We start from the raw sequence: 55,005 nt of genomic DNA on the forward strand, positions 1-55,005 counted from the left end.
GGCCCTTCTTGGCTTCGTCCTTGAGGAACTGGGCTGCGTCTTCTTCAGCCGCACCACCGATTTCGCCGATCATGATGATCGACTGGGTGGCTTCGTCGGCCAGGAACATTTCCAGGACGTCGATGAACTCGGTGCCCTTGACCGGGTCGCCGCCGATGCCGACGGCCGTCGTCTGGCCGAGACCTTCATTGGAGGTCTGGAACACGGCTTCATAGGTCAGCGTGCCCGAGCGGGAAACGATACCGACCGAACCCTTGCGGAAGATCGAGCCCGGCATGATGCCGATCTTGCATTCTTCCGGCGTCAGGATACCCGGGCAGTTCGGGCCGAGCAGGCGCGACTTGGAGCGGTCGAGGCGAGCCTTGACCCGCACCATGTCCATGACCGGGATGCCTTCGGTGATGCAGGTGATGAACGGGATCTCGGCGTCGATCGCCTCGATGATCGCGTCGGCAGCACCAGCCGGCGGAACATAGATGACGGACGCGTTGGCACCGGTCTTTTCCTTGCCTTCGGCAACGGTTGCGAAGATCGGCAGGCTTTCGCCCTTTGCTCCGGTCCAGGTTTCGCCACCCTTCTTCGGATGGATGCCGCCGACCATCTGGGTGCCGTAGTAAGCGAGCGCCTGTTCGGTGTGGAACGTGCCGGTCTTGCCGGTTAGGCCCTGAACGAGAACCTTGGTGTCTTTGTTGACGAGAATGGACATGCGAGGCCTTTGTTTAGGAGAGGTTGGAAGACGTGGAGGACGCGCGACGATAGACGCCGCTGACGACCTCCTGCCAAGTATCGCTGCCTGCAGGCGAAAAGCTGACGCCCATCCGGTAGCAGTCTTCATTTTCAAATGTGAATACGGTGCGCTGGCTGCCGCGCGGCGAAGTCTTCATCAGCACAAGCTCACTGCCGTTCCACTCGCCGGACGCCGGTACGGGCGGCGCAAAACCTGCGGTGTCGAACTGGTAGAGTTTGTAGGTCTGGTCCGAAGCATCGAAGCCGAAAACATTTCGCGCCTCGAACGAAACAGCACCATCACGCGTCTGGCGATAGCGCTGCTCGAGGAAGAACCCACCGAACAACGCCTCGCCGGAAAACTCAGCACTGGCCTTGCCTTCACTCGTCCACGCCGACGCCGCGACACGCTCGTCCCCTTCCCACACGCCGGCGAAGGCGTTGAGGCGGAAATGAGCAGCGGAGGGCGTGGACTGGAAGGCCATGATCGTTCTCAGCCGTTGATCGCCGCGACGATCTTCTTGGCCGCATCGTCCAAGTCGTCGGCCGCCGTGATCGCCAGACCCGACTCGTTCAGGATCTTCTTGCCGAGCTCGACATTGGTGCCTTCAAGGCGCACGACGAGCGGAACCTTGAGGCCGACTTCCTTGACCGCAGCAATCACGCCCTCGGCAATGACATCGCACTTCATGATGCCGCCGAAGATGTTGACGAGAATGCCTTCGACCTTGGGGTCTGCGGTAATGATCTTGAAAGCCGCAGCAACCTTCTCCTTGCCGGCGCCGCCGCCGACGTCGCAGAAGTTGGCCGGCTCCTTGCCGTAAAGCTTGATGATGTCCATCGTCGCCATGGCGAGGCCTGCGCCGTTGACCATGCAGCCGATATTGCCGTCGAGCGCGACATAGGCGAGGTCCCACTTCGAGGCCTCGATTTCCTTGGCGTCTTCTTCGGTCTCGTCGCGAAGCGTCTTGACGTCGTCGTGACGGAAAAGGGCGTTGCCGTCGAAAGACATCTTGGCATCGAGGACGCGCAGGTGGCCATCCTTCATGACGATCAGCGGATTGACCTCCAGGAGAGCCATGTCCTTTTCGCCAAAGGCCTTGTAGAGCGCCGGGAACAGCGTCTTGGCATCCTCGGCGGCAGCGCCGTCGAGCTGCAGAGCCTTGGAGATCGCCGCAACGTCGGCAGCCGTCACGCCGGCTTCCGGATCGATGGCGATCGTCTGGATCTTTTCGGGCGTGTCGTGGGCGACCGCCTCGATGTCCATGCCGCCTTCGGTCGATACGACGAAGGCAACGCGGCCGACCGAGCGGTCGACAAGGATCGAGCAATAGAGTTCGCGGGCGATGTCGGCGCCGTCTTCGATGTACAGGCGGTTGACCTGCTTGCCGGCTTCGCCGGTCTGGGCGGTCACCAGCGTGTTTCCGAGCATTTCCTTGGCGTGGGAAACGACTTCCTCGATCGACTTGGCAAGGCGAACGCCGCCCTTGGCATCAGGGCCGAGTTCCTTGAACTTGCCCTTGCCGCGGCCACCGGCATGGATCTGGCTCTTGACCACGTAAAGCGGACCGGGAAGCGACTTGGCGGCAGCCTCGGCTTCTTCAACCTTGAGAATAGCCACACCTTCGGCAACCGGCGCGCCATAACCCTTCAGCAGAGCCTTGGCCTGATATTCATGAATGTTCATGGGTGTATCCCTGTTTCGATTACTTCAGCCCGTCGACTACTTGAGGGCAGGCGCGATGTTGATGCAGGCTTCGCAGAGACCGGCGACAGCGCCGACGGACTTGTCGAAGGCTTCCTTCTCGGTCTTGTTGAGATCGATCTCGATGATGCGCTCGACGCCGCCGGCGCCGATGACGGTGGGAACGCCGACATACATGTCCTTGACGCCGTACTGACCGCTGAGGTGGGCAGCGCAGGGCAGAACGCGCTTCTTGTCCTTGAGGTAGGATTCGGCCATCTCGATCGCCGAGGCGGCCGGCGCGTAATAGGCCGAGCCGGTCTTCAGCAGGCCGACGATTTCGGCGCCGCCGTCACGGGTGCGCTGGATGATCTCTTCGAGGCGCTCCTTGGTGACCCAGCCCATGGTGACGAGATCGGTGAGCGGAATGCCGCCGACCGTCGAGTAGCGGGCGAGCGGTACCATCGTGTCGCCGTGGCCGCCGAGAACGAAGGCCGTGACGTCCTGGACGGACACGTTGAATTCCTTGGCGAGGAAGAGACGGAAGCGCGAGGAGTCGAGAACGCCGGCCATGCCGACGACCTTGTTGGCCGGAAGGCCGGAAAACTTCTGCAGCGCCCAGACCATGGCGTCCAGCGGGTTGGTGATGCAGATCACGAAGGCGTTCGGCGCATACTTCTTGATGCCGGCACCGACCTGCTCCATGACCTTGAGGTTGATGCCGAGAAGGTCGTCGCGGCTCATGCCGGGCTTGCGGGCGACGCCTGCCGTGACGATGCAGACGTCAGCGCCTTCGATCGCGGAATAGTCGCTGGCACCCGTCAGATTGACGTCGAAGCCTTCGACCGGCGACGACTGGGAGATATCGAGACCCTTGCCCTGGGGAATGCCGTCCGCGATGTCGAAGAGAACGATGTCGCCCAGTTCCTTCAGGCCGGCGAGGTGCGCCAGCGTGCCACCAATCATGCCAGAACCAATGAGTGCGATCTTGTTACGCGCCATTTTCGCTGTTTCCTTTGCGATCAAATTCGTCGAACGGACGCGCAAGGCACCGCCCAATGACGCAATCGCATAGACCCAAAGCCTAAAAATGGCAATTCATTATTTTTGATTCAGCGTTTTCAATCGTTTAGATACTAAAGTTCTTACGTAAACGTAAGATATTCTGTCACCGAATTGTTACTCTGCAGCGCGTTTATCATGGTGCAGCGCAAGATATTCCGCGCTGCGCATCTCGAACAGGCGCGATGCCGTGCGGTCGAATTCGAAGCCCTCGGTGCCCCGGCGCTGCAACAGCAGTTCCTCCGGCATGGCCGCCGCGGAAATGTAAAGCCGCACGGCATGGTCGTAGAACGTATCGACCAGAATGATGAACCGTTTGATCTGGTTCCGCTTTTCCGGCCCGAGCAACGGAATGTGATCGAGGAAGACCGTATCGAAGCGTTCGGCGATGGCCAGGAAGTCGACCGCCCCGAGCGGTTTGTCGCAAAGATCGGCGAAAGAGAACCGCGCCATGCGGTCGACAGCGAGCGGCACATGGATGTGGCGCCCCTTCATCGGAATATCCAGCGGCTGCGCCTTGCGCCCATGCAGCGCCTGCGTCCAGGACGCATCCATCGCCATGTCATTATGCTCGTTGATCGGCACCAGATAGACCGGCTGGCTGCTCAGCTTCTCCATCCGGTAGTCGGTCGGCGAATCCAGGGTGACGACATCGACATGCTGCTTGAGCAAGGCGACGAAGGGCAGGAACAGGCCGCGATTGAGACCATCCGGGTAGAGATTGTCAGGCTCGACATTCGAGGTCGCGACCAGCACGCATCCGCGCGCGAAGAGCTCGGAGAACAACCGCGACAGGATCATCGCATCGGCGATGTCGGTGACCGTGAACTCGTCGAAGCAGAGCAGTTCTGCCTCGTCATAAAGCGCTGCGGCGACCGGCGGCATCGGATCGGCCTGCTTCGTCTCGCCGTTCTTGAGCTTCAGCCGGTGTGCCGCGATGCGGTTGTGCACATCCGCCATGAATTCGTGGAAATGCGCCCGTCGTTTCTTCCTGCACGGCGCCATTGCGAAGAACATGTCCATCAGCATGGTCTTGCCGCGCCCGACGCTGCCGTGGATGTAAAGCCCCTTGGTGCCGTCGGCAGACTTCTTCTTGGCGGCAAACAGCCAGCCAAGCGCGCTCGATTTTGCCGCCGGCCGCCGCTGCTTCAGGCCGGCAAGCACCCGGTCGAGGCTCTTTGCCACGTCCAACTGGGCGGAATCGACCTGGAGCGCGCCCGATGCGGTCAGCGCTTTAAGCTGTTCGCAGACGCTGAGCGCATAGTCCGGCATTGGTTGCATGAGGGCATATCCGCCTGTCAGTCATCGCAGGAGACCTGCTGGAACATTTAGCGGCTGAGGCTGATCGACTGGCCCGTGCTCGTCTGTCCCTCAAAGCGGTTGTCGGCCGTCTTGTAGACGCTGCCGAGCTGGTTGCCCGAGCGGTCCTTGAGCAGTACCTGCTTGCCGGCGACCTCCCAGGAGCCCATCGCCGTCAGCTCGCCGACGCAGCCACGCGTTCCGCCGCGCGATCCGCTGCCGAGATTAGTGAGCGTCAGGAACATGTCGCAACTGCCGTTGACACGCCAGCTTCCGACCATCGATTCCTTGGTGATATCGAGCGCATTGGCGGCCATTGCGCCAGGCTGAGCGCCCGGCATCGGCGCCGTCGTCGTCGGCGCGGCCGGAAACTGCGAGCCGCCAGTCGGCGGTGGAAGCTGTCCACCCTGCACCGAGGGAACCGGCTGCGCCGTCAACGGCGCCGGGCCGGCACTGGCGTTGGAGCTGTAATCATATGCCGTACGCTGACAACCGGCTAGCGACAGAACCACCACCAGACCTGTCATCGCATATCGCAACTGCATCATCATACTCCTGAATTCGGCTATCGCCGTAGAGAAACGGGCGTGAGACAAGTCCGATTATCGTAACTCGCTTTGGTTAATCAAGTCGTGCTGCATAAATTGCCCGTGACAACAACTAACCGAAAAACGATACAGTTCAACTGTCCCGCTGCAAAACTTCCTGCACATAGAATTTGTCAGCAAGGTGTTGCGCGCGTTCATCTCTGTCAGGATCCCTGTCGAACTCGCGCAATGTCTCGGAATAGCGCTCCAGCGCGCCCTGCAGGAACACTTGCACCAGTGCCGGTGGCAGGCCCACACCCATTTCGCGCGTCTGCTTCTTGACATGCACGAGATCGAGTATCGCTGCCCGAAGTTCCGGCGCGATGGAGATCGTCTCAAGGCATTCCAGCATATTCATCGGCGGTAGCACGCGATATGAACGCTGCCGCATCCATTCGAGCGCGATGGCCGGACGCAGGGCATAGAGCAGCGTCTTCAGCTTGATCACGTCTTCGCCGGGGCTTTGAAAATGCCGCCGCATAAGTCCGACATAATGCGCAGCGACCTTCTCCGGCACCATGACGTGATCAAGAAACGCGCCGAGACGGGAGCGAAAACCAGCTTCCTCTTCGTAGGCGATCGGCGATTTCAGCCATTCGACCACCACGGCGTTTCCCTTGAGCGCAAGCCGCAACGCCTTTCTGAGATCCCAGCCGCCGGTATCGATATCGCCAATGATCGGGAACTCGATGACATCGCGCGCCGAAACAAGAGCAAGATGATGTTCGACGGGACGGATGTAGACAAAGCGACAATCATAATCGCTGTCGGGAGATGGAAAGCCCCAGGCGCGGCTACCACTTTCGATCGCAAAACCGATGCGGATGCCCTGTTCGCGCACCGAGGCAAGCCGCGACCTGATCTCTGTGACGGCTTCGGGATCGAAGCCCTCGATTCCGCCATTGGTATGCACGCTGATCAAACCCGGCGCTCGACCATCATCTTCTTGATTTCGGCGATAGCCTTGGCCGGGTTGAGGCCCTTCGGGCAGGTCTGCGCACAGTTCATGATCGTGTGGCAGCGATAGAGGCGGAATGGATCCTCGAGATTGTCGAGGCGCTCGCCGGTCGCCTCGTCTCTGGAATCGATCAGCCAGCGATAGGCCTGCAGCAGAACGGCCGGACCGAGATAGCGGTCGCCGTTCCACCAGTAGCTCGGACAGGAGGTCGAGCAGCAGGCGCAGAGGATGCATTCATAGAGGCCGTCCAGCTTCTGCCGGTCCTCATGGCTCTGCTTCCATTCCTTGGCCGGCGCCGGCGACACCGTCTTCAGCCATGGCTCGATCGAACGATGCTGGGCATAGAAGTTGGTGAGGTCCGGAACCAGATCCTTGACGACGGGCAGATGCGGCAGCGGATAGATCTTCACCGCGCCCTTGATATCGTCGAGGCCTTTGGTGCAGGCGAGCGTGTTCGTGCCGTCGATATTCATCGCGCAGGAGCCGCAGATGCCCTCGCGACAGGAGCGGCGCAGCGTCAGCGTCGGGTCGATCTTGTTCTTGATGTAGAGCAGACCGTCGAGCACCATAGGCCCGCAATCGTCGACATCGATATAGAAGGTATCGATAGACGGGTTCTGACCGTCATCGGGGCTCCAGCGGTAGACGCGGAATTCGCGGGTGTTCTTGGCGCCAGCCGGCTTCGGCCAGACCTTGCCTTCGCGCATCTGAGAATTCTTGGGGAGAGCGAGTTCAACCATGTCCGGTTCCTCTTGAGATCAGTACACGCGAGCCTTCGGCTCGATCTTGTGCGGATCGATGCCTTCGGCAATGAGCTCGGTATGGACCGGCCGGTAGTCGAGCTTGACCTCGCCTGCTTCGCTCACCCAGGCGAGCGTGTGCTTGCGCCAGTTGACGTCGTCGCGACCGGCGAATGCACCCTCGGTATAGTCTTCGCGTGCATGCGAACCGCGGCTCTCCTTGCGGGCCTCGGCGCCGTAGATCGTCGTGATGGCGTTGGCCATCAGGTTCTGCAGCTCAAGCGTTTCCACGAGGTCGGAGTTCCAGATCATCGAGCGGTCGGTGACCTTGATGTCCTTCATCTCGCCCCAGATTGCCGAGATGCGCTGGCAGCCCGATTCCAACGATTCCTGCGTGCGGAAGACGGCGGCGTCTTCCTGCATGGCGCGCTGCATCTTCTCGCGCAGTTCCGCCGTCGGCGTGCCGCCGCTGGCATGACGCAGACCGTCGAAGCGGTCCATGATCCTGTCGCAGGCTGCGACGTTAAGATGTGGGATCGGCGCTGCGCGGTCGATGACCTCGCCGGCACGGATCGCGGCGGCGCGGCCGAAGACCACGAGGTCGATCAGCGAGTTGGAGCCGAGACGGTTGGCGCCGTGCACCGAGGCACAGCCGGCTTCACCGACAGCCATCAGGCCGGGGATGATCCGTTCCGGATTGGCGCTGTCGGCGTTCAGCACTTCGCCCCAATAATTCGTGGGAATGCCGCCCATATTGTAGTGAACGGTCGGCAGAACCGGGATCGGCTCGCGCGTGACGTCGACGCCGGCGAAGATCTTGGCGCTCTCGGAAATCCCCGGCAGGCGTTCATGAAGCACCGCCGGATCGAGATGGTCGAGATGCAGGAAGATGTGGTCCTTGTTCTTGCCGACACCGCGGCCTTCGCGGATTTCCAGCGTCATGCAGCGCGAAACGACGTCGCGCGAGGCAAGGTCCTTGGCCGAAGGGGCGTAGCGCTCCATGAAGCGCTCGCCCTCGGAGTTGACGAGGTAACCGCCTTCGCCGCGCGCGCCTTCGGTGATCAGACAGCCTGAACCGTAGATGCCGGTCGGATGGAATTGAACGAATTCCATGTCCTGCAGCGGCAGGCCGGCACGCGCCACCATGCCGCCGCCGTCGCCGGTGCAGGTATGGGCGGACGTTGCCGAGAAATAGGCGCGGCCGTAGCCGCCGGTCGCCAGCACCACCATCTTGGCGGCGAAGCGATGGATCGTACCGTCATCGAGGCACCAGGCGACGACGCCGGTGCAGCGGCTGCCGTCTTCCGACATGATCAGGTCGAGCGCGAAATACTCGATGAAGAATTCGGCATTGTTGCGCAGCGACTGGCCGTAGAGCGTATGCAGGATGGCATGGCCGGTACGGTCGGCAACGGCGCAGGTGCGCTGTACCGGCGGGCCTTCGCCGTAATTCTGCATGTGGCCGCCGAACGGGCGCTGATAGATCTTGCCTTCCTCGTTGCGCGAGAACGGCACGCCATAATGCTCGAGCTCATAGACCGCCTTCGGCGCTTCCATGGTGAGATACTGCATGGCATCGACGTCGCCGAGCCAGTCGGAACCCTTGACGGTGTCGTAGAGGTGCCACTGCCAGCTATCCGGGGTCATGTTGCGCAGCGAGGCGGCGATGCCGCCCTGGGCCGCGACCGTATGCGAGCGGGTCGGGAATACTTTGGTGATGCAGGCCGTGCGGAAACCCTGCTCGGCCATGCCGAGCGTGGCGCGCAGACCGGCGCCGCCGGCGCCGACGACGATCACGTCGTAGGAGTGGTCGACATACTTGTAGGCCTTGCCATTCTGGGCGGGTGAAGTCGGTGCCATGTCAGCTTATCCTACGAATGCGATTTTCAGAATGGCGAAGAGACAGAGGCCGGCGATCAGGATCGCAAAAAACGTGTTCAGCATCAGGAGAACGATCTTGCCGAACTCGCCATGCACGTAATCCTCGATGATGACCTGCATGCCGAGCTTCATGTGAATGACGCCCGAAATCACCATCAGCCCCATGACGACCGCGACGAACGGGTTCGACAAGGCGCGAACCACATCCGCATAGGGCGCGCCGGCATAGGCGAGCATGAAGATAACGAAGAAGAGGATGAGCGGAACATTGGCGACGGCCGTCAGCCGCTGGCGCCAGAAATGGTCCGTGCCGTCCTTGGCGGAGCCGAGCCCGCGAACCTTGCCGAGGGGGGTGCGCATATCCATGAGAGGACCTTCAGAAGCGAATGAGGAAGCCGATCACCCAGACCAGCATGGTCAGACAGAGCGACCCGATAATGTTGGCGATGGCGAGCTTGGTCGAGAACTCTTTCCCGAAGCCATAGCCGAGATCCCACATGAAGTGGCGGAAGCCACCGAGCATGTGGTGCAGCAGCGCCCAAGTATAGCCGAGAAGCACGAGCTTGCCGAGAAGGCTGCCGAGCACCCAGTTGGCCCAGTCGTAGGAGCTCTGGCCGCTTGCCGCCGCGATCAGCCACCAGGCGACGAGCAGCGTGCCGACATACAGCGCGCCACCGGTAATGCGGTGAACGATGGACATGACCATGGTGGGAATAGGCTTGTAGATTTGCAGATGCGGCGATAGGGGCCGGTTATTTGTCACGTTCGCCATCAGAACCTCGCGGCGGCTTCTCTGCGCTCCCGGATTTCGGAGCATGCTCAGTCAACCACACGAATGACAAAATTCTCTGTGTGCGTTGCATCAATTGCGACGTTTAATCACCGGGAACGCCGACGACAAGCACAATCGCTGTCTGCTTTTAATTTAATCGATTCGCGTTACCCGGAAGTTTGCAGGCTAAAGAAACTGGTCTTTTCCGCTCAAATTTTGGGCCGGTTGTCCGACCTGAATGGACAAGCTTCGGCTTTTGGCGCAATCTGGCGTTAACGATTTGTTAGGGATCGGAATTCCGGAGGCCGGCCACCCATGTTTCGCAGTCTGTCCGCAGTCGCCCTGATTGCCCTGTCCGCGCTTGCTGCACTTCCCGCCGAAGCCGGCGACCGCCGCAACGATCATCGCTTTCCCGGCCATCGTCACGCTTTCCACGGCGGATTATTCCTCGGCGAACGTATCGGCTGGCGCGATCGCGGCATCCGTTTCGACAACGCCTATCGATATCGGAACCGCAAAGAACGGATGCCGTTCCTGAATCAGTTTTCATCGCCGGCGACCAATCGCGTCGCCCGCAACAATCTCATCGTCGTCGTGCCCCAGGCGCACGGTAGTGGCGGCGGCGACACTTATGCCGGCTCTTCCTATGTCTATCAGGCCGATGGCGGAACCTATGTCGACGGCTATGGCTTCTATCCCCCCGCACGATCTGAGCAACTGGCACCGAAGGCGAAGGTCATCGACGTCGCCGTGCAGGACGATCCCTGCGCCTATGAGGCAAATGTCTGCGTTATCCGGCCTTAGGGCATGATGCCGAAAGTCCGGAATTCTGCAGCAAATTCCGAGGCAGCTCTTTGCCTTACCTTCCCGGTTACATCATCTCTTGATCACAAAAGGTCGCAAAACATCCGTCACCTCGACGAAATGTAGACCGTCCTGCTTCAAGAGCACTTCCGGCTTCGCTGACAAGAATATGAAGACGACGAATACAGGCGGCTCAAATTTGCCCGGCCTCACTCTTTCGCGACGCGGCTACGTCAATACGGATGGCGCACATCGGCGGGAGATTCCTGTCCTCAAACGTTGCCCGCCGTGGCGTTCCGCTATCCGGCATCCAAGCATCCCAGGCTCTGTTCATTTCCTCGAATGAGGCAAGGTCCCTGAGCCAAATATTGACGAGAATGATCTCTGACTTGTCGGTACCTTCGCGTAGCAGCATGTCATTGATGCGCTCCAATATTTCGTTGGTTTGCGCCGTCACGCTCGCTCCCCTCGTGAGGTTTGCGACCTGGCCGGGCAGATAGGCGGCATCTGCGAGGAGAGTTTCGTCAACTTTGGCTTGCCCCATCATCGTATTCGCAGACTTCCATGAATGCTTGAGATTGGGTCGTCGACCCTTCATCCGATCACTGTGGGGCTTCGCTCGCCACTTCGGTAGAGGGAATTAAATTGACCCGATATAATGGAAGCTGAACGCTCCTAGAGCCTTTCCTGGTCAGCTTGCAGCATTCTGACCAGGAAAAGCTCTAGCTGGACAATATGGCCGTATGCCGCGAAATGAAGTCCACAAGATAGCGCGCACCTTCGGCCGTCTCGGATTGAGCATACAGACCGATTTCGATGCGCACTGGACCGGGCAGGTCCGCCGATCGGTCAAGCGTCCGGCAGCCCTCCGGTTTCGTGTTGAGCATCATTGGCGCGATACCGATACCGACGCGAACCGCGGTCGCCATGGCCACCAGCGTCGATGCGACGCACGCCGTCTTCCACTTGACGTTCCGCTGGGACAGGGCCGCAAGCGTCGGGAGCGTCCAGGGACACTCCTCCTCGAACATAATGATCGGAAGCGGTTTTTCGGCATCCGCCACAAAGTCGGATCTGACCGTCCACATCAAATATTCGGTCCAGATCAGGGTCGGTTTTCGCGCGAGGCAGGTGATGTCGCAAACCACGAGATCCAGCTTCCCGTCTTCGAACAGGTTGGCGAGGCGGCGATTCGGCTCGACAATGATGTCGATATCGACCTTCGGGTTTTGGGCTCTGAAGTCACTAAGAATGTCGATCAGGTGGCCGGCTGCGAAGTCCTCAACGACGCCGAGGCGAATGCGGTCCTCGATCATCTTGCCTGTCAGCCTTTTCTCGACCTCGTCGCTGAGGGCGACCATTTCGCGGGCATAAGCCAGCATGATCTGCCCATGGCTCGTGAGCTCGAGGCCTTTTGACGAACGCGAAAACAGCGTAACGCCGACAAGCTCCTCCAGCTTGCGGATCTGCATGCTCACGGCGGCCTGCGTTCTGTTCAGCTTGACGGCTGCTCCATTGACGGTGCCGATCTCCGCGACGGTCAGAAATGCACGAAGCAGATAGGAATCAAGATCAAGCATCAGAAGCCGCATTCCATACTTTGTGGCGCTGGAGAGCCGAGGGCCTCTCTGCCTATAAGCGGATATTGGACGAACCAGGTTCTTCCGGCAACTGGCGATCCTTAGCCGGGGCGCTGTGCAAGCTGCGCCCGGTCAATGCCAGCTTACCGCGCGAAGAGAACGCATGCCTCGGGGGGAATGGAAACGCTGATCTCCTGCCCGCGAACGAAGGCTATGTCTGGACGGTTCGGGCAAGCCGAGATTATCCGGTCGCCACTGACGAGGTCCAGAACGATATGCCTGAAGGCACCGAGTGTCACAACGTCGGCAACGCGTCCGGGCATGGCCCCGGCACCCGGAGCGCCGGACGATATCTCGACGCTTTCCGGCCTCACGCAAATCTCGGCGGCCCCTGAAAGGCTTCCCCTGGACGCGACCGGAAACTCCCAGCCGGATTCGGAGCGAAATTTGCCGGCCGTTCCGCCCGCGGCCGAAATCGAGCCGTGAATCCAATTCGTCCGACCCATGAAATCCGCGACGAAACGCGAGTCTGGGCGCCAATACACATCATCTGGCTTGCCGGATTGCATGATTGCTCCACGGTTCATCACGAATATGCGCTCCCCCAGGCTCATCGCCTCCTCCTGGTCGTGGGTTACCACGATGGCGGTCGAGCCGACCGCGGCGAGCACATCCTTCAATTCGGTGCGCAGCTCATGACGAAGTTTGGCGTCGAGGGCCGACAGGGGCTCATCCAGAAGAACAAGGCTCGGATGGGTGGCGAGCGCCCGCGCAAGCGCAACACGCTGCTGCTGGCCGCCGCTCAACTGGTGCGGCCGCCGCTGTCCGAAACCGACGAGCCGGACGAGCTCAAGCATCTCGGCAATGCGGCGCGGTATTTGCCCCGGCGGATGGTTGCGATGGCGAAGTCCGTAACCGATGTTCTGTTCGACGGTCATATGCGGGAAAAGTGCATAGTGCTGGAACAGCAGCCCGACATTCCGCTCATAGGGTTTCAATCCGGCCATCGGCTCGCCGTCGATCAAGATCGAGCCTTTGTCGGGCCGCTCGAATCCGGCAATGAGCCGAAGAATGGTGGTCTTGCCGCAGCCGCTCGGTCCAAGCAGTGCGATTGTTTCACCCGGGTTCACCGAGAAGGAGATATTACCGAGGGCGACCGTTTCGCCGAAGCGCTTGCTGACCCCTTGAAATTCCACGGCAGAAATCATCGTATTGTCCTCATGAACGAAACAAACCCTGACCGACGACAGTGTCGAAGCCGACAACACGGTCCAGCACAACGATCAGCAACGCGGTGACGGCAATCAGGACCACGGCCGCCGCGGCGATCGTCAGATCGAAAGCCGCGCGCATGTTGCTGACCAGCGTAACAGGCAAGGTCGTGGCGGACGGATCGCTCAGAAAAAGACTGATCGATACGTCATCTATCGAAATTGCGAAGGCGAAGATGGCGCCGGTAACGACGCCGGTCCGCATGAGCGGTAGGGTAATGGTCCAGAAGGCCTGGCGCTCGGTGGCGCCGAGAACCATTGCGGCTTCCGTCAATCGTTGGTCGCTGCCGAGAAGGCTGGCGAGACTGGTCCTTATGCAATAGGGCAACGTCACGATCACGTGGCCGAGGAGCAGGCGCGCCATACCATTTGTGATACCGGCCTTGGAAAGGAAAAGCAGCAGGCCGAATCCAATGACGACCGGCGGAACGATGAGTGGCGAGAGAAAGGCCGATGTCAGCGCTGCCTTTCCTGGAAAATTGCCACGGGCAAGGCCGACAGCCGCCGCAGTTCCGATCGTGACGGACAGAACCGTCGTGAATACCGCCAAGATGAGGCTGGTGCGTAGGCTGGTAAGGATATCCGCCTGAGAGACGAGCCGTTCGAACCAGTGAAGCGACAAGGCAGGTGGCGGCAGTGGACCGAGGTAGGTCCTGGCGTCGAAGGCCATGAGGCATGTTATCACCAACGGGATGGCGAGGAACGCCAATCCAAGGCCGATGACGCCGTAGGCAAGGGAAACGGCGATCCGGTCTCCGGTTCGCGCTGCAAGAGACTGTCTGCTCATCGGGAAACCTTCCAGGCCTGCGCAAACGTTATGACAGCGACGACCGCCAAGGCCGCGGCAAGCATGACGAGCGAGATCGCCGCGCCGCTCGGATAGTTGGCGATATCGCTGAACCGGGTGTAGATGACGTTCGATATGAAAAGCACCCGGCCCCTCCCGAGCACCATGGGAATGACGAAGGCGCTGATTGCGAAAGTCAGCGAGACAAGAGTGCTTGAGATCAGAGCCGGGAAGCTTAAGGGAAGCGTGATCGACAGATGGGCTTTCCATCCCGGCGCGCCGAGCGACTGGGCTGCATCGAGCAGACGCGGATCGATCGATTGCATCGCGCCAATCAGCGTTAGCGTTGCGACCGGTATGATCGAGTGAACCAGACCCGCAGTAACGACGATATTGATATATTCGCGGCTGTTGGGCGAAAGGCCAAGTGTCAAGAGGAGGGGTCGGAAGATGCCGACCGACCCGAAGGTCAGTTCGATCGCGTATGTCTTGATCAGAACGCTGGATAGAACGAGCGTAATCAAAAAGCCGAGGGTGAGCGCCCGCATCCGCGGGGAAATGCGCCGCACGATGAAGTAGGCCAGCGGGAATGCCACAAGCTGGCCGATGATCGCGGCAACTCCACCGATCCAGAAGGTCGTCAGCAGGACACTCGCAAACGCCTGGTTTGCAAGCTCGTAATAGTTTTGGACCGTTGCCGCGGCATTTTCAACGGAACCGACGCGCCCCGGCGTAAACTCCTTCAAGCTTTCGATTGCCAGATTGATTAGCGGTGACAGAAAACCGAATGCGAACACCAGGAGGGCTGGCCCGAGCGTCAGGGCCGCATCTCGGCGATCAGGAATAGAAATGGCAACGGGTTGCCGCCTTACCTTGGTCATGGTGGAACAGCCTTTTCCTCGCCCTTACGGGCCATGAGAAAGGGAGGTCATCGAAGCCCGCGTCGCGCCTTCGACAACCTGCCGCGAGGTGCCTTAGAGCATGTCGCGCAAAAGTGTGCAGCGGTTTTGCGATAACGACATGCGTAAAAACAAAGACTTAAAGCGCAAGGAGCGAATCTGAAAGATCGCGACGCGCTTTAGAGCAACGGGGCGATGTCCTGTTCCCAGCGTTTGGACCAGGCATCCTGCTGTTCGAGAACGACATTGTAGTCCGGCACATAGACGAAGCTCGAAAACTCGTCCGACGTGAAGGACAGATGCTTGAGATTGTCGGGCGTGACCGCCTTGCTGTTCAACGGCGCTTCGCCCGCCACCTTGGCGTAGAGCGAGTTCATGTCCGGACTGATCGCGAAGTTGACGAAATCGAGTGTTGCCTTGGTGTTCGGTCTATTCTTCAGTACGCCGAAACCGCTCTGGTAGAGGAAGGCCTTGAAATTGCTGTCCTTGGTGAAACGAGTAACCGGGAAGTTCTTCGCCACGGCCGCCCAGCCGGGCTCAGCGAAGAAGCCGACGGAGGTCTCGCCCGACGTCAGCGAATTGGTGAAATCGATATCGGTGATGGCGACGCGGCCGATATTGCCGGATTTCGCCAATTCCGTCATGAGCTTCCATCCAGGTTCCATATTCGTTTCACTGCCGCCAGCGTGAAGGGCGAGCGCGACGATCTGGAGCATCATGCTCTGTGTCGGGCCCGGCCAGCAGATCGCGCCCTTAAGATCGGGGCTCAGCAGATCATCGATGGTCTTCACAGCGATAGGAGCCGTGTCGGTTCGCGCACCGAAATACATGCCACCAACTGCGCGTGGGACCGCTTTGATATTGCCCTTGCCATCACGAATGATGATTTTCTCGGGAATATTCGCAAGGTTGGGAATATCGGCAGGTTTGATGGTCTCGAGCCAATCCTCCTTCACCATGCTGTTGAATGAGCCTTCCCAGCCGGCGACGTAGTCGTAGTCGACATTCGGCCAGACGGCCTTGATCTTTGGCAGGATCGCGCCCGCGCCGCCCTGATGAAGAACCCAGTTGAATGTCGCCGCATTCTGGTCGGCGGCAATCTGCTTCATGGCTTCGACGACATCGCCGCCCCATTCGACAGCGGTGAGATTGCCGCTGCCGGCTGCGGCGGATCTCGCAAACCCGGTCATCGTGCCGGCAATCCCCGCGGCAGCGGCGGATCCGAGGAAGCGGCGGCGTGTCATATCGTGCAACATCGTAGGTTCCCTTTGTTGTCGGCCCTCTGCTGGACCGTTCGCATCGGAGACTGCTTGGAGGTTGCCAACCGCGGTAGTGGGAAAATTCTCGCCGGGTTATAAAGTTTTCTGAATATCTCGATGAGCGCGCTACCGACATCGCGGAGCCTCGGCGGACCTCGCCTATCAATAATCGTTATATCCCCTCTCGAATTTTCGCGGTTCCAAGAGAAGCGGGCGGCGCCGATGATGATGGCAGCATCAATACCGCGGGAGCCTGCCTTGACCATTGACCGGGATTTTCTGGAGGACTTGAGAAAGCGCTTCGGCAGCGCTGCAGGCGGAGAGATGGAAGATCCGCACTTCCGCGCCGTGGCGGCGAGCGTATTCAAGGACGGCGACAGCCGCAAATGGCCCTTCGCCGATCCTGCGACCTTCCTGGACGCCCGTTTCATCGAGAACGGCTTGCGGCCCGAGGTCCTTGAGGCGCTTGACGTGGCTCTGATCGGCGTGCCGATGGATCTCGGCGTCACCAATCGCGCCGGCGCGCGGCTGGGGCCGCGGGCCGTCCGGGCGATCGAGCGGGTAGGCCCCTACGAGCATGTTCTGCGTGTCGCGCCGATGGGAGGGCTAACGGTCGCCGATGTCGGCGACGTGCCGATGCGCAGCCGGTTCGGCCTGGCCGAGTGCCATGCCGACATCGAGGCCTGCTACCGGATGATCGCGGCAACCGGGGTTATCCCGCTGTCGGTCGGCGGCGACCATTCGATCTCCGGCGCCATACTCAAGGGCCTGGCGGCCAGCCAGCCGGTAGGCATGATCCACATCGACGCTCATTGCGACACCGCTGGTCCCTATGAGGGCTCCAAGTTCCATCACGGCGCGCCCTTCCGCGAGGCGGTTCTGGCGGGCGTGCTCGATCCGAAGCGTACGATCCAGATCGGCATCCGCGGCGGCGGCGAATATCTCTGGGAGTTCTCCTTTGCCTCCGGCATGACCGTCATTCATGCGGAAGAGGTGGCGGAGATGGGCCTCAAGGCTGTGATCGCAAAGGCTCTGGAGGTTGTCGGCGCCGGTCCGACCTATCTCAGTTTCGACGTGGACAGCCTCGACCCGGCCTTCGCGCCCGGAACCGGCACGCCAGAAGTCGGCGGGCTTCAACCGAGGGAGGCCCTGACCCTGCTGCGCGGCTTCAAGGGCATCAACCTCATCGGCGGCGACGTCGTGGAAATCGCGCCGCAATACGACAACACCACCAACACCGCGCAGATCGCCGCGCAGGTCCTGTTCGAACTCCTGTGCCTCGCGATGTTCAGTCCCGCGGTCAGGACAAAGCTGACCTGAGAACCAGCTCCACAACGGCAGCGTGCCTCGTGCCCGCTGCCATCCATCACCTGTCGCACAACACGTCTCAAAAAGGGGAACGACATGACTGCTCTTATGAAATTGCGCTACACCGCCACCGCGGCAATTGCCGTGTTCGGCATCCTGGCAGGGGCCGCGCAGGCCGACGAACTTGCCGATATCAAAGCCGCAGGCGAGATCAACATCGGCATCTTCTCCGATTTCCCGCCCTTCTCTTCGGCAAGCGCCGATATGAGCATCAAGGGCTATGATGTCGACGTCGCCCAGAAGATCGCCGACGGGCTTGGCGTGAAACTCAATCTCGTGAGCGTTACTGGCCAGAACAGGATCGCCTACCTGAACGACGACCGCGTCGACCTGCTGATGAGCGTCGGCTATTCGAAGGAGCGCGCCGAGGTTATCGATTATGCCGCCCCGTACGCCCCCTACTATATCGCCGTCATCGGTCCGGCAGCACTGAAGGTGAGCGGCAAGGAAGACCTTGCCGACAAGACCGTTGCCGTCAATCGTGGGACACTCGAAGACACGTCGCTGACGGCTGCCGCCCCCGGCTCGGCGGCGATCCAGCGTTTTGAGAACTACAATTCGGTCATCCAGGCCTTCATATCCGGCCAGACGCAGCTGATGGTCGTCGGCAACGATGTCGGTGCGCAGGTTCTGGCGCGACAGGACGAGCTGAAGCCGGAGCAGAAGTTCCAGCTCCTCAGCTCCCCCTCGCACATCGCGCTCCGCAAGGGCGAGGAAGGCCTGAAGAAGGCTGTCAATGACAGCGTCGCCGCAATGATCTCCGATGGTTCGCTCGACGCGAGCTCGAAGAGCTGGCTGAAAGCGCCGCTCAACCCTGAAAACCTGAAGGACTGACGAAGACGGCCTCCCACTCACCAGAGCATGATGCCGAAAACTGTAAGCGATTGCGGTGGCATCATGCTCCAATTCTTTGGTTGAGAGGCGGATCGAGATTTCGGGCCGACCCGGCTCAGATCATCCGGCTCCAAAGGACAAGCGATGAGATACAGCCTCGATTTCAATTGGCTTTGGGACGGAATGGGAGCTCTGGCTTATGGCGCAGGCACGACGCTTGCACTGACGGCCTCCACATCGGTCCTCGGGATCGTTCTCAGCGTTCTCGGCGCGGCCGCGCGCCGGGGACCTTATCCATGGTTGCGCAAGGTCGTCGGCCTGTATGTGGAAATCATGCGCAATACGCCATTCCTGGTGCAGCTGTTCTTCATCTTCTTTGGCTTGCCTAGCCTCGGCATTCGCCTCGATCCGATCTCTGCCGCAGTCCTTGCCATGACCCTCAATATGGCGGCCTACACGATCGAGGTGGTCGGGGCCGGGCTCGATGCCATACCGAGAGGCCAGAAGGAGGCGGCGCAGGCACTCGGCCTGAGGCCCCGGCTGGTGTTCTTCAAAATCATCCTGCCGCAAGCGATCGCCGTCATTTTTCCGGCGCTGACGAGCCAGATCATCATCATGATGCTGGAATCGGCGGTGGTTTCGCAAATATCCGTCCGCGAGCTGGCGCAGGAGGCCGATCTGCTTCAGTCGCGCACCTTCCGCTCCTTCGAGACCTATCTGGTGGCGACGTTGATCTACCTTTCGATGTCCGCCGCACTTCGCCGGCTCCTTTTCGCCGGAAAACGCCGTTTTCTGGGAGCCGGTCTGGCATGATTGAGTTCACCTTCTGGGACATTCTGCGCAATCTTGTCTTCGCGACACGCTGGACCCTTATGCTTTCGCTCGCAGCCTTTGCCGGCGGCGCCATCGTTGGCCTGGCGATCCTGTCTGCACGGATATCGAAAACGCGCTGGCCGCGCAGCTTCGCGTCCGGCTACATTGCCCTGTTTCAGGGAACGCCGCTGCTCATGCAGCTCTTTTTGATGTTCTTCGGTCTGCCGATGCTCGGCTTCCGGATCGAGTCATGGACCGCCGCCGTCTGCGGCCTGACGTTCTATGCTAGCGCTTATCTTGCGGAAATCTGGCGGAGCGGCGTCGAGGCGGTGCCGCGTGGGCAATGGGACGCCGCAGCCAGCCTGGGCTTGCATCGTCTCCTCGAACTTCGCCTTGTCATCTTGCCGCAGGCTTTCCGGATCACGCGCGCGCCGACTGTCGGGTTCTTGGTCCAGTTGATCAAGAGCACCGCACTGGCCTCGATCCTCGGCTTTGAAGAACTATTGAAAACCGCGAACGCCATCAACAACGCGACCTTCGAACCTTTCAAGGTCTACGGTCTCGTCGCGGTGATCTTCTTCGCCCTGTGTTATCCGCTTACGCAATACGCCAGAATTCTGGAGAAGAAAGCGGCGTTTGGCTGAGCGGTGCCGAGTTGCTCCGCATTCCGATCGCAACGGAGTGTCCAAAGGGCCGATGCCGGTTGAAAAGCCGGTGCGCCGCGCAGCGGCGACGCGGCTTTCGTTCAATCACACAGACCTCGCTTTATCCAGCAGTCAGAACTTCCTGAGAGATCGCTTCGATGACCGACACACAAATCCGTATTCTCGATGCCCGGACAACGGGCGAGCTTCTGCCTTTCGGCGCGCTGGTCGCGACCCTGCGGCAAGCATTTGCCGAAGGCTGTGTTGTGCCGGTACGGCATCACCACACGATAGCCAATAGCGGCGAGCCGGATGCGACGCTGCTTCTGATGCCGGCCTGGCATGAAACGCATCGGTCGGAGCGCTACCTTGGCATCAAGATCGTCACCGTCTTTCCCGGCAACACGGTACGCGGCATTCCCGGTTTGACCTCGACTTACATGCTCTATGATGGCCGGACCGGGATGCAGCTTGCGCTCCTTGACGGAAACACGATCACCGCGCGCCGCACGGTAGCGGCATCGGCCCTTGCTGCGGACTATCTTGCCCGACAGGACGCCCGCCGTCTGCTGGTGATCGGCGCAGGCCGCGTCGCGAGCCTCATACCCGATGCCTACCGCGCCGTCCGGCCGATCGCGCATGTCGATATCTGGGATATCGATCCCGTCAGTGCGGAACGGCTGGCGCAGAGCCTCCGGCAACAGGGGCGCCAGGCCACTGCCGTCCCGGATCTGGAAGCCGCGGCGCGGCAAGCCGATATCGTCAGCGCGGCGACGTTGGCGACAGCACCGCTTATCCGGGGCGAATGGCTGCGGCCGGGCACCCATGTCGATCTGATCGGCGGCTTCACCCCGGCGATGCGCGAGGCGGATGACGAGGCGCTTCGGCGCTCCTCGGTCTATATCGACACTCACGAAGCCCTTCACGAAGCGGGCGATCTGGTTCAGCCGATCAGAGCCGGCGTCATTTCTGCCGATGCGGTGCGTGCGACACTTGACGAGCTGTGCCGCCGGGATGTTCCAGCGCGGACGTCCAACGACGAGATCACTCTCTACAAGGCGGTCGGAACGGCGTTGGCCGATCTTGCCGCCGCGACGATGGTGTATGAAGCCGCTTTGATCGCCGGCTGACGTCTTCTGGTCCGGGCGATGCCCAGCGAAAAGAAGATGGCTGATCGAGGCATCGAGGACTTTGACTCGAACACAAAGCCTCTGACCGAGGCTCCATCATCGTTTCAGCGGGCTTGCTCCTACTGTCTACTCGATCGCTAAAGGTCAGCGACTTGTAGATGCATTCGGGTAAATGCGATTAAGCTTTCGATGTGGTGGGCGACAGCTCGGCGAGTTTCCTCGACGTCGCCCCGGTCGATCGCCTCGATGATAACGAGGTGTTCCGTGGAGTCCGGCTTCAGGCGATCTTTCAGGCGGTCGATTTCGAAGAGACGCGTGGTCGCCCGGAGCTCCCGTAGTACCTTGGCCATTACCGCGTTGCCGCAATGATCGATGATCATATTATGGAGATTGTCGTCCGAGAACCAGTGTGCGTCGGTGTGATACGCCGTCGCGTCCAAAAGGTCGTGGATTTCCTGCCGGACGCTCATCAAAAGTCGTCGCGGAATAGCGTTGATCGACAGTACTGCTGCGTCAGGTTCGATCAACAACCTCAATTTCAAGCTTTGAAGATACTCGCCGACGTCCACCTGTCGCACGACGTAGTTTCGGCCGTCGCCCTTGCGAACCAGGCCTTCGCCCTCCAACCTCTGCAGCGCTTCCCGCAACGGCGTCCTCGAAATCCCGAGTGTCTCGGCAAGCCTTGCCTCAACGATGACATGCCCGCCTTTCAGCCGGCGATGCCGGATCATGTCGGACACGGCTTTGTAGGTCAGCGATGCAAGATTATGCTGCCCTTTCTCCGCAATTTTCCGACCCGGGGCCTCTAAGGCGTCTGTCACCGTTTGCCATTTCCTTGTTCTTTAAGGCGTTGGCCGCTCGACGCGGCACCGTGCTTTCCTTACGCAATCACTTGTTACATATGATAGCCGATTTGGAAAAGGACTGGAACGAGTGCAGATGGACGATGGTCTGAATGAAGTTGGCGACTCCAGCCTTGCTGACGAAACCTACCGTTCCCTGCTGGCCGATATTCTATCAGCCAGGCTCGCGGGCGGATCGGTCGTCCAGCAACGCCGCCTGGCGACCAAACATGCCGTTTCGCGTTCTCCTATGCGCCACGCGTTGGGACGCCTCGAAGGGGAGGGACTGCTTGTCAGAAACGAAAAAGGCGTTCTCTCGGTCAGGGTCATCAGTCTCAAGGACTACCTTGACAGCCTCACCATGAGGATGCTGCTCGAACCAACTGCGGCCGCGCTCGCCAGTCCCCACGTTTCGCGACTTGAACTGGACCCTTTGACAAGGATGCTTGACGAGATCGAGGCCGACCCCGAACCTGACCCTGAGGTGGTCTGGGCGTTTGACGATGCGCTTCACAACTATATCGCAAGCGAGAGCCGCAACCCCTTTATGGCAACCACGATCGGGGAGATGCGACGCTACACCACGATCTTCGAACGACAGCTGCCCGTCGTGCGCGCGAAGCCGGGCGTGCGAGAACATCGAGCGATCCTGCTTGCCTTGGCCGCCAACGATGCCGAGGCGGCTCGCCGAGCCATGACCGATCATCTCGAAGTCGTCCGTCAGGGCGTCCTTGCGAACTACTGAATCGATGAATTGAGAATGCACTTGCATCAACGGTGAACTTTTGTATAAAAGTGGGATCCCACTTGAATGCAGGGTCGGGATCCAACGATAAAGAACCGAACTCCAGAGGCTCTCCATGCTCCGTTCACACTTCTCTCGCAGTGTTCTTGCCGCGTCCTTCCTGTCGATCACAGCGTCTTTTGCCTTCGCTCAATCCTGCGAACCCAAAGTGGCGGCAAGCGAGTTGATCAAGCCCGGCACGCTCGTCATGTCGACCAATCCAACGCTTCCGCCGCTCCAGTTCATCGACTCCACGGGTGATCTGAAGGGCATGCGCATCGACCTCGGCAAAGAGATCGCCAAGCGCCTTTGCCTTGAGCCCGAATATGTCCGCATCGAATTCTCCGCGATGGTTCCGGGCCTGCAGGCTGGCCGCTGGGACATGATCAATACGGGCATTTTCTTCACCGAAGAACGCGGCAAGATCATGCAGATGATCCCCTATGAAGATCAGGCCATCAGCGTCTCCGTGGCACCAGATTCGAAGAAAAACGTCGCCGCAAAAGATGATCTGGCCGGCATGACGATCGGTGTCGAAATCGGTGGTTTCGAGGAAACAAAGACACGCCTTCTCGACAAGGAACTGCGTGACGCGGGCAAAGAAGGCTTGACCATCCAGACGTTCGATAATTTCGCCCTCGCCTACCAGGCTCTGCGGGCAGGCCAGGTGCAGGGTGTCGTGTCGATCGACGCCGTCGCCAAGGAGTACGATTCTCGCGGGGACTTCAAACGGGCAATCAGCGGCCTCTACCCCGCTCCGGTTTCTGTCGCATTCAAAAGCCCGGCTTTGGCTGATGCCGTGTCTGCGACGTTGAAAGACATGAAGGCGGATGGGTCTCTGAAGGCGCTCTTCGACAAATACGGTCTGCCGATGGTCGCGGGTGACTATTCGGTCAAAGGCCCCGGCCGCTGAACTGATTTCAAAGATCGTTTAGAGATGAGGCGGGGCGCGACCACGTCGCGCCAAACCTCTTGCAGAAAGTCGTCTTCATGTCGCTTTGGAACTGGTCTGGCTTTTTCGGTTATCTGTTCAACCCCTTTATACTTGGCGGGGTGTTCACGACCGTTTGGCTCACCGTCGTCTCGTTGATTGCGGGGCTTATTCTGGGCTTTGCTCTTGCATTGATGCGGCGATCGTCGCGGCGGGTGCCATACTACATTGCCAAGGCGTATATCTGGCTTTTTCGCGGCACGCCGCTTCTTGTACAGTTGATTGCGATCTACACGGCGCTTCCACTGTTCGGCATCAAGTTCACCGTCATAGAGGCGGCGTTGCTCGGATTGGCTCTCAACGAGGCGGCTTATCTCGCGGAGATCATTCGTGCCGGTATCGAAGCTGTGCCGGAAGGCCAGACCAGGGCAGCGCGCGCGCTCGGCATGACTGAGCGTCAGATCATGCGCTACATCGTGATGCCGCAAGCCTTCAAAGTTATCGTTCCGCCTCTCGGCAATTCGGTGAACGGTCTCTTGAAAACGACTTCTGTCACCTCCGTCATCTCGGTCGAAGAACTCCTTCGCCGGACCCAGGTTCTCATCCAGGAGCGGTTCATGGTGCTCGAACTGTTTGCTGTCGCGGCGATCTATTACCTCCTCCTCACAACACTCTGGGACTTCTTCCAGAGCCATATCGAAAAGCGTCTCGGTCAAGCCGGATCTCGGCTTTCCATTAACGAGAAGCGCTAGAACCAGGATTTTCAAATGCAGAAGACGTTCCGCGGTGTCTACACCGTGATGATTACTCCCTTGGATCCCAGCGGCGCGGTCGATCTGAAGGGGCTGGCTGCCTTTACCGACTGGCAGGTCAAGGAAGGTATCCATGGCCTGATCCCTCTTGGATCGACGGGTGAGTTTCTATCGCTCAGCGAGGAAGAGCGCGATAGTGTGGCGAGGACCGTCATCGAAACTGTCGCGGGAAGGGTGCCTGTTCTGATCGGCACGGGAGCGGAAGATACGCGGGAGTCCATTCGCCTTAGCGTCAAGGCCGAGGCAATGGGAGCCGACGGTGTGATGATCATTCCGCCATTCTATTCCACCCCAACGGATGACGAACTCGTTCACCACTACAAGAGCATTGCGTCTGCCGTGGCCATCCCGATTATGGTCTACAACAATCCCGCGACCGCAAACGTCGATCTGACGCCGGAGTTGGTCAAGCGCATCGCCGAAATCGACGGCTGCGACTATATCAAGGAGTCCACCCTCGAAGTGACGCGCGTGCGCGATATCATCCGGCTGGCTGGCGACGATATGACTGTGTTCGGGGGTATTCTCGGGTTCGAGTCTTTCGTTATGGGTGCGCAGGGCTGGGTGGCAGTGGCTTCAAATGTTGCGCCAGGACCGATGGCGCGGATCTTCGAACTTGTTGCAAATGAGAAAAAGTTCGACGAGGCAAGAGAGCTTTACCTCAAATGGCTGCCTGTCATTCAGGCGGTCGGGGGCCAGGCCTATGTCGCAGGAACGAAGTCGCTGCTGACCCACATGGGATTTGGCGCAGGCCTGCCGCGTCCGCCGCGACTACCGTTGCCGCCCGCGCAGGATGCCGCCATGAAGAAATTGGTGGCCGATTTCGGTCTGGCGTTCGGCGCCTGAGGAATTCCATGATGCCCGTCGCTTCCATAAACCAGAGCGTGAGGCCCGACGATGCGCGGGTCAGGCTCTCGGTCGACGGTCTGCAGATATTTGCCGAAAAGGGCATGTCTGTTGCCGCCGCCATCGAGGCGACGGGGCGGCATGAATTTTCTCAAGGCATCAAAGGCGACGGCCGTGGCCTCTTCTGTGGAATGGGTGTCTGTCACGATTGCCTCGTGACGATCGACGGAAAAGTCAGCCAGCGGGCCTGCATGACCATCGTCGACGATGACATGCAGGTTCTGCGTCCTGCTGCGCGGCCCGACCTTGCCACTGGTCAGATTGCCGATCTCTGCAGTGTGCCGCATTCCTTGACGACAAGGACGATGGACGTTCTCATTGTCGGAGCGGGGCCCGCAGGGCTTGCCGCAGCGCAGCTCCTTGCTGCGGCCGGCGCCAAGGTGACCGTCATTGATGAACGGCCGTCTGCCGGCGGGCAGTATTTCAAACAACCCTCGACACGGAGCGCCGCCGAGCGATTGAGTGGCGACGAGCAGGCTTTATCCGGCGCAGCGCTTATAGGGGAAGTGCACGACCACGGCGTGACATTTCTAAGTGCTACAGTGGTGTGGGGTGCCGCACGTGACGACGACGGTTCGCTTATTATCGCCTGCTATGGGTCCAGCCATGCGTTTTACTGCAAGCCGAAAATACTCATCATCGCGACGGGGGCCTACGAACGCCCAACGCCGGTGAGGGGTTGGACACTTCCTGGTGCGATGACAACAGGGGCCGCCCAGACGTTGCTGAGGAGCTACGGCACCGTGCCCGGCCGAAGGATCGTTATTGCCGGAAACGGTCCTTTGAATATGCAGGTCGCAAACGAACTTCGAAAGGCAGGAGCCTCCATAGTCGCTTTGCTGGAAGCAGCGCCGCCACCGTGGTCTCGGCCTGTGGCCGCCCTCAGCCTTCTGACAACGGATCCCGCTCTCGCCCGTCACGGATTGCACCAGATATCGACGCTCAGGTCCGCGGGCGTCAAGATAGGCTGGAATAGCGTACTCACCTCGATCAACGGTTCGCAGCGTGTGGAGAGCGTCACGTTCGCCGGACCAGGCGGTGAGACCAATCTCGATGCTGACACGGTCCTTATCGGCGGCAATTTCACATCCTCCAATGAGCTGTCGCGGCTACTCGGATGCGGCCATGAGGTCGTTGGCGGCGATCTGCGGGCAGTGCGAGATCTCGACGGTCAGACAACGCTTGCGAACGTGCATATTGTCGGTGAAGCGGCGCGTTTCGGCGGCGCGCATGTTGCGATGGCAGAAGGGCAGATCGCCGCCGCGGCGATTGCTCGAAAATTGGGCCTCCTTGTCCAAACCGACGAAAGCCCAATGAAACGGCTTGCCCGCCATAGACGGTTTCAAGAAGCCCTTTGGCAGGTCTTTGCGCCGAAGGACGATGCAAAGACAAAGACGGCAATTCTGCCAGATGATGCATTGATCTGCCGTTGCGAGGGCGTGACTTACGGTGTCTTGAGGACGCTCAGCGCAGATAGTGCGCAGGACGTTTCGACATTAAAGCGCCTGTCGCGTGCAGGCATGGGGCGGTGTCAGAGCCGCTACTGCGGCAAAGCGATCGCTGACGTCGCGAAAGAACGGCACCTCGCTGGCGAAACGAGCGGTTTTCTGGCTCCGCAAATGCCACTTCGACCTATTCCGCTGGCGGCGTTTGCGGTCGAAAAGCCGGAATGGGGCGGCCACAAGCGCGCACTTTTGCCGGAAAAACCCCCAGTGGCGAATCCTCAAGCTTTGCCGGTGACGGAAACGTCGACGCTGGTAATCGGCGCAGGCATTGCAGGCCTTTCGACGGCGCTCTTCCTTGCCAGGGAAGGCGAGGACGTTGTGGTGGTGGAGCGCGCTTTTGCGAACTCGCTGGCGTCTGGAGGGAATGCGGGAAGCCTTCACGCCCAGCTGCTTTCCTTCGACCACGGTGCCCGTGCCGAAGGTGGCGGCGGAGCGGCCGCACAAACACTTCCCCTCCAGCGGGATTCAATCGCTCTTTGGGCCGCGCTGCAAAGCGAGCTTGGACAGGATTTCGAGATGAAGGTCACAGGCGGCCTCATGGTGGCCGAAACCGATGACCACATGCGTTTTCTGGCGGAAAAGGTCGGGGTGGAGTGCGCGGCCGGGATCGATTGCCGTTTGATCGGGCAAGAGGAACTGCGCTCCCTGGAGCCTGCTCTGTCTTCTCACTTCGTCGGCGCTGCCTACTGCTCCCAGGAGGGCAAGATCAATCCTCTCGTCGCGACGCAATATATATTGGAGGCGGCACGGCGAGACGGCGCTCAAGTCTTCGAAAATTGCGAGGTCACCGGAATAAGGACCTCGGACGACGGGTTCGAGGTCAAGACATCGAGGGGCATAGTGCGGGCAAAACGGATCGTCAATGCAGCCGGTGCCTTCGCTTCAAGGATCGGCGCGATGCTCGGTGTCCATGTGCCGGTATTTGGAGCTCCGCTGCAGATGGTGGTTACCGAGGCCGCAGCACCTTTGATCTCGTGTCTCGTCGCCCATGCCGACCGCCATTTGACACTCAAGCAGGCGGCAAACGGGAATTTCATCATCGGCGGCGGCTGGACCGCAGGCCTCGATCCCGTCCATCAACATCCACGCCCGCTACTGTCGAGCCTTGAGGGGAACCTTTGGGCTGCCCAGCACGTCGTTCCCGCTCTGCGCAAACTTCACGTCATCCGAAGCTGGGCGGCGATGAACATCAACATCGACGGTGCGCCGATCCTCGGCGAACACCCGTCAATGCCCGGGTTCTTCAACGCCGTCGCTTCAAACGGCTATACGCTCGGCCCGATCGTCGGCCAGTTGACATCTCGGCTCGTTCTCGGTCGCGAGACCGATAGAGCCTTGCAACCCTTTTCCATCGCGCGTTTCCAGAAAGGCCGGGCATGATTGAGATCACTGGCGTTACCAAATATTACGGTCAGTTCGCTGTCCTTAAGAACTGCTCGGTGAACGTCGAGCGCGGTGAGGTCGTGGTTGTCTGCGGTCCCTCGGGGTCGGGCAAATCGACATTGATCAAATGCGTCAACGGGCTCGAGCAGTTTCAGGAAGGTTCGATCCGGGTGCATGGTATCGAAGTTGGTGACCCGAAGACCGACCTGCCGAACCTTCGCACGCGGGTAGGCATGGTCTTCCAGAACTTCGAGTTGTTTCCACATCTGACGATCATCGACAATATCATGCTGGCGCAGAAGATTGTCATTGGCCGCAGCGAAACGGCAGCCCATGCGAAGGCCATGGCGCTTCTTGATCGCGTCGGGCTGACAGACCACGCGAAAAAATATCCAAGCCAACTCTCCGGCGGGCAGCAGCAGCGCGTGGCGATCGCGCGGGCGCTCGCGATGGATCCGCTCGCCATGCTCTTCGACGAGCCGACATCCGCGCTTGATCCAGAGATGATTTCCGAAGTGCTCGACGTCATGACCGGACTGGCAAAGGACGGCATGACGATGATGGTCGTCACCCATGAGATGGGATTTGCCCGCCGGGTGGCGACACGCGTGATTTTCATCGATCAGGGCGAGATCGTCGAGGATCGTCCGAGCGAGGAGTTTTTCGCGGGAAAACACAACCCACGAACCGAAGCTTTCCTTGGCAAAATCCTGCAACACTGAAGATCAGGCTTGTGAGCAACTACGATCTCATCATCCAGAACGGCACGGTGGCGACTGCTGCGGATGTTTTCCAGGCGGATATCGGCATTAAAGACGGCAAGATTGTCCAGATCGGGCAGAGCCTGTCGGGTGCTGCGCGCACGATCGACGCCTGGGGCGGATGCGGACATCGCGATCTGGGATCCAGCCATCCAACGGACCATCCGTCATGCGGAACTGCATGATGGCGCAGACTATTCGCCCTACGAGGGGACCGAGATCACCGGCTGGCCGATAACGACAATTGTCGCCGGAAAGCCTGTCGTCGAAACCGGTGTCCTAGTGCGCACCAAGGGCCACGGGCAATATCGGAAAGCCGCGGCGAGACAAATCAACAAGCAGTCAAATCTAACAAGAGCGACATCATGAAACTGAAAATTACAGCAGGGCCTTTCATCTTCGACGCTGTCCTGGAAACTGCCAGAGCGCCCAAAACCTGTGAAGCATTCATCAAGCAGATGCCGTTCGATGGTAAAATCGTGCACGTTCGCTGGTCTGGCGAGGGCGTTTGGATCCCGCTTGGTGACCATGATTTCGGCGTCGGTTATGAGAACCATACAAGCCATCCGGCCCCCGGTCATATCATCCTTTACCCGGGAGGCATTAGCGAAACGGAAATCCTGCTTGCCTACGGAGGCGTCGATTTTTCATCGAAAATGGGCCAACTGGCTGGCAATCATTTCATCACAATCACATCCAATCTCGACCAACTGGCCGAAATAGGGCGCCTCACGCTGTGGGAAGGCGCGCAATCCATTCGATTTGAGGCCGTATCCTAGCGCATAACCCCGAAAATCGGAATCGGTTTTCGGAAAGGATTATGCGCAAATTCAAAGTGCTACAGCGTCCTTTGCGCGTCTGAAAAGACGCGCGGCGCTGTAGAGCATGATGCCGAAAAGTGTGGGCGGTTTTCGGATGAGATCATGCTCTAACTATATAATTTAGAACAGGATTCGGATTTTGGGCCGACCCGGCCTAAAATCATCCTGTTCTAAGCGCAATAGCGCAAGGCGGCAGGGTTGACGCCGGCGTGCCAGCACCGCCTAACGCCGCGGTTGGCACGTTTCCTGCATTCTAGTCTTCGAGATTTCCAAATGGTGGACGAAGCCCGAAATGTCTTTTGATTTTGACTTCGAACTTGCGAAAAGAGCGGCGCAAGAACTGCCTCCGTCGCAGAAACAGCCAAAAACGCGCAAGATGTCTCTTCTACAGAGGCTCATGGCTTCGCCGCCAATTCCTCCTCGCCCGTCTCTCAGCATTCTGCGCACATATAGAGGTGGTGATGCGCAATGACGCTGTGATAGCCCTGTCGAGCAGGTAAGGCGGTGCTGTGCCGAGGGTTCTATTCCCGTCGAGGCGGCGTCATTTCTACGGATGCGGAATGATCGGAACGCGCCTGTTGCCCCGTTCCAATAGGTCGGCAGCCTCTGCTCCCAATGACTTCAATAGCGCGCATCTTCAAGGCCACAGAAAGGGTCTACCGGGTTGGTGCCGAGGAAGGGCTTGCGACCGAGCATACAATCAACGACAGCTTCCTGGACGCTGTCCATGGTGGAGTACGCATTGATATAGGCCGGCACGCGCGGCGCATCGTAAAGGTGATAGGGATGCCCAAAGGAGATCATTACGGAGGGAATATTCGTCCAGGGTCGGTACATGGCCTTGAAAAGGCCCCCACCACCCATCCTATGCCAGTCGACGAATATCCGGCCTCGTACGAGCAGCGACTCGTCGCCTAGCGCGTAGAGGACGAGGTCGACGTCGTCGGGGGTCGGCACGATGTCCGCTCGGTCGATCGTGACTTCGAAACCCTCCTTCCGCAACAGCGCGGGTAGAAAGAATTTCAGTGGCTGCGGCATGAGCGGATGAATGATGCCGCCGTCGACCAGCAGCACACGCTTTGTCTTCGCCGGATCGAGCGGAAAGATACCATTGACGTCCTTCACAAGCGTAGGCGAGCGGCCGATATATTCCCTTGATGCAGCGACATTGTCTGGATGCGCAAGCAGGCGGCGCGCTTCAGCCGCATCGGGGAGGACATCTGACGGTTGAAAAAGTTTGAGATGCGCCTTGAGCGCCAGCACGCGAAGAACCGCTTCCTCAAGTCGTTCCGGAGTAATTCGCCCATCTTCGACGGCAGCCTTGACCGCCGCCATATCCTGCTCAGGTTCATCGCTGAAGAGGATCATGTCGCAGCCATTTGCGATGATATCAGGCAGCGTATCGAGGTGGTGGCCCCAGGCGGACAGCCCTCCCATGGGGGTCGCGTCAGAGACGATGATACCATTGAAGCCGAGTTCGTGTCGGAGAAGATCAACGTTCAGCAACCGAGAAACCGAGGCCGGTCGGAAAGCTTCAAGCCCGGCATCCGGCATCTTCGATCGAATATAGGCCGGAAGGGAAATGTGCCCACTCATTATTGCCAACACGCCTTCGGTGATCAGCGTTCTATAGAGCCGACCGAAGGTTTCCTTCCACTCGTCCATGGAAAGCGGATTGGTCGTCGTAACGAGGTGCTGATCGCGGTCGTCATATCCCTCGCCCGGCCAGTGCTTTGCGGTGGCGGCAACTCCATTTCGTTGGAGACCGTGAACATGGGCAACCGCGTGCCGCTCAATCTTGTTGACATCGGAGCCGTATGAACGTGTACCGACAATCGGTGATCGGAACGCGGTATTTATGTCGATGACTGGCGTGAAGGACCAGCGCACCCCCATCGCGCGGCCCTCGCGTGCCAAGATTTCTGAACTTTTCTCGGTCGCCTGAACGTCGTCGACGGCGGCAAGGCCAAGTTGGCCCAGCACCGGAGTGCCGAAAGCGAAGGAATGACGGCTGCCTTCGAGGTCTGCGCTGATGATGGGCGGGACTTTGCTCTTGGCCACGAGGTCGGAGATGACCCGCCGCTCGAGCTCGAGGTCGGCCGTGAAGAAGCGGGTTACGCCGCCCGGCCTTAGTGAAGCAATGCGTTTGAAATCCTCTTCATCCGTCCCGATCATGATCAAGGTGAAGAGTTGGCCGATCTTGTCATTAAGATCGAGCGAGGCATAGACGTCGCGGATCCAGGATATCGCAGCGTCGTCGAGGTTGAACGGCGCTTGGCGAAGCTTGTCGTAGATCGTCATAAGTTCCCCCGTTGATCAACGCTCTGCGGATAGCCCGTGTGAATATGCACGCTATCCCGTCATAAGCCAGCTCGGTGATGTCAGGTTAAGTTCGTCGGGAACATTTTGGATATCTCGTGCCGAGCGAAGCGCCACACCGTCGTCTTCTTGATTTCGCTGTCCTCCAGCGCCCGCGTTACCGGCACCTCATAAACCGCGCAGAATTCCAGTCTCTCTCTCGGCAGGTAACTGCGTCCGGGGTCTCCGACCAGCACCCGCTTGCCGTCGGCTGCGAGCTTCGCGAACCAGGGAACGAGCGCATCGGCGAAAACGCGGTCGTAGAAGACGTCGCCGGCAAGCACGATATCCGCATCGACGGCCTGCCCGATCAGATCGGCGCCGGTAAATCCGAGCGAAACGCGATTGGCCTCGGCATTCAGCCGGATCGCCGTCTCCGCCCAGGGATCGATATCGCTAGCTATGACCTCCTGGGCACCGGCCATCACAGCCGCAATGCCGACAAGGCCGGAACCGCTGGCGAAATCCAGCACGCGCTTGCCGCGCACCGTTTCCGGATGATCGAGAACGTAGCGTGCCAGTCCCTGGCCGCCCGCCCAGGCAAAAGCCCAGAAGGGCGGCGGCAGGCCGATCGCTTCCAGCTCCTCCTCCGTCTTCAACCAGAGCTCATGCGCCTCGCTTGCCAGATAGAGCGAAATCTCCGGCACATGCGGCGGCGGCATCAGGCTGGTATTGGCGCGAATGAAAGCTTGCGGATCGGTCTTCAACGCGGCGGATTGTCCAGTCCGCCCATGCGGCAGACTTCGAGATATTCTTCGTCGGTGACCGGCTGCACCGAAAGCCGCATCGAGGTGACGAGCGCCATCTTGGCGAGCTTCTCGCTCGCCTTGACATCCTTCAGCGTCACCGGCTTCGGCACGTCCATGACGGCGCGGATATCGACGCAATCCCACTTCGGATCGCCCTTGGCGGAAGAATCGGGATGCGACAGGGCGCAGACTTCGACGATGCCGACGATCTCCAGCCCGTCATTGGAATGATAGAAGAACCCTTTGTCGCCGATCTGCATCGCCCGCATATTGTTGCGCGCCAGATAGTTGCGGACGCCGGTCCATTCCGTGCCCTTTTCGCCGGCAGCCTTCTGCTGCTCCCAGGACCAGGAAGCGGGTTCGGATTTATAGAGCCAGTGCGCCATGCTCACGCCTCCGGTTTGTTGAAGACCCAGTTGTAGGCCTTGACGTCGACGCTTTCGAACAGTCCGGCCTTGGCATAGGGATCGGCATCGGCAAGCGCACGCGCCGCCTCTTTCGATTCCGCTTCGACGATGATCAGGCTACCACAGGGCTTGCCGTCGTCATCGAGAAACGGGCCGGCGATCTTCAGCGTCCCCTCGGCATTCAGCTTGTTCAGATGCTCGATATGCGTCGGACGCGTATCCATGCGCACGTTCAGATGTCCCGGTTTGTCCTTGCAGAGAAGGGCGAAAAGCATGTCTGTCTCCTATTCGGTGGTGATCGGACGCGTCATCAGCTGCTCTATCGCCTCTGCGATATCGAGCTTGCCGTCGATGATGGCGGAAATGGCATCGGTGATCGGCATGCTGACCTTCAATTCCGCCGCAAGCCGCGAGGCGACGGAGGCGGCAAACGCGCCTTCCACCAGCGCACCCTGCAGGGGATCGGTCTTTTCGCCGCGCCCGAGCGCGATGCCGAAGCGCAGGTTTCGCGATTGATGGCTCGTCGCCGTCAGTACCAGATCGCCGAGGCCGGAAAGCCCGCGCACCGTATCCGCCAGGCCGCCTTTGGCGACGACGAAGCGCGACATTTCCGCGAGCCCGCGCGCAATCAGCGCCGCACGGGCGGAATCGCCGATGCCACGGCCTTCGACGATGCCGCAGGCGATCGCCAGCACATTCTTCAGCGCCCCGCCAAGCTGCACGCCGATCCGGTCGTTGGAGGCGTAGAGCCGAAAAGTCCGGCCTGATATGGCCTGAGCAAGCCGCTCCGCGGTCTCCATGTCGGCCGCCGCGATCGCCATCGCCGTCGGTAGGCCTTTGGCGATGTCGGCGGCAAAACCCGGGCCGGAGAGCACGGCGACGGAATGGTCCGGCAGTTCCCGTTCCAGCATGTCGGTCAAAAGATTGCCCGTCGCCCGCTCGATGCCCTTGGCGCAGGTAACGACCACGGCATCCTTGGAAAGATAAGGGCCGTATTGCCGCGCCGCATCGGCCTGCGCCTGCGACGGCATCGCAAAAAGCACGATGGAGGCGCCGGCGACCGCATCCGGCTCGGCGGAAAATTCCAGCGTGTCGGGCAGGAGAATGCCGGGCAGCACCGCATCATGCAGCCGTTCGGCTTTCAGATCGGCAATCAGTGACGGATCACGCCCGACGAGTGTCACGGCGCTGCGGCCGGCAAGCGCGATGACGGCGGCAAGCGCCGTGCCGAAAGCCCCCGATCCGACGACGGCGATGTTTTCGCTCATGCCTTGGCCCCTCGTTTTCCGAAGCCGATCAGCGTTTCCGCATTGGAATCGAGCGGCCAGCGCGAACGCGGCTGCACGTCGAGCGTATCCGGTGCGGCACCGGTCGCCATCCGTTCCAGCCCTGCCCAGGCGATCATCACGGCATTATCGGTGCAGAGGTGCAGCGGCGGCGCGACGAAGCGGAAACCGTTCTTGTCGCACAGCGCCTGCAGCGTGCCGCGCAGTTCGAGATTGGCGGCGACACCGCCGGCAACGACGAGCGCCGGCTTTTCGCCAGTAGCAGGGCCAGCAGCAGGGCCAGTAGCAGGGAATGTCGTCGGAAATTCCGCCTTGAACCGCTGCAGGCCACGGCCGATACGGTCCTTCAGCGTCCGCGAAACTGCCTTCTGAAACGAGGCGCAGATATCCGCCACGTCCTGATCGCTGAGCGGCGCGATATCCTGCGCCGCCTGCCGCACCGCCGTCTTCAGGCCGGAGAAGGAGAAATCGAGCCTCGCCTCGCCGACCAGCGGCCGCGGAAAATCGAACCGATCGGGATTGCCGTCCCGCGCCATCCGCTCTACCGCCGGTCCGCCGGGATAGGGCAGGCCCAGCAACTTTGCAGTCTTGTCGAAGGCTTCGCCCAGCGCATCGTCGATCGTCGTGCCCCAGCGCTCATACTGTCCGACGCCGCGCACCAGGATGAGCTGGGTATGGCCGCCGGAGACGAGCAGCATCAGATAGGGAAAGGAAAGCCCATCCGTCAGCCGCGCCGTCAGCGCATGGCCTTCGAGATGGTTGACCGCATAGAGCGGCTTGCCGGCGGCTCTGGCAATCGCCTTGCCGGTCATCAATCCCACAAGCAGCCCGCCGATCAGCCCCGGCCCCGACGTGGCGGCGATGGCGTCGACATCGTTGAGCGACACATTGGCGCGCTTCAGCGCCTCCTCGATCAGCTCGTCCAGCGCCTCGACATGGGCGCGTGCGGCGATCTCTGGCACCACGCCGCCATAGGCGCTATGCTCGTCGAGCTGGGAAAGCACCACGTCCGACAGCACGTTGGAACGCCCCTCAGCATCGCGCTCGACGACCGCGGCGGCGGTCTCGTCGCAGCTCGTTTCGATGCCAAGGATGCGCAGAAAGGGAACCATGAAGCCTGTTCGTTGATTGCGATGGGATGGAAACCCGTTTACGAGAACTCCGGTAACAACGGAATAGAGCGGATGCAAACAAAACCTTTCCGGATCGGCACGCGAGGCAGCCCGCTGGCACTTGCCCAGGCGCATGAGGCCCGCGACAGGCTGATGGCAGCGCATCATCTGCCCGAGGACATGTTCGAGATCGTCGTGCTGACTACCAAGGGCGACCGCATCACCGACCGGTCGCTGGCCGAGATCGGCGGCAAGGGCCTGTTCACCGAGGAGCTTGAACAGAAGCTTACCGCCGGCGAGCTCGATTTCGCCGTACATTCCGCCAAGGACATGGCGACGAAGCTGCCCGAGGGGCTTTATCTCTCTGCCTATCTGCCGCGTGAAGATATCCGCGACGCCGTCATCGGCCGCACCGCGCGCAAACTGATCGACCTGCCGCATGGCGCCACCGTCGGTTCCTCATCGCTCCGCCGCCAGGCGCTGATCCGCCGTATGCGGCCTGACATCAACGTCGTCACCTTCCGCGGCCTCGTCGAAACCCGCCTGCGCAAGCTCGAACAGGGCGAGGTGGATGCGACCCTGCTGGCGCTTGCCGGCCTGAAACGCCTCGGCAAGGTCGACGTACTGACCGATATCCTTGATCCCGACACCTTCCCGCCGGCGCCGGCGCAGGGAGCGATCTGCATCGAAAGCCGCATCGGCGATACGAGGGTCGACGATCTGCTGGTGCCAGTCAACGATATCACGACCTTCGACACCGTTTCCTGCGAACGCGCCTTCCTCGCCGCACTCGACGGCTCCTGCCGCACGCCGATCGGCGGTTATGCCGTCTGCGAAGGCGACCTGATCCGGTTCTCCGGCCTCATCATCACCCCCGACGGCCGCAGCCAGCATGCGGTGACGACCGATGGCCACCGCCGCGATGCGGCAGCACTCGGCACCCGCGCCGGCCAGGACGTGCGCGCAAGGGCCGGCAGCGCCTTTTTCGACGACTGGCACTGAAGCGGCCATGCGTGTGCTCGTCACCCGCCCCGCGCATTCGGCGACGAGAACCGCACAACGTTTGCGCGATATGGGCCACGAGCCCCTGCTGCTGCCGCTGCGTCAGCCGCTGCACGACAGCGCCGCCGCCCTAGCCGCGCTTGCAAACACCAGCAGCGCAATCGCCGTGACCAGCGCCGAGGCTATCAGGGCCCTCTCCGCTCTCGGGGAGAAACTTCGTCCGCATCTTGCCCGCCCGCTTTTTGCAGTGGGGGAAACGACGGCCGAAGAAGCGCGCAGCCTTGGTTTCCGATCCGTCGCCTCATCCCAGGGCAACGGCCGCGATCTCGCCGATCTCGTCGCAGCGGAGAAACCGGGCACGCTGCTCTACCTCGCCGGCACCCCGCGCGCCGAGACTTTTGAAGCAAGATTGCGCGAACTCGGCATCCATTTTTCCATCGCCGAATGTTATCGTATGCAACCGGTCGTCCCCAGCCCGGCCGAGATCGAAGCGATTTTCTCCGGGCCTCACCCCGAGGTTATTCTCTTCTATTCCCGGCAGACGGCCGAGGATTTCTTTCGCCCGCCGGAACTGCGCTCGGCCGTGCCGGAACATAGCGGAATCCGCCTTCTCTGCCTCAGCGAGGCGGTGGCGCAAGCCATCCCGACCGCTTTGAAAAAAAACGTAACGATTTCACCGATGGCGGATGAGAGGAGTCTTCTGTCGCTACTTTGAAGGCTCTAACCGCCCAAATTTGATCTAACCTCTTCCCTTAACTGGCATCACTGTCTAGTTTCGTTGCAATGCAGAATAAAGAGGACCTCATGGTATCGGGAAACCCGCCACGCCATTCGAAGAGCGCCGACGAGCCGGTCACGATCGACCTCGATGCACAGGAATTCGCCGCTGCAGCCGATACCGAAAAACCGGTAGACAATGAAACTGCCGACGCCGACAGCACCGCTGCCGCCAATGCCGGCCTGCCGCCCGAAACCGAGACTGCGTCGCATGCCGAAGATGAAGAGAAGCCTGTGATGGATGCGCCGGAGGAGGAACCGGCAGCTCCAGAACCCTCCTTCACCCCTCCTCCCGAACAGCCTGCGCCGAAGAGCGCCGGCACCTCCGGTCTCATTGCCGCCGGCATCTTCGGCGGCCTCGTGGCGCTGCTTGGCGCCGGCGCTATCCAGTATGCGGGTTACCTCCCGGACTCCGCCGTGCCGCAGACGACCTCGCCGGAGACTGCCGATCTTGCCGGTGAGATCGACGGCCTGAAACAGACCATCGCCAACCTTGCCGCCAATCCGGCGAGCGCGGATAATGGTGAGCTCGAGAAGCGCGTCGCTGCGCTGGAAACGGCTGCGAGGGCCCCCGCAGTCGCCGCACCGGCCGATTCAGGTAACGTCGAGGCACTCAACCAGAAGATTGCGGAACTGACCGGTCAGGTCGACCAGCTGCGCTCAACGCTTACCCAATCATCCGAGCAGCAGACGACGAGCGGCGCCGATATCGCCAAGCGCCTCGAAGAGGCCGAAAAGAAGCTGAACGAGCCGCGCGAGGACGTCGCCGTTGCCCGGGCGATCGCCGCTGCCGCCCTGAAGGCGGCGATCGATCGCGGTGGTCCTTTCCTGGCCGAACTCGACACCTTCGCCGGCGTCGCACCCGACGATCCGGCCGTCGCCGACCTTAGAGCCTTTGCCGAAACCGGCATTCCCTCACGCACCGAGCTGGTGGGCGAAGTTCCCGATGTCGCCACCGCGATCGTCGAAGCCGTCAACCAGCCGGACCCGAACCAAAGCTGGTCGGACCGGCTGATGTCGAGCGCCAAGTCGCTGGTGAGTGTCCGTCCCGTTGGCAATATCGAGGGCGAAAGCGTCGAAGCCATTGCCGCCCGCATGGAGGAGAAGGTGAAGAGCGGCGACCTGCCCGGCGCATCCGCCGAATGGAACAACCTGCCGGCTCTCGGCAAACAGGCCTCCGCCGCCTTCAAGCAATCGCTCGAAGCGCGCATCCGCGTCGAGGAATTGGTCGGCGGGGCGCTGTCGAAAGCGGTTTCCGGCACCGGCAAGGAAGGATAAGACCATGCTGATCCGCCTTGTCGTCTTCGCCCTCTTCGTGCTGCTTCTTGCCTACGGCTTCTCCTGGCTCGCCGATCGTCCCGGCGACCTCTCGCTGATCTGGGAAGGCCAGATCTACCAGACGAAACTGATCGTCGCCGCCAGCGCGATCATCGCTCTCATTGCCGCCGTGATGATCGCCTGGTGGTTCGTCCGTCTCGTCTGGACCTCGCCGCATTCGGTGACGCGTTATTTCCGCGCCCGCAAACGGGACCGCGGTTATCAGGCACTGTCGACCGGCCTGATCGCCGCCGGCGCCGGCAATGCGCTGCTCGCCCGTAAGATGGCCGCCCGCTCGCGTGGCCTCATCCGCTCCGATCAGGAACCACTGATCAACCTGCTCGAAGCCCAGGCCGCCCTGATCGAAGGTCGCCATGATGAGGCGCGCGCCAAGTTCGAGGCCATGGCCAACGATCCGGAGACGCGCGAGCTTGGCCTGCGCGGCCTCTATCTGGAAGCCCGCCGCCTCGGGGCCAACGAGGCGGCCCGCCAATATGCCGAAAAGGCTGCCGACAACGCGCCATATCTTCCCTGGGCCGCACAGGCGACGCTCGAATATCGCAGCCAGGCCGGCCGCTGGGATGATGCGATCCGCTTACTCGAACAGCAAAAGGCCGCCCGCGTCGTCGAAAAAGCCGAAGCCAACCGCCTACACGCCGTCCTTCTGACGGCGCGCGCCGCCGAGAAGCTGGAAAGCAACCCGACGGGTGCCCGCGACGACGCCCTGCAGGCGCTGAAGCTTGCCGCCGATTTCATTCCGGCGGCCCTGATCGCCGCAAAGGCGCTGTTCCGCGAAGGCGGCGTGCGCAAGGCCGCCTCGATCCTCGAACAGGCATGGAAATCGGCACCTCATCCTGAGATCGGCCAAGCCTATGTCCGGGCCCGCAGCGGCGATTCCACGCTCGACCGGCTGAAGCGCGCCGAGCGGCTGGAAGGGCAGCGCCCGAACAACGTTGAATCCCTTCTCGTCGTCGCCCAGGCGGCACTCGACGCGCAGGAATTCGCCAAGGCTCGCGCCAAAGCGGAAGCGGCAGCCCGCATGCAGCCGCGTGAAGCCGCCTACCTGCTTTTGGCCGACATCGAAGAAGCCGAGACCGGAGACCAGGGCCGCGTGCGCCATTGGCTGGCCCAGGCGCTCAAGGCGCCGCGCGATCCGGCCTGGGTGGCAGACGGCTTCGTCTCCGACAAATGGCTGCCGGTATCGCCCGTGACCGGCCGCCTCGACGCCTTCGAATGGAAGGCACCCTTCGGCCAGATCGAGGGTCCGCTCGAAGACGGTTCGGCGCCGGCCTCGATCGAAACGGCTTTGAAGACACTGCCGCCGCTGCGCGACGTCAGGCCGGAAAGCCCGGTTAACGACCATCGCATCATTGAGCTGGAACGCGCCGCGACGATTGCCGAGGCCGTGCGCCCCACGCCGGCACCGACCCCGGCACCGGCATCGGCAAAACCGAAACCCGTCGAACCGGCCGCGGGCGATAAAGCGCCCGCGCCTGGCGAGGCGAAACCTTTCTTTGGCGGACTGCCGGATGATCCCGGCGTTCGCGATCCCAGGGTGGAACCGGAACCCAAGACACGGCTCCGCCTTTTCTGAAATGGAACGAAAACCGCATGTTCGAACGCTTCCAGGCATTCTTCCAGAATCTCACCGCCGACCACCCGAAGAAAGGTTTTGCCCCTGATGATCCCCGCATCGCAGTGGCCGCGCTCTGCATGCAGGTCATGGAGGCCGACGGTCAGATCAAAGCCAGCGAGAAGAAGCGGCTGCGCAAGCTCCTCAAGGAGCAGTATGCACTCGATGGCAAGCAGCTCGATGCTCTGATAGCCGCCGGCCTTGAGGCCGAAAGCTCCGCCGTCGACTATTATCGCTTCACCGCCGACCTGAAACGTCATCTCAATACCGAGCAACGCCTCGAGCTGATCGGCATCCTCTGGGACATCGTTTATGCCGATGGCGAGCGCAGCGAGATGGAAGACCATGTGATCTGGCGTATCGCCGATCTGCTCGGCGTCTCCTCGCGCGAGCGCATCCAGAAGCGGCAGGAGGCCGCCGCCCGGGTGACGGATGTCCAGGTTGCGCAAGATGATACCGACTGAGCAAAACCCGAACCGCGACGGGCGCCCGATCCTCATCGTCCTGCATCAGGAGCGGTCGAGCCCCGGCCGTGTCGGCCAATTGCTCGTCGAAAAGGGCTATCGCCTCGATATCCGTCGACCGGTTCTGGGTCAGTCGCTTCCGACAACGCTTAAAGACCATGCCGGCGCCGTCGTCTTCGGCGGGCCGATGAGTGCCAACGATCCCGATGACTTCATCAAGAAGGAAATCGACTGGATCGACGTTCCCCTGCGGGAAAAACGCCCCTACCTCGGTATCTGCCTCGGCGCGCAGATGCTGGTGCATCATCTCGGCGGCAAGGTGCAGTCGAATGCCGACGGCTCGACGGAGATCGGCTGGTATCCGCTGCACCCGACCGAGAAGGGCCGCCTGCTGATGCACTGGCCGAGGATGGTCTATCATTTCCACCGCGAGGGCTTCGAACTGCCGCGCGGCGCCGACCTCCTGGCCGAAGGCGATGCCTATCCGAACCAGGCCTTCCGCTACGAGGACAACGCCTGGGGCCTGCAGTTCCACGCCGAACTGACCCGGGTGATGATGCATCGCTGGGTCGTGCATGGCGCCCATCGCTTCATCCTGCCGAACGCCCAGCAGGGCCGCGAACACCTCGAAGGCCGCATGCTGTTCGACGCGCCGCTGAAAGCCTGGCTGACCGAATTCCTCGATATCGTCTTCGAAGGAAAGGCGGCGAAGGCGACGTCTTCTATCGCCCTTCGCGCATAACCTCGAAAATCGATTCCGATTTCGCCACTAGAGCAATTCCAGGAAAAGTGCGAAGCGGTTTTCCGTCCGGAATTGCGTAAAAACAAGAGGCTAGAGCGATCCTGCGCTTCCGTTAAAAGCTGAACCGCTCTAAGTGCTGGGCGCGTCGAGCGTATCGATCCTGCGGAGTTTGGGGAAACTCGAAGCCCAGATCGCCGCCACGACAAGCGTTCCTATCCCGCCGATGACGACCGCCGGCACCGCGCCGAAGATCGCCGCCATCGTGCCCGCCCTGAATTCCCCGAGCTCGTTCGAAGCGCCGACGAAGACCATGTTAACCGCATTGACGCGGCCGCGCAGCTGATCCGGCGTCCAGAGCGCAATCAGGCTCTCGCGGACATAGACCGACACCATGTCGGCCGCCCCCATCAGCGCCAGCGCCGCAATCGAGACTTCGGTGTTGGTCGAGATGCCGAAGATGATCGTTCCGACGCCGAACAGGGCAACGCCGATGAACATGTAGATGCCGGCGCGATGTTTGAGCGGATAGGCGGCGAGAAAGATCGCCATGACGATGGCGCCAAGGCCGGGTGCGGCGCGCAGCAGTCCGAGGCCCCAGGGGCCGAGAGTGAGGATATCACGTGCGAAGATCGGCATCAGCGCCGTCGCGCCGCCGAGCAGCACGGCAAAGAGGTCGAGGGAGATCGCTCCGAGCACCACCTTTTCGGCGCGGATGAAACTGAAGCCGCCGAGGATCATCGCCCAGCTCTTGGTTTCGCCCGTCGTCTTCTGCACCGGTTTCGGGATCGTGTAGAGAAGGGCGGCGCCGAGCACGGAAAAGATCACCGCCACCGTATAGGCGGTCGTTGCGCTGACGCCGTAGAGCAGACCGCCAAGCACCGGCCCGGTGATCGCCGCGAGCTGCCAGGACGACGAATTCCAGGCGATGGCATTGGAGAGATCCTGCTCCGGCACGAGATTGGGCGCCAGCGACTGCACCGCCGGCGACATGAAGGCGCGTTCGATGCCGAAGATCAAAAGCACTGCGAAAACAGGCAAGGGGGTGAAGGTCCCCATGACAGTCATGACCAGCAGCGCCAGCGTGCAGAGTGCGCTCACCAGCGAGCAGAGTGCGGCAATCGCCCGGCGATTGTACCGGTCGGCCACCGAACCGGTGACGAGGATGAGCAGCAGCGACGGCAGGAACTGCACGAGGCCGATCAATCCGAGATAGATCGCGCTGCCCGTCTGATCGTACATCTGCCAGCCGACGGCGACGCTGACGATCTGCTGCGAGAAAGAAAGCAGGAAGCGCGCGAAGAAGAAACGCGTGTAGGACGGATGCCGGAACGCGGCAAAACGGTCTCCGGTGGGCGAAAACGACATGGAGGTTTTCCGAGGAGACGGGCGCCGGAATAGCTGCAAAGCCGCCCGTTAAACATGATTCACCGCGCGTTTCCACACGGCACTTGCTCGTTTAGTCGCCAATGTCTACATGTCTGTCAACAACGAATTTGGAGATGACGATGTTTGCGCTGTTTCAAACCATTGATTTGGCTTTGAATATTTACACCTGGATCCTGATTGCCAGTGCCATTTTTTCCTGGCTTTATGCCTTCAATGTTATCAATTCCAGCAATCAGTTCGTCAATTCGGTCGGCACATTCCTCTATAATGTTACCGAACCGGTGCTGAAGCCGATCCGCCGGCTGCTGCCGAACCTTGGCGGCATCGACATTTCGCCGATCATCCTGCTGCTGATCATCTTCTTCCTGCGCACCTTGCTTTGGACCACGCTGTACCCGCTGGTCGCTTGAGCCGTCCCTGGAGCCTTTTCGATGACCATCTGCGCCTCGCCGTCCGGCTGACGCCGAATGGCGGGCGTGATGCTCTCGACGGTATCGAGGCCGGCGGCGAGGGTGAAGCGTTGCTGAAGGCACGCGTCACTGCCGTGCCCGAGAAGGGCAAGGCCAACAAGGCCCTCATCCTTTTGATCGCAAAATCCCTGCGCATTCCCAAATCCAGCGTCAGTCTCGTCTCGGGTGAGACCGCGCGCAAAAAAATCCTCCGGATCGACGGCGATCCGGAGGATTTGGTAAAAAAGCTCGAGATATTTTTAGGCTGAACAATCAGCCTTTCTTCTTGGCGCGCTCGACGGCTTCGAGGATGAGTTCGCCGGCTTCCTTGGAGTCGCCCCAGCCGAAGATCTTCACCCACTTGCCGGGCTCCAGATCCTTGTAGTGCTCGAAGAAGTGCTCGATCTGCTTCAGTGTGATCTCGGGAAGGTCGGTGTAGTCCTTCACCTTCTCATAGCGCAGCGTCAGCTTCGGCGACGGCACGGCAATGATCTTCTCGTCCTTGCCGGAATTGTCTTCCATCTTCAGGACGCCGATCGGGCGCACATTGATGACGCAGCCGGGAACCAGCGGGCGGGTGCTGGCGATCAGTACGTCGATCGGGTCGCCGTCTTCCGACAGCGTGTGCGGCACGAAACCATAATTGCCCGGATAGGTCATCGGCGTATAGAGGAAACGATCGACCACCAGCGTGCCGGCTTCCTTGTCCATCTCATACTTGATGGGATGGCCGCCGACCGGAACCTCGACGATAACGTTGACGTCCTCAGGTGGATTATTACCGATTGAAATGGCGTCGATGCGCATAAGAAACTCCCGCGAGGTTGAATTTGCTGGCAGCCAGATAATCAGTTTCATGTGGCAACGCAACATGGCACAGCGTCAATGCTTAACTGCACCGGCGCACATTCACATCAAAAGTTTCTAATAGGAGATAGTCGTACGCTGACTCCAGCGCCGCGAATTTTTTCAGACGCGCAAAAGACTCTGCAGCATTTTGAAGTGCATAATTTAGGGAATGATGCAGCAGGCCGTTCAGCTCCAGATGAAGCCGATCTTCTTCAATTGCCTGTGGTCGAAACTTTCCATGCCTTCGCAGAAATCGACGCCGCCATGATTGCGGTAGAAGTCGCTGGCGTTCTCGTTTTCCTCGAGGCACCAGACAACCAGCCCGTTGCAGCCGAGCGACTTCAACAGCCGGCGCGCCTCGCCGAACAGCATCCTGCCAAGGCCGATGCCCTGATATTCAGGCCGAAGATAAAGCTCGTAAATCTCGCCTTCCTGCGGCAGAGCGCGGGCGCGATTGAGGCCGAGCGTCGCGTAGCCGGCAACTGTTCCGGCAACATCGAGAACCAGCAGCGTTGCCGGTCCGCGCGTCGCCTTACGCCACCAGCTTTCGCCGCGCCGCTCGATCATCTGCGTCAGCGCGCGATGCGGAATGATGCCCGCGTAGGTGTGTTGCCAGGCAAGCCTGTGTGTTTCCGATATGGCTCGGGCATCTTGCGGCTCGGCCCGCCGGACATCGATCGACAACGTCTTCATAACGTTTACTCTGGTCCCGCCGAAGGCAATTAACCATATGCACAGAGGCATTGTGATCGATTGCCCACAGACTTGATATGTGGACGACGATCAAAAGTTAACGCTTTTTTAACGATTGTCACAAGATGGAATCGACGCGGCGCACAATAAAAAACCCCGGCGCGAAGGCCGGGGTTTCTAAGGATTTCTGAAAGATTGCGACGCGCTCTAGGCTCTCAGAGAGCGGCCTTCGACTTTTCGAAACGCTTGCGATCGTTTGCGTCGAGATACATCTTGCGCAGACGAATATTCTTCGGTGTCACTTCCATCAACTCGTCATCCTGGATCCAGGAGAGAGCGCGATCAAGCGTCATGCGGATCGGCGGCGTCAGCTTCACCGCTTCATCCTTGCCGGCAGCGCGGATGTTGGTGAGCTGCTTGCCCTTCAGGACGTTGACTTCAAGGTCGTTGTCGCGCGAATGGATGCCGATGATCATGCCGGCATAGACCTTTTCGCCCGGCTCGATGATCATCGGGCCGCGGTCTTCCAAGTTGAACATCGCATAGGCGACGGCTTCGCCGGGAGCGTTGGCGAGCAGCACGCCGTTGACGCGGCCACCGATCACACCCTTGTAGGGCTGGTAGTCGTGGAACAGGCGGTTCATGATCGCCGTGCCGCGCGTATCCGTCAGCAGCTCCGACTGGTAGCCGATCAGGCCACGGGTCGGTGCGTAGAAACGCAGGCGGAGACGGTTACCGCCCGACGGACGCAGCTCGACCATTTCGGCCTTGCGCTCGGACATCTTCTGCACGACGACACCGGAATGTTCCTCGTCGACGTCGATGACGACCTCTTCGACCGGCTCCAGAAGCTGGCCGCTTTCGTCCTTGTGCATCACGACGCGCGGACGCGACACGGCAAGCTCGAAGCCTTCGCGACGCATGGTTTCGATGAGAACGGCGAGCTGAAGTTCGCCGCGGCCGGACACGTAGAACGAATCCTTGCCTTCGGCTTCTTCGATCTTCAGGGCGACGTTGCCTTCTGCTTCCTTGAAGAGGCGGTCGCGGATGACGCGGCTCGTCACCTTGTCGCCTTCGGTGCCCGCCAGCGGGCTATCGTTGACGATGAAGGACATGGTGACGGTCGGCGGATCGATCGGCTGCGCCGGCAGCGGTGCTGTGATCGAAGGATCGCAGAAGGTGTCGGCGACCGTGCCCTTGGAAAGGCCGGCGATCGCGATAATATCGCCTTGATGCGCTTCTTCGATCGGCTGACGTTCGATGCCGCGGAAGGCGAGAATCTTGGAAATGCGGCCGGTTTCGATCGTCTTGCCGTCGGCGTGGAGAACCTTCACCGCCTGGTTCGGCTTGATGGAACCGGAATTGATGCGGCCGGTGATGATGCGGCCGAGGAAGGGGTTGGCTTCGAGGATCGTACCGATCATCGTGAACGGACCTTCGTGGACGGTCGGCTCCGGAACATGCTTCAGCACCAGGTCGAGAAGCGGGGTAAGGCCCTGATCCTTCGGACCTTCCGGATTGACGTTCATCCAGCCGTCGCGGCCCGAACCGTAGAGGATCGGGAAGTCGAGCTGCTCGTCGGTCGCGTCGAGGTTTGCAAAGAGGTCGAAGACTTCGTTGATGACTTCTTCGTGGCGGCCATCAGGACGGTCGATCTTGTTGATCGCGACGATCGGGCGAAGGCCAACCTTCAGGGCCTTGCCGACCACGAACTTGGTCTGCGGCATCGGGCCTTCGGACGCATCGACGAGAACGATCGCGCCATCCACCATCGAGAGAATGCGCTCGACTTCACCACCGAAGTCGGCGTGGCCGGGGGTGTCGACGATGTTGATGCGGACACCCTTCCATTCCACCGAGGTCGCCTTGGCGAGAATGGTGATGCCGCGTTCCTTTTCGAGATCGTTCGAGTCCATCACGCGTTCAGCGACACGCTGATTTTCGCGGAACGAGCCGGACTGCTTGAGAAGCTCATCCACCAGGGTCGTTTTGCCATGGTCAACGTGCGCGATGATCGCGATATTGCGAAGTGCCATATGTGAAATCTCTGAAGCTGGGGCGCACGCTCTAGAGGACGCGCCTATTAGTTTGGGGCGTCCATACAGTTTTTTTTGCGTTTGCGAAAGGGGGGAACGCGCAAAAGCTGCGGCAAGGCTGTCGCCCCGCCGCATCATGGCATGTCATCAAATTGTCTTAGGCGTCGCTGCCTGTCAATTCCTCGAAGGTCGAAAGTCCTTTTTTGACGAGCATCGCATCCGGGCTCGGCAGTTTGCCGCGGAAGGCCTTGTAGGCGTCCTCCGGATCGACCGAGCCGCCGACGGAATAGATATTGTCCCTGAGCTTGCGCGCCATCTCGCCGTTGAAGGCGTCTCCCGTCTCCTCGAAGGCGGCGAAGGCGTCGGCGTCGAGCACCTCCGACCACATGTAGGAGTAATAGCCGGCCGAATACCCGCCGGAAAAGATGTGCTGGAAGTGCGGCGTCGCATGGCGCATGACGATCGACTTCGGCATGCCGATCTCGGCCAGCACCTCACCCTGTACCGCCATCGGGTCCTCGACGGTCGTTCTCGTGTGAAACGCCATGTCGACCAGCGCCGACGAGGTGAACTCGACCGTATTGAAGCCGGCATTGAAAGTGCGTGCGGCAAGCACCTTGTCGAGCAGAACCTGCGGCATCGGCTCACCGGTTTCGACATGCACGGCATAGCGCTTCAGAATAGCGGGCACCGTCAGCCAGTGCTCATAGAGCTGCGACGGCAGCTCGACGAAATCGCGCGAAACGCCGGTGCCCGCAACCGAGGGATAGGTGACGTTCGAAAGCATGCCGTGCAGCGCATGGCCGAATTCGTGAAACAGCGTGCGGGCATCATCGAGCGACAGCAGCGCGGGCTTGCCTTCCGCCGGCTTGGCGAAGTTGCATACATTATAGATGATCGGCAATTCGCCGTGGCGGCCGTCCTTCAGCTCCAGCCTGTGCTGCGATTGCAACGAGCTCATCCAGGCGCCTGAGCGTTTCGAGCTGCGGGCGAAATAATCGCCGAGAAAGAGGGCGACGAGCTTGTCCTCGCGGTCCCTGATTTCGAACACCCTGACGTCAGGATGATAGGCGGCCACGCCCTTCTTTTCGACGGCCCGGATGCCGAACAGCCGGCCGGCCACGTCGAAGCAGGCTTCGATGATCTTCTCGAGCTGCAGATAAGGCTTGAGCTCGGCTTCGGAGAAATCGAACTTCCGTGCGCGGATCTTTTCGGCATAGTGGCGCCAGTCCCAGGGCATCACCTCGTGGTTGCGACCTTCCTCGGCGATCAACGCCGCGATATCGGTCTCTTCCTCGCCGGCGCGTTTCACCGCCCGTGCCCAGACGGCCTTGAGCAGGCCGTTCACCGCATCCGCCGTCTTCGCCATCGTGTTGTCGAGCTTCAGCTCGGCGAAATTGCCGTAGCCAAGCAGCGTCGCTACCTGATGGCGCAGCGCCAGCGTTTCCTTGATGACGGCGCGGTTATCCGTCTCCCCGGCATTTTCGCCGCGCGCCACCCACGCCTTGAAAGCCTGCTCGCGCAGATCGCGGCGCTCCGAAAAGGTGAGGAACGGCTCGATGATCGAGCGTGACAGCGTCACCGCATATTTGCCCTCTTCACCGCGTTCGCGCGCTGCCGCCGCCATCGCGTCGCGAAGGAATTCCGGCAGGCCCTCGAGCTCGGCGCTGTCCGAAAGGACCAGTGCCCAGGCTTTCTCGTCGGCCAGCACGTTCTGGCCGAATTGCGTCCCGAGGCCGGCAAGCTTTTCATCGATCGCGGCGAGTTTTTCCTGCTCGGCCTTGTCAAGCTTGGCGCCCGATTTGACGAAGCCTTTCCAGTGGCGTTCCAGCACGCGTGTCTGTTCGAGCGTCAGGCCAAGCGTCTCGCGATTCTCCCAAAGCGTGTCGATGCGGGCAAAAAGCGCTGCATTCATCCCGATCTTCGAATAGTGGCGCGACATCTTCGGCGAGATCTCCCGCTCCAGCGCCTGGATCACATCATTGGTATGCGCGCCTGCCTTGTTCCAGAACAGCGCCGAAACGCGCGACAGTGCGTCGCCGGCAATCTCCAGCGCCACAACCGTATTGGCGAATGTCGGCGCATCGCCGTTTCCGGCAATCTCGTCGATCTCCCTGTCATGCGCGGCAAGTGCGGCTTCGAAGGCGGCGGCAAAATCACCGTCATCAAGGGCATCGAAACGCGGCAGGCCGTGAAGACCGTCCCAGGTCACCAGCGCCGGATTGAAATCATGTGGAGAAGGCATCGGAGAATTCCTTTTGGCATGCAGATGGATCGTCAATATAGGAGGGCTGTCGTAGAATTGGTATGTTGACGGTAAGGACCTTTTGCCTCGCCTGACAATTTGGTGGGCGCCCGCCAAATCTGGTGGACAACAATTGATACGTGAAAATTAACCAATCGTTAACGATTGACGCGAATCACGCGCAGGCGCTAGTTTTCGTATGTTCTTCTTGTAAGGGGACATGCGCCATGGAAGTTTTTTCTGTGCGGTCTTCTCAGAGTTTGCTTTTTAAAAACAATCCCAATAACGCAAAAAGTTCGAAGACCTCTGATATTGAAATCGAGACCAGAGCTCCCGTCCCGGCCTCGTTCCAGATCGAAGACGAAGTTGGCGAAGGCCCGGATTTCACCGCGGTCAGCCCTGGAGAGTTGCGCAATTACGCACGCCAGAGTTTCGACAGCGGCCTGATCGATCAGAATACCTACGCCGCGATCTCCGAACCGCTGCCGATGCATGCGATTGATCCGCTCGGCAATGTCATCGATCTCTCCAGCGTCACCGACGGCACCAGCTTCAATTTTCTCGATTATTACAAGAATCAGCTGCAGGTCGCCATGTCGATCGGCGATGCTGACGAGGTCCAGACGCTAAAATCTATCGTCAATTTCCTCGATGGCTGACAGGATGCATCCTGTTCTAGGTCAGGCCTTGCGCCAGCCGAGCAGGCCGGGCGTTGCGTGCCAGAGCGCCTGGGCGGCAAATCCCATGAAGAGCACGCCGGAGCAGCGCACGATCAGCCGCTCATGGGCGCGATAGAAGCGCCGCACCGTACCGGCGCCGATGATGCCGATCAGGATGATGTCGGCAGTCACGAAGCCGACGAATGACACGCCGAGCAGCACCGGCAACGCCTCGAAATCGAGCGCGCCGGCCGAGCCAGCAACGAGTGCGGTGAAGGTGGCGAGCGCCACCGGATAACCCTTCGGATTGGTGACGCCGAAGATCAGACCGCGGCGAAACGGCCGCTCGACCACAACAAGCGCCTGCCCCTCCGCCTTCGGCTTGGCATTGACGGCGCTCCAGCCGATCCAGGCGAGGTAGAAACCGCAGGCAAGGCCGAGCAGGTCGAAGACGAAGGTTCCGATTGTCTTTGCGCCGACGATCGCGATCAGCGCCAGCGACGACCAGATGAGATCCCCGACCAAATGCCCCATCATGAAGAAGGCGCCGGCCTTGCGGCCCTGCCCGGCGCCGATGCCGAGCAGTTGCAAAAAGGCGGGTCCCGGAATGAGCACGTAGAAGAGCGCCGCCAGAAAGGCGCCGAAGAGCAAAGACTGCGTCATGGAAATGCTCCGGAGGATGATGACAACAGACTAAGCGATCACAGCCATCCGTCAAGGGTGGTGCACTGCCATGAAGAGTGGGATCAGGTAGCAAACGCTACCGGAGGCGCTTTCGGCCCGAGGCGGACATCTGTTCGTTGTTGAAGGATGCGACTTCTTTGCGCCCTCTTTCTCGCCGTTAGTAGCCATCTAGCCGCCTTCCTAACCCGGCCGTGCGTTCAGTGGCTGCGGATTAGGCAGGAGTGACTTTCCTTAGGGCTTCTGAGATGGTCTGTCTGGGCATCGGCTAGGGGAGAAGATTTTGCCGCTACTGACGTTTGGAGAGGCTATCACGGATTCTGAACAGTTCTCTAAGCGGCACCTGCTGCTGGGCAACGGCTTCAGCATTGCCTGCCGCGCCGACACTTCCACTACGGATCGCTCTACGATCAAGCCGATTTCTCCAGTGCACCTGAGGTCGAGGCGGTGTTCACGGCCTTACGCACCAAAGACTTCGAGGCGGTCATCCGCACTTTGGAGAGTGCCGCCCACATCCTGCCGGCATATGTCGCCGATGGTGGCGCGGCGCCTGCTAAGATGCTCGAACACGCAGCAATGCTGAAGGAGATCTTGGTACAGACAATCGCGGGCAATCATCCGCACATCCCTGCGGACATCCCAGAAGATAAGTTCTGGGCATGTCGCCGCTTCCTATCCCACTTCCTGTCCGGCGAGAAGGCAGGGTGCGTTTTCACGCTAAACTACGACCTGCTGCTCTATTGGACCCTGATGCACGACGACCTACCGTTCGGAGATCCGATTGATCTCGCCAAGAGCGATGGCTTCGGCAATGACGAGGACAAACCCGACGCGGATTATGTCGTGTGGCAGGGAGAGACGAACGCGCATAGTGCCAGCGTAATGTTCCTGCACGGTGCGCTGCATCTGTTCGATTCGGGCAAAGATTTACTTAAGTACACTTGGGTCAGGAAGGGCGTCCCCCTGATCGATCAAGCCTGAGCCGCGCTCTCGCCAGCAACAAGTTTCCGCTATTTGTGGCGGAAGGGACCAGCGCCCAGAAGAAGGACAAGATCCGGCACAACGCCTATCTCTACCAAGGCCTCAAGCAGCTCACCAGTAATGTGATCCAAGGCAAGCACTGCTGGTTCATCTTCGGGCATTCTCTCGCCGCGAACGACGATCATATCCTCACCCGCATCGGGCGCGGGCGGTTCAAGAAGCTTTACGTCGGCCTCTACGGCGATCAGCGCGAGGCGTGGAACGTTGAGATAATCGGCCGCGCCACGTGGCTGGCGAGCCTTCGTCACGAAAAGTGGCCACTGGACGTCGCATTCTACCAAGCCGAAACCGCGCAAGTCTGGGGCTAGCGGCTCATGATGCTGCTTGACGGCCTCGAAGGTCGAGATGCTGTTCGGGTGCACCGGCGATGAAAGTGTCCGCCGACACGATGCGGACGTGCCGCTCTTCATCGCGATTTGCGCCTTCCACGTGAGGCTGCCTTGGAATGCGCGTGCGAATGGCGTCTTATCTAATCGCTCCGTCTGAAACCCGACAGGCAACACACGGCCCCCGGGAATTAGCGTCCTGTGTCGGCCCTACTCAGCAACACTACCGGACCCGGAAACAGAATTGCTGGACCCTGCCTAAGGCCAACATGGCGCCAATCGGCTGCGACAGCCACGCCGTCGTGGCGACTTTTTTGGCGTAACGACAGACAGTGGGATGCGGACCGATGGGACTGGGAGTTGATTCATGCTTCCTCACCGTGTTGTGGAAGCGGCCGAAGCTGCTTGCTTTCCCAGGTTTCGATCAGAAAGAGAGCAATCGAACTTGCAGAATTCAACGCAAGTCGCGCGATCCGGGAGTCGATGCGGCGAAAGCCCTTCTCCCGGCCGTGAGCATCGCCTCCATGCGTTCGGAGTGCGCCGATTCCCTTAGCGACGGAGGTGAGGCCACCAAGGACCTGACGCACGTCCTGCTCTATCTCGACCGGCAGATCAGTTCGGCCGGGCGAAAGCCCTAGCGGCTCCTGCACTGCTTTCAGTAGACCGTCGATGTCGCGCTTCGGTGGCAGCGGCAACCCCAATTCGATCAGAATAGACCGGCAGACTGCTTCGATTAGAGAGCACGCCGCCGTTACGGCGTCCTCAGGATCAGCGTTCAGGCTCGGTAGCGCACGCGCGATCTCGACCTGTACTGTATCAAAATCAAGTGTTGCGACCTTGCTGATGAACGGTTCGACAATCAGCCCCGTACCGGTGCGCTCTACCAGATGCACCTTGCCGCCGACGATCGCGATGGCCAATCCATCAACCTCCATCGCGGCATTCAGATGCTCCCTGACCGCAATGGCTTTTCCGGGAAAGGCGATATATTCGCGAGGATCGCAAATCCGCAGAATAATGCGCTTAAAATGTTCAGCGCTGTCCCATTGGGCTGCGAGGTCACGCAGGAACTGAGTCGTCGCCGGTACGCGTGAGCTGCTGCCGATACGCATATCGAGGCCGCAATCGAGAAACAGTGATTCGATCTTGGGGCCGCTGCGATAAACTCCTATCGGCTCGGTAACATCAGGCCCTTGGCCAGCACCACCGGTGATGACATCGACGAGCGCCTTAATGACAAACGGGGAGAAGCGATCGCTCATGCCGCCTTCGCCAACCGCCTGTCAAGATCGAGATGGCTGATCCATCGCGCCCATGACTTTACGAAATGTAGGAACGCTTCCTCGGTCACCACCACCACCCGATAGGTCTCGGAAAGCTCTCGCTGTTCCGGCGTTTCCTCGTACCGTGATAGGAAAGCCATGTACACCATCCGATTTTGCGCAATCTCCTGACCGTTCTTGTCGAGATAGATAATGTTACCGTGTGCGAGAGCATTTCGCAGCACGCGCAGGACCTCGCTCGCCTTCCGCGTCTGAATCGTGTTCGCTACGTCGGAACGTGGGTCGCGCCCGTCATGATCTGCCCAACCATGCACCTCATCGACGGTGTTCATGATGCGCGACTGACGCCATTCACCGGCTTTCGGCGCTGTTTCCCAGAAAGGGGCATCGAGAAAGTTGGCCTTCTCAAGCGCCTTCAAATGCGCCACCAGGTCAGCGTCTTGACCTTCGTCGTGCAAGAAATGGCTGCTGCGCATACGTTCAAATGGGATTGTCAGGATGGCTGATGCCGCCAACAATCCAAAAGAACCTAATAGTTCACTGTCTCGTGCGGGGCCTTCAAGCATTCTGATGAGCTGGAGCGCACGCTGCGGATACTCGATTGCGAATCTCGCGGGGACGCCCATAGCAACCCACCTATTCGGTCTGTGACAACAAGGATTGTCACTTATGAACGGTTACGTGCCATACCCGGCGATGAAATGCTACCGGATCATAATCTCTACGCGGACGATAAAGCGTCCGTTTCGAAATGGTCACGACACTGCGAAGCGAGAGAAACGTCCGCTCTTGCTTGTCCAGGTGTTGGAAGCGGTCATTCCGCTTTCGGCCCCGTAGCGGTCGTCTATCCAAGCTGCGCCATCCAAAACGCTCTATGAATTTGGTGACGTTTGCCGCCTCACTCCACGAAAAAGCCCGCGCGGCAATGCCGGCGGGCTCACATTCGGTTCGAAGGCGAACCGTGATTATTTCACGAGGTTGCGCTTGGCGAGCGTGCGCAAGCGCAGGGCATTGAGCTTGATGAAGCCGGCCGCATCCTTCTGGTCGTAGGCGCCCTGATCGTCCTCGAAAGTGACGAGCTTGTCGGAATAGAGCGACTTGTCGCTTTCGCGGCCGATGACCATGACATTGCCCTTGTAGAGCTTCAGGGTCACTTCGCCTTCGACATGCTCCTGGCTCTTGTCGATCAGCGCCTGCAGCATCTCGCGCTCCGGCGAGAACCAGAAGCCGTAATAGATCAGCTCGGCGTAACGCGGCATGATCTCGTCCTTGAGATGGGCGGCACCGCGGTCGAGCGTGATCGATTCGATGGCGCGGTGCGCCGAGAGCAGGATCGTGCCGCCTGGCGTTTCGTAGACGCCGCGCGACTTCATGCCGACGAAGCGGTTCTCGACCAGGTCGAGACGGCCGATGCCGTTGTCACGGCCGTAATTGTTGAGCGTTGCCAAAAGCGTCGCCGGGCTCATGCGCACGCCATTGATCGAAACCGCGTCACCTCTCTCGAAGCCAACCTTGATGGTCGTTGCCTTGTCGGGTGCGGCCTCAGGCGAAATGGTGCGCATATGCACATATTCAGGCGCTTCCTTGGAGGGGTCCTCAAGAACCTTGCCCTCGGAGGAGGAATGCAGAAGGTTGGCGTCGACGGAGAACGGCGCCTCGCCCTTCTT

Annotated in this window: 58 protein-coding genes and 1 pseudogene (2 of these 59 cut by a window edge); 26 read left to right on the forward strand and 33 right to left on the reverse strand. The window is 60.3% G+C overall.

Annotation, left to right across the window (positions count from 1 at the left end):
- The 11 genes from sucD to sdhC form a co-directional block, all read right to left on the reverse strand.
- Window positions 1–706 carry the 5' portion of a succinate--CoA ligase subunit alpha gene (gene sucD, locus ELH03_RS20120; RefSeq protein ID WP_012759277.1) on the reverse strand. The gene continues 197 nt to the left of window position 1, outside the view, so 706 of the gene's 903 nt are visible here — the first part of the coding sequence; the start codon lies at window positions 704–706; its stop codon lies beyond the left edge, outside the window.
- Window positions 707–719: 13 nt separating this feature from the next.
- Window positions 720–1,211: a DUF1579 family protein gene (locus ELH03_RS20125; RefSeq protein ID WP_128411827.1), complete on the reverse strand. Its 492-nt coding sequence runs from the start codon at window positions 1,209–1,211 to the stop codon at window positions 720–722.
- Between the two features lie 8 nt (window positions 1,212–1,219).
- Window positions 1,220–2,413, reverse strand: a complete 1,194-nt coding sequence (sucC, locus tag ELH03_RS20130; RefSeq protein WP_027682564.1) for an ADP-forming succinate--CoA ligase subunit beta — start codon at window positions 2,411–2,413, stop codon at window positions 1,220–1,222.
- A 36-nt stretch (window positions 2,414–2,449) separates the two neighbouring features.
- Window positions 2,450–3,412, reverse strand: coding sequence for a malate dehydrogenase (mdh, locus tag ELH03_RS20135; RefSeq protein ID WP_003543522.1), 963 nt, complete (start codon window positions 3,410–3,412; stop codon window positions 2,450–2,452).
- Between the two features lie 177 nt (window positions 3,413–3,589).
- Entirely contained in the window at window positions 3,590–4,753 is a 1,164-nt protein-coding gene (gene zapE / locus ELH03_RS20140) for a cell division protein ZapE (RefSeq protein ID WP_128411828.1), read from the reverse strand.
- Window positions 4,754–4,800: 47 nt separating this feature from the next.
- Window positions 4,801–5,316: a protease inhibitor Inh/omp19 family protein gene (locus tag ELH03_RS20145; protein ID WP_128400318.1), complete on the reverse strand. Its 516-nt coding sequence runs from the start codon at window positions 5,314–5,316 to the stop codon at window positions 4,801–4,803.
- A gap of 136 nt (window positions 5,317–5,452) precedes the next feature.
- The gene (locus ELH03_RS20150; RefSeq protein WP_233942487.1) at window positions 5,453–6,271 is read right to left on the reverse strand and encodes a nucleotidyltransferase domain-containing protein; all 819 of its coding nucleotides are present in this window, start codon (window positions 6,269–6,271) and stop codon (window positions 5,453–5,455) included.
- A 5-nt stretch (window positions 6,272–6,276) separates the two neighbouring features.
- Window positions 6,277–7,056: a succinate dehydrogenase iron-sulfur subunit gene (locus ELH03_RS20155; protein WP_003567268.1), complete on the reverse strand. Its 780-nt coding sequence runs from the start codon at window positions 7,054–7,056 to the stop codon at window positions 6,277–6,279.
- Window positions 7,057–7,074: 18 nt separating this feature from the next.
- Window positions 7,075–8,916: a succinate dehydrogenase flavoprotein subunit gene (gene sdhA, locus ELH03_RS20160; protein ID WP_128400320.1), complete on the reverse strand. Its 1,842-nt coding sequence runs from the start codon at window positions 8,914–8,916 to the stop codon at window positions 7,075–7,077.
- 6 nt (window positions 8,917–8,922) lie between these two features.
- Complete coding sequence (gene sdhD, locus ELH03_RS20165) at window positions 8,923–9,303, reverse strand: succinate dehydrogenase, hydrophobic membrane anchor protein (RefSeq protein ID WP_018448193.1); 381 nt, start codon at window positions 9,301–9,303, stop codon at window positions 8,923–8,925.
- A gap of 10 nt (window positions 9,304–9,313) precedes the next feature.
- Window positions 9,314–9,709 carry a succinate dehydrogenase, cytochrome b556 subunit gene (gene sdhC, locus ELH03_RS20170; RefSeq protein WP_128400321.1) on the reverse strand — a complete coding sequence of 132 codons (396 nt, stop codon included), beginning with the start codon at window positions 9,707–9,709 and terminating at the stop codon, window positions 9,314–9,316.
- Window positions 9,710–10,024: 315 nt separating this feature from the next.
- Here sdhC and ELH03_RS20175 point away from each other — a divergent pair, with 315 nt between their 5' ends.
- Window positions 10,025–10,513 carry a hypothetical protein gene (locus tag ELH03_RS20175; RefSeq protein ID WP_128411829.1) on the forward strand — a complete coding sequence of 163 codons (489 nt, stop codon included), beginning with the start codon at window positions 10,025–10,027 and terminating at the stop codon, window positions 10,511–10,513.
- 193 nt (window positions 10,514–10,706) lie between these two features.
- On the opposite strand, the gene ELH03_RS20180 is transcribed toward ELH03_RS20175, so the two are convergent.
- The 6 genes from ELH03_RS20180 to ELH03_RS20205 all read right to left on the reverse strand — a co-directional run bounded on the left by ELH03_RS20180 (window position 10,707) and on the right by ELH03_RS20205 (window position 16,306).
- Entirely contained in the window at window positions 10,707–11,060 is a 354-nt protein-coding gene (locus ELH03_RS20180) for a RidA family protein (RefSeq protein WP_128411830.1), read from the reverse strand.
- A 175-nt stretch (window positions 11,061–11,235) separates the two neighbouring features.
- The gene (locus ELH03_RS20185; RefSeq protein ID WP_027682557.1) at window positions 11,236–12,105 is read right to left on the reverse strand and encodes a LysR substrate-binding domain-containing protein; all 870 of its coding nucleotides are present in this window, start codon (window positions 12,103–12,105) and stop codon (window positions 11,236–11,238) included.
- A gap of 131 nt (window positions 12,106–12,236) precedes the next feature.
- A complete protein-coding gene (locus ELH03_RS20190; protein WP_130659339.1) occupies window positions 12,237–13,301 on the reverse strand; it encodes an ABC transporter ATP-binding protein in 1,065 nt (354 codons plus the stop codon).
- Window positions 13,302–13,311: 10 nt separating this feature from the next.
- On the reverse strand, window positions 13,312–14,151 hold the full coding sequence (locus ELH03_RS20195) for an ABC transporter permease (protein ID WP_128411832.1): 840 nt from the start codon (window positions 14,149–14,151) through the stop codon (window positions 13,312–13,314).
- Window positions 14,148–15,032, reverse strand: a complete 885-nt coding sequence (locus ELH03_RS20200; protein ID WP_027682554.1) for an ABC transporter permease — start codon at window positions 15,030–15,032, stop codon at window positions 14,148–14,150. The genes ELH03_RS20195 and ELH03_RS20200 overlap by 4 nt, the downstream gene beginning before the upstream one ends.
- A 197-nt stretch (window positions 15,033–15,229) precedes the next feature.
- Entirely contained in the window at window positions 15,230–16,306 is a 1,077-nt protein-coding gene (locus ELH03_RS20205; protein ID WP_130766596.1) for an extracellular solute-binding protein, read from the reverse strand.
- A 261-nt stretch (window positions 16,307–16,567) separates the two neighbouring features.
- Here ELH03_RS20205 and speB point away from each other — a divergent pair, with 261 nt between their 5' ends.
- The 5 genes from speB to lhpI all read left to right on the forward strand — a co-directional run bounded on the left by speB (window position 16,568) and on the right by lhpI (window position 21,098).
- Window positions 16,568–17,629: an agmatinase gene (gene speB / locus ELH03_RS20210; protein ID WP_027682552.1), complete on the forward strand. Its 1,062-nt coding sequence runs from the start codon at window positions 16,568–16,570 to the stop codon at window positions 17,627–17,629.
- Between the two features lie 84 nt (window positions 17,630–17,713).
- Window positions 17,714–18,511, forward strand: a complete 798-nt coding sequence (locus tag ELH03_RS20215; RefSeq protein WP_105007596.1) for a transporter substrate-binding domain-containing protein — start codon at window positions 17,714–17,716, stop codon at window positions 18,509–18,511.
- Window positions 18,512–18,655: 144 nt separating this feature from the next.
- Entirely contained in the window at window positions 18,656–19,324 is a 669-nt protein-coding gene (locus ELH03_RS20220) for an amino acid ABC transporter permease (RefSeq protein ID WP_128400328.1), read from the forward strand.
- Window positions 19,321–19,968 carry an amino acid ABC transporter permease gene (locus ELH03_RS20225; RefSeq protein WP_018243905.1) on the forward strand — a complete coding sequence of 216 codons (648 nt, stop codon included), beginning with the start codon at window positions 19,321–19,323 and terminating at the stop codon, window positions 19,966–19,968. Before ELH03_RS20220 ends, ELH03_RS20225 begins: the two co-directional genes overlap by 4 nt.
- Before the next feature lie 158 nt (window positions 19,969–20,126).
- Window positions 20,127–21,098 (forward strand): bifunctional Delta(1)-pyrroline-2-carboxylate/Delta(1)-piperideine-2-carboxylate reductase, encoded by a 972-nt coding sequence (gene lhpI, locus ELH03_RS20230; protein WP_128411835.1) that lies wholly within the window; start codon window positions 20,127–20,129, stop codon window positions 21,096–21,098.
- 137 nt (window positions 21,099–21,235) lie between these two features.
- Here the strand turns inward: lhpI and ELH03_RS20235 are convergent, their stop codons facing one another.
- Window positions 21,236–21,919: a GntR family transcriptional regulator gene (locus ELH03_RS20235; protein WP_018243919.1), complete on the reverse strand. Its 684-nt coding sequence runs from the start codon at window positions 21,917–21,919 to the stop codon at window positions 21,236–21,238.
- 112 nt (window positions 21,920–22,031) lie between these two features.
- On the opposite strand from ELH03_RS20235, the gene ELH03_RS20240 reads away from it, so the two are divergent.
- The 9 genes and pseudogenes from ELH03_RS20240 to ELH03_RS20275 all read left to right on the forward strand — a co-directional run bounded on the left by ELH03_RS20240 (window position 22,032) and on the right by ELH03_RS20275 (window position 29,801).
- Entirely contained in the window at window positions 22,032–22,685 is a 654-nt protein-coding gene (locus ELH03_RS20240; protein ID WP_027666894.1) for a GntR family transcriptional regulator, read from the forward strand.
- Window positions 22,686–22,800: 115 nt separating this feature from the next.
- Entirely contained in the window at window positions 22,801–23,637 is an 837-nt protein-coding gene (locus ELH03_RS20245) for an ABC transporter substrate-binding protein (protein ID WP_130766597.1), read from the forward strand.
- A gap of 77 nt (window positions 23,638–23,714) precedes the next feature.
- Window positions 23,715–24,407 carry an amino acid ABC transporter permease gene (locus ELH03_RS20250; protein WP_011653848.1) on the forward strand — a complete coding sequence of 231 codons (693 nt, stop codon included), beginning with the start codon at window positions 23,715–23,717 and terminating at the stop codon, window positions 24,405–24,407.
- 15 nt (window positions 24,408–24,422) lie between these two features.
- On the forward strand, window positions 24,423–25,313 hold the full coding sequence (gene dapA / locus ELH03_RS20255) for a 4-hydroxy-tetrahydrodipicolinate synthase (RefSeq protein WP_128411837.1): 891 nt from the start codon (window positions 24,423–24,425) through the stop codon (window positions 25,311–25,313).
- Between the two features lie 11 nt (window positions 25,314–25,324).
- Window positions 25,325–28,258 (forward strand): FAD-dependent oxidoreductase, encoded by a 2,934-nt coding sequence (locus ELH03_RS20260; protein WP_412034396.1) that lies wholly within the window; start codon window positions 25,325–25,327, stop codon window positions 28,256–28,258.
- Entirely contained in the window at window positions 28,255–28,983 is a 729-nt protein-coding gene (locus tag ELH03_RS20265) for an amino acid ABC transporter ATP-binding protein (RefSeq protein ID WP_011653851.1), read from the forward strand. Before ELH03_RS20260 ends, ELH03_RS20265 begins: the two co-directional genes overlap by 4 nt.
- A 47-nt stretch (window positions 28,984–29,030) precedes the next feature.
- Window positions 29,031–29,207 (forward strand): hypothetical protein, encoded by a 177-nt coding sequence (locus ELH03_RS37980; protein WP_233942489.1) that lies wholly within the window; start codon window positions 29,031–29,033, stop codon window positions 29,205–29,207.
- Window positions 29,137–29,391 (forward strand): annotated as a pseudogene (locus ELH03_RS37985) (dihydropyrimidinase); the annotation flags it as partial. The gene ELH03_RS37980 and the pseudogene ELH03_RS37985, both read left to right, overlap by 71 nt.
- Window positions 29,388–29,801, forward strand: a complete 414-nt coding sequence (locus ELH03_RS20275; RefSeq protein ID WP_018072093.1) for a DUF3830 family protein — start codon at window positions 29,388–29,390, stop codon at window positions 29,799–29,801. The pseudogene ELH03_RS37985 and the gene ELH03_RS20275, both read left to right, overlap by 4 nt.
- A gap of 663 nt (window positions 29,802–30,464) precedes the next feature.
- Here ELH03_RS20275 and ELH03_RS20285 read toward each other — a convergent pair.
- The 6 genes from ELH03_RS20285 to tsaD all read right to left on the reverse strand — a co-directional run bounded on the left by ELH03_RS20285 (window position 30,465) and on the right by tsaD (window position 35,755).
- Window positions 30,465–32,144, reverse strand: a complete 1,680-nt coding sequence (locus ELH03_RS20285) for a glycoside hydrolase family 3 protein (RefSeq protein WP_130806781.1) — start codon at window positions 32,142–32,144, stop codon at window positions 30,465–30,467.
- Between the two features lie 80 nt (window positions 32,145–32,224).
- Entirely contained in the window at window positions 32,225–32,908 is a 684-nt protein-coding gene (locus tag ELH03_RS20290) for a class I SAM-dependent methyltransferase (RefSeq protein ID WP_024320392.1), read from the reverse strand.
- Window positions 32,905–33,336, reverse strand: coding sequence for an EVE domain-containing protein (locus ELH03_RS20295; RefSeq protein ID WP_024320393.1), 432 nt, complete (start codon window positions 33,334–33,336; stop codon window positions 32,905–32,907). Before ELH03_RS20295 ends, ELH03_RS20290 begins: the two co-directional genes overlap by 4 nt.
- A gap of 2 nt (window positions 33,337–33,338) precedes the next feature.
- Window positions 33,339–33,632, reverse strand: a complete 294-nt coding sequence (locus ELH03_RS20300) for a YciI-like protein (RefSeq protein ID WP_003543605.1) — start codon at window positions 33,630–33,632, stop codon at window positions 33,339–33,341.
- 9 nt (window positions 33,633–33,641) lie between these two features.
- Window positions 33,642–34,625: an NAD(P)H-dependent glycerol-3-phosphate dehydrogenase gene (locus ELH03_RS20305; protein WP_024320394.1), complete on the reverse strand. Its 984-nt coding sequence runs from the start codon at window positions 34,623–34,625 to the stop codon at window positions 33,642–33,644.
- Complete coding sequence (gene tsaD, locus ELH03_RS20310) at window positions 34,622–35,755, reverse strand: tRNA (adenosine(37)-N6)-threonylcarbamoyltransferase complex transferase subunit TsaD (protein ID WP_128411839.1); 1,134 nt, start codon at window positions 35,753–35,755, stop codon at window positions 34,622–34,624. Before tsaD ends, ELH03_RS20305 begins: the two co-directional genes overlap by 4 nt.
- A 72-nt stretch (window positions 35,756–35,827) precedes the next feature.
- On the opposite strand from tsaD, the gene hemC reads away from it, so the two are divergent.
- From hemC to ELH03_RS20340, 6 genes are all read left to right on the forward strand, one after another.
- Entirely contained in the window at window positions 35,828–36,757 is a 930-nt protein-coding gene (gene hemC, locus ELH03_RS20315) for a hydroxymethylbilane synthase (protein ID WP_024320396.1), read from the forward strand.
- Window positions 36,758–36,764: 7 nt separating this feature from the next.
- Entirely contained in the window at window positions 36,765–37,472 is a 708-nt protein-coding gene (locus ELH03_RS20320) for a uroporphyrinogen-III synthase (protein WP_130766598.1), read from the forward strand.
- Between the two features lie 68 nt (window positions 37,473–37,540).
- Window positions 37,541–38,812 (forward strand): COG4223 family protein, encoded by a 1,272-nt coding sequence (locus tag ELH03_RS20325; RefSeq protein ID WP_197727769.1) that lies wholly within the window; start codon window positions 37,541–37,543, stop codon window positions 38,810–38,812.
- Between the two features lie 4 nt (window positions 38,813–38,816).
- On the forward strand, window positions 38,817–40,445 hold the full coding sequence (locus tag ELH03_RS20330) for a heme biosynthesis protein HemY (RefSeq protein WP_128411842.1): 1,629 nt from the start codon (window positions 38,817–38,819) through the stop codon (window positions 40,443–40,445).
- 17 nt (window positions 40,446–40,462) lie between these two features.
- Window positions 40,463–40,948 (forward strand): tellurite resistance TerB family protein, encoded by a 486-nt coding sequence (locus tag ELH03_RS20335; protein WP_105007611.1) that lies wholly within the window; start codon window positions 40,463–40,465, stop codon window positions 40,946–40,948.
- Window positions 40,917–41,690, forward strand: coding sequence for a glutamine amidotransferase (locus ELH03_RS20340; protein ID WP_128411843.1), 774 nt, complete (start codon window positions 40,917–40,919; stop codon window positions 41,688–41,690). Before ELH03_RS20335 ends, ELH03_RS20340 begins: the two co-directional genes overlap by 32 nt.
- Before the next feature lie 129 nt (window positions 41,691–41,819).
- Here the strand turns inward: ELH03_RS20340 and ELH03_RS20345 are convergent, their stop codons facing one another.
- The gene (locus ELH03_RS20345; RefSeq protein WP_128411844.1) at window positions 41,820–43,055 is read right to left on the reverse strand and encodes an MFS transporter; all 1,236 of its coding nucleotides are present in this window, start codon (window positions 43,053–43,055) and stop codon (window positions 41,820–41,822) included.
- Between the two features lie 140 nt (window positions 43,056–43,195).
- Between ELH03_RS20345 and ELH03_RS20350 the strand changes: the two genes are divergently transcribed.
- Together ELH03_RS20350 and ELH03_RS20355 are read left to right on the forward strand one after the other, a co-directional pair.
- Window positions 43,196–43,486, forward strand: coding sequence for a YggT family protein (locus tag ELH03_RS20350; protein WP_018448228.1), 291 nt, complete (start codon window positions 43,196–43,198; stop codon window positions 43,484–43,486).
- On the forward strand, window positions 43,483–43,794 hold the full coding sequence (locus ELH03_RS20355; protein ID WP_130766599.1) for a DUF167 domain-containing protein: 312 nt from the start codon (window positions 43,483–43,485) through the stop codon (window positions 43,792–43,794). The genes ELH03_RS20350 and ELH03_RS20355 overlap by 4 nt, the downstream gene beginning before the upstream one ends.
- 4 nt (window positions 43,795–43,798) lie before the next feature.
- On the opposite strand, the gene ppa is transcribed toward ELH03_RS20355, so the two are convergent.
- From ppa to ELH03_RS20375, 4 genes are all read right to left on the reverse strand, one after another.
- Window positions 43,799–44,332 (reverse strand): inorganic diphosphatase, encoded by a 534-nt coding sequence (gene ppa, locus ELH03_RS20360; RefSeq protein WP_011653868.1) that lies wholly within the window; start codon window positions 44,330–44,332, stop codon window positions 43,799–43,801.
- Window positions 44,333–44,560: 228 nt separating this feature from the next.
- The gene (locus ELH03_RS20365) at window positions 44,561–45,067 is read right to left on the reverse strand and encodes a GNAT family N-acetyltransferase (RefSeq protein ID WP_018243937.1); all 507 of its coding nucleotides are present in this window, start codon (window positions 45,065–45,067) and stop codon (window positions 44,561–44,563) included.
- 215 nt (window positions 45,068–45,282) lie between these two features.
- Window positions 45,283–47,103, reverse strand: coding sequence for a translational GTPase TypA (gene typA / locus ELH03_RS20370; protein WP_018243938.1), 1,821 nt, complete (start codon window positions 47,101–47,103; stop codon window positions 45,283–45,285).
- A gap of 157 nt (window positions 47,104–47,260) precedes the next feature.
- Window positions 47,261–49,348: a M3 family metallopeptidase gene (locus ELH03_RS20375; RefSeq protein WP_128411846.1), complete on the reverse strand. Its 2,088-nt coding sequence runs from the start codon at window positions 49,346–49,348 to the stop codon at window positions 47,261–47,263.
- A 227-nt stretch (window positions 49,349–49,575) separates the two neighbouring features.
- Between ELH03_RS20375 and ELH03_RS20380 the strand changes: the two genes are divergently transcribed.
- A complete protein-coding gene (locus ELH03_RS20380; protein ID WP_130766725.1) occupies window positions 49,576–50,007 on the forward strand; it encodes a hypothetical protein in 432 nt (143 codons plus the stop codon).
- A gap of 21 nt (window positions 50,008–50,028) precedes the next feature.
- Here ELH03_RS20380 and ELH03_RS20385 read toward each other — a convergent pair whose 3' ends face one another.
- Entirely contained in the window at window positions 50,029–50,670 is a 642-nt protein-coding gene (locus tag ELH03_RS20385; protein ID WP_024320406.1) for a LysE family translocator, read from the reverse strand.
- Between the two features lie 390 nt (window positions 50,671–51,060).
- Here ELH03_RS20385 and ELH03_RS38510 point away from each other — a divergent pair, with 390 nt between their 5' ends.
- Together ELH03_RS38510 and ELH03_RS38515 are read left to right on the forward strand one after the other, a co-directional pair.
- Window positions 51,061–51,669: a DUF4917 family protein gene (locus tag ELH03_RS38510; protein ID WP_281035104.1), complete on the forward strand. Its 609-nt coding sequence runs from the start codon at window positions 51,061–51,063 to the stop codon at window positions 51,667–51,669.
- Between the two features lie 35 nt (window positions 51,670–51,704).
- Window positions 51,705–52,037, forward strand: a complete 333-nt coding sequence (locus tag ELH03_RS38515) for a DUF4917 family protein (protein WP_267975661.1) — start codon at window positions 51,705–51,707, stop codon at window positions 52,035–52,037.
- A gap of 383 nt (window positions 52,038–52,420) precedes the next feature.
- Here ELH03_RS38515 and ELH03_RS20395 read toward each other — a convergent pair whose 3' ends face one another.
- The 3 genes from ELH03_RS20395 to ELH03_RS20405 all read right to left on the reverse strand — a co-directional run.
- On the reverse strand, window positions 52,421–53,317 hold the full coding sequence (locus tag ELH03_RS20395) for an abortive infection family protein (protein ID WP_128411848.1): 897 nt from the start codon (window positions 53,315–53,317) through the stop codon (window positions 52,421–52,423).
- Window positions 53,314–53,964, reverse strand: coding sequence for a HEPN family nuclease (locus tag ELH03_RS20400; RefSeq protein ID WP_128411849.1), 651 nt, complete (start codon window positions 53,962–53,964; stop codon window positions 53,314–53,316). The genes ELH03_RS20395 and ELH03_RS20400 overlap by 4 nt, the downstream gene beginning before the upstream one ends.
- A 339-nt stretch (window positions 53,965–54,303) precedes the next feature.
- Window positions 54,304–55,005 carry the 3' portion of an argininosuccinate synthase gene (locus ELH03_RS20405; RefSeq protein WP_128400348.1) on the reverse strand. Its footprint extends 522 nt past the window's final position, so only the last 702 of its 1,224 coding nucleotides appear in the window; the start codon falls outside the window, past its right edge; its stop codon occupies window positions 54,304–54,306.

This window comes from Rhizobium beringeri, from assembly GCF_004306515.1.
GTDB lineage: Bacteria > Pseudomonadota > Alphaproteobacteria > Rhizobiales > Rhizobiaceae > Rhizobium > Rhizobium beringeri.

What these genes read in the sequence shown, in the direction of transcription:
- sdhD (WP_018448193.1), bottom strand. Translation starts at nt 9,303, where the DNA reads ATGGATATGCGCACCCCCCTCGGCAAGGTTCGCGGGCTCGGCTCCGCC.
- ELH03_RS20380 (WP_130766725.1), top strand. Translation starts at nt 49,576, where the DNA reads ATGGAAGTTTTTTCTGTGCGGTCTTCTCAGAGTTTGCTTTTTAAAAAC.
- ELH03_RS20340 (WP_128411843.1), top strand. Translation starts at nt 40,917, where the DNA reads ATGTCCAGGTTGCGCAAGATGATACCGACTGAGCAAAACCCGAACCGC.
- sdhA (WP_128400320.1), bottom strand. Translation starts at nt 8,916, where the DNA reads ATGGCACCGACTTCACCCGCCCAGAATGGCAAGGCCTACAAGTATGTC.
- ELH03_RS20155 (WP_003567268.1), bottom strand. Translation starts at nt 7,056, where the DNA reads ATGGTTGAACTCGCTCTCCCCAAGAATTCTCAGATGCGCGAAGGCAAG.
- ELH03_RS20295 (WP_024320393.1), bottom strand. Translation starts at nt 33,336, where the DNA reads ATGGCGCACTGGCTCTATAAATCCGAACCCGCTTCCTGGTCCTGGGAG.
- ELH03_RS20195 (WP_128411832.1), bottom strand. Translation starts at nt 14,151, where the DNA reads ATGAGCAGACAGTCTCTTGCAGCGCGAACCGGAGACCGGATCGCCGTT.
- ELH03_RS20175 (WP_128411829.1), top strand. Translation starts at nt 10,025, where the DNA reads ATGTTTCGCAGTCTGTCCGCAGTCGCCCTGATTGCCCTGTCCGCGCTT.
- ELH03_RS20365 (WP_018243937.1), bottom strand. Translation starts at nt 45,067, where the DNA reads ATGAAGACGTTGTCGATCGATGTCCGGCGGGCCGAGCCGCAAGATGCC.
- mdh (WP_003543522.1), bottom strand. Translation starts at nt 3,412, where the DNA reads ATGGCGCGTAACAAGATCGCACTCATTGGTTCTGGCATGATTGGTGGC.
- ELH03_RS20185 (WP_027682557.1), bottom strand. Translation starts at nt 12,105, where the DNA reads ATGCGGCTTCTGATGCTTGATCTTGATTCCTATCTGCTTCGTGCATTT.
- ELH03_RS20305 (WP_024320394.1), bottom strand. Translation starts at nt 34,625, where the DNA reads ATGAGCGAAAACATCGCCGTCGTCGGATCGGGGGCTTTCGGCACGGCG.
- tsaD (WP_128411839.1), bottom strand. Translation starts at nt 35,755, where the DNA reads ATGGTTCCCTTTCTGCGCATCCTTGGCATCGAAACGAGCTGCGACGAG.
- ELH03_RS20200 (WP_027682554.1), bottom strand. Translation starts at nt 15,032, where the DNA reads ATGACCAAGGTAAGGCGGCAACCCGTTGCCATTTCTATTCCTGATCGC.
- lhpI (WP_128411835.1), top strand. Translation starts at nt 20,127, where the DNA reads ATGACCGACACACAAATCCGTATTCTCGATGCCCGGACAACGGGCGAG.
- ELH03_RS20225 (WP_018243905.1), top strand. Translation starts at nt 19,321, where the DNA reads ATGATTGAGTTCACCTTCTGGGACATTCTGCGCAATCTTGTCTTCGCG.
- sucC (WP_027682564.1), bottom strand. Translation starts at nt 2,413, where the DNA reads ATGAACATTCATGAATATCAGGCCAAGGCTCTGCTGAAGGGTTATGGC.
- ELH03_RS20335 (WP_105007611.1), top strand. Translation starts at nt 40,463, where the DNA reads ATGTTCGAACGCTTCCAGGCATTCTTCCAGAATCTCACCGCCGACCAC.
- ELH03_RS20275 (WP_018072093.1), top strand. Translation starts at nt 29,388, where the DNA reads ATGAAACTGAAAATTACAGCAGGGCCTTTCATCTTCGACGCTGTCCTG.
- ELH03_RS20300 (WP_003543605.1), bottom strand. Translation starts at nt 33,632, where the DNA reads ATGCTTTTCGCCCTTCTCTGCAAGGACAAACCGGGACATCTGAACGTG.
- dapA (WP_128411837.1), top strand. Translation starts at nt 24,423, where the DNA reads ATGCAGAAGACGTTCCGCGGTGTCTACACCGTGATGATTACTCCCTTG.
- hemC (WP_024320396.1), top strand. Translation starts at nt 35,828, where the DNA reads ATGCAAACAAAACCTTTCCGGATCGGCACGCGAGGCAGCCCGCTGGCA.
- ELH03_RS20385 (WP_024320406.1), bottom strand. Translation starts at nt 50,670, where the DNA reads ATGACGCAGTCTTTGCTCTTCGGCGCCTTTCTGGCGGCGCTCTTCTAC.
- ELH03_RS20215 (WP_105007596.1), top strand. Translation starts at nt 17,714, where the DNA reads ATGACTGCTCTTATGAAATTGCGCTACACCGCCACCGCGGCAATTGCC.
- ELH03_RS20220 (WP_128400328.1), top strand. Translation starts at nt 18,656, where the DNA reads ATGAGATACAGCCTCGATTTCAATTGGCTTTGGGACGGAATGGGAGCT.
- ELH03_RS20145 (WP_128400318.1), bottom strand. Translation starts at nt 5,316, where the DNA reads ATGCAGTTGCGATATGCGATGACAGGTCTGGTGGTGGTTCTGTCGCTA.
- ELH03_RS20345 (WP_128411844.1), bottom strand. Translation starts at nt 43,055, where the DNA reads ATGTCGTTTTCGCCCACCGGAGACCGTTTTGCCGCGTTCCGGCATCCG.
- ELH03_RS20190 (WP_130659339.1), bottom strand. Translation starts at nt 13,301, where the DNA reads ATGATTTCTGCCGTGGAATTTCAAGGGGTCAGCAAGCGCTTCGGCGAA.
- ELH03_RS20395 (WP_128411848.1), bottom strand. Translation starts at nt 53,317, where the DNA reads ATGAGCGATCGCTTCTCCCCGTTTGTCATTAAGGCGCTCGTCGATGTC.
- sdhC (WP_128400321.1), bottom strand. Translation starts at nt 9,709, where the DNA reads ATGGCGAACGTGACAAATAACCGGCCCCTATCGCCGCATCTGCAAATC.
- ELH03_RS20320 (WP_130766598.1), top strand. Translation starts at nt 36,765, where the DNA reads ATGCGTGTGCTCGTCACCCGCCCCGCGCATTCGGCGACGAGAACCGCA.
- ELH03_RS20400 (WP_128411849.1), bottom strand. Translation starts at nt 53,964, where the DNA reads ATGGGCGTCCCCGCGAGATTCGCAATCGAGTATCCGCAGCGTGCGCTC.
- ELH03_RS20285 (WP_130806781.1), bottom strand. Translation starts at nt 32,144, where the DNA reads ATGACGATCTACGACAAGCTTCGCCAAGCGCCGTTCAACCTCGACGAC.
- ELH03_RS20125 (WP_128411827.1), bottom strand. Translation starts at nt 1,211, where the DNA reads ATGGCCTTCCAGTCCACGCCCTCCGCTGCTCATTTCCGCCTCAACGCC.
- ELH03_RS20245 (WP_130766597.1), top strand. Translation starts at nt 22,801, where the DNA reads ATGCTCCGTTCACACTTCTCTCGCAGTGTTCTTGCCGCGTCCTTCCTG.
- ELH03_RS20180 (WP_128411830.1), bottom strand. Translation starts at nt 11,060, where the DNA reads ATGATGGGGCAAGCCAAAGTTGACGAAACTCTCCTCGCAGATGCCGCC.
- ELH03_RS20205 (WP_130766596.1), bottom strand. Translation starts at nt 16,306, where the DNA reads ATGTTGCACGATATGACACGCCGCCGCTTCCTCGGATCCGCCGCTGCC.
- ELH03_RS20260 (WP_412034396.1), top strand. Translation starts at nt 25,325, where the DNA reads ATGCCCGTCGCTTCCATAAACCAGAGCGTGAGGCCCGACGATGCGCGG.
- ELH03_RS20265 (WP_011653851.1), top strand. Translation starts at nt 28,255, where the DNA reads ATGATTGAGATCACTGGCGTTACCAAATATTACGGTCAGTTCGCTGTC.
- ELH03_RS20375 (WP_128411846.1), bottom strand. Translation starts at nt 49,348, where the DNA reads ATGCCTTCTCCACATGATTTCAATCCGGCGCTGGTGACCTGGGACGGT.
- typA (WP_018243938.1), bottom strand. Translation starts at nt 47,103, where the DNA reads ATGGCACTTCGCAATATCGCGATCATCGCGCACGTTGACCATGGCAAA.
- ELH03_RS20330 (WP_128411842.1), top strand. Translation starts at nt 38,817, where the DNA reads ATGCTGATCCGCCTTGTCGTCTTCGCCCTCTTCGTGCTGCTTCTTGCC.
- ppa (WP_011653868.1), bottom strand. Translation starts at nt 44,332, where the DNA reads ATGCGCATCGACGCCATTTCAATCGGTAATAATCCACCTGAGGACGTC.
- ELH03_RS20325 (WP_197727769.1), top strand. Translation starts at nt 37,541, where the DNA reads ATGCAGAATAAAGAGGACCTCATGGTATCGGGAAACCCGCCACGCCAT.
- ELH03_RS20250 (WP_011653848.1), top strand. Translation starts at nt 23,715, where the DNA reads ATGTCGCTTTGGAACTGGTCTGGCTTTTTCGGTTATCTGTTCAACCCC.
- ELH03_RS20350 (WP_018448228.1), top strand. Translation starts at nt 43,196, where the DNA reads ATGTTTGCGCTGTTTCAAACCATTGATTTGGCTTTGAATATTTACACC.
- zapE (WP_128411828.1), bottom strand. Translation starts at nt 4,753, where the DNA reads ATGCAACCAATGCCGGACTATGCGCTCAGCGTCTGCGAACAGCTTAAA.